Source organism: Streptomyces sp. NPDC059828 (genome assembly GCF_042731955.1).
In the GTDB taxonomy this organism is placed as follows: Bacteria; Actinomycetota; Actinomycetes; order Streptomycetales; family Streptomycetaceae; genus Streptomyces.
The window spans coordinates 1-57671 of sequence record NZ_JBHWIW010000034.1 but is presented as its reverse complement, the minus strand read 5'-3'; the positions used below and the strand labels follow the sequence as shown (position 1 = coordinate 57671).

The 57671-nt window shown below is 69.4% G+C and carries 49 protein-coding genes and 4 tRNA genes (1 of these 53 running past the window's edge); 14 read left to right on the top strand and 39 right to left on the bottom strand.

Features of this window, described 5'->3' with window-relative positions:
• The 3 genes from ACFV6V_RS20760 to ACFV6V_RS20750 form a co-directional block, all read left to right on the top strand.
• Window positions 1-1196: the 3' portion of an RNA ligase family protein gene (locus ACFV6V_RS20760; RefSeq protein ID WP_385566995.1), read on the top strand. It extends 514 nt beyond the left edge of the window; 1196 of the gene's 1710 nt are visible here — the last part of the coding sequence; its start codon lies beyond the left edge, outside the window; its stop codon occupies window positions 1194-1196.
• Window positions 1197-4115: a poly(A) polymerase gene (locus tag ACFV6V_RS20755; protein WP_385566993.1), complete on the top strand. Its 2919-nt coding sequence runs from the start codon at window positions 1197-1199 to the stop codon at window positions 4113-4115.
• 359 nt (window positions 4116-4474) lie between these two features.
• Window positions 4475-6430 (top strand): PIG-L family deacetylase, encoded by a 1956-nt coding sequence (locus ACFV6V_RS20750; RefSeq protein WP_385566991.1) that lies wholly within the window; start codon window positions 4475-4477, stop codon window positions 6428-6430.
• Window positions 6431-6558: 128 nt separating this feature from the next.
• On the opposite strand, the gene tuf is transcribed toward ACFV6V_RS20750, so the two are convergent.
• From tuf to ACFV6V_RS20685, 13 genes are all read right to left on the bottom strand, one after another.
• Window positions 6559-7752, bottom strand: coding sequence for an elongation factor Tu (tuf, locus tag ACFV6V_RS20745; protein WP_338677258.1), 1194 nt, complete (start codon window positions 7750-7752; stop codon window positions 6559-6561).
• A 163-nt stretch (window positions 7753-7915) separates the two neighbouring features.
• Complete coding sequence (fusA, locus tag ACFV6V_RS20740) at window positions 7916-10042, bottom strand: elongation factor G (RefSeq protein WP_361283374.1); 2127 nt, start codon at window positions 10040-10042, stop codon at window positions 7916-7918.
• 38 nt (window positions 10043-10080) lie between these two features.
• Window positions 10081-10551, bottom strand: a complete 471-nt coding sequence (gene rpsG, locus ACFV6V_RS20735) for a 30S ribosomal protein S7 (RefSeq protein ID WP_351547885.1) — start codon at window positions 10549-10551, stop codon at window positions 10081-10083.
• A gap of 2 nt (window positions 10552-10553) precedes the next feature.
• Entirely contained in the window at window positions 10554-10925 is a 372-nt protein-coding gene (gene rpsL, locus ACFV6V_RS20730; protein WP_003948652.1) for a 30S ribosomal protein S12, read from the bottom strand.
• 596 nt (window positions 10926-11521) lie between these two features.
• The gene (locus tag ACFV6V_RS20725) at window positions 11522-15433 is read right to left on the bottom strand and encodes a DNA-directed RNA polymerase subunit beta' (RefSeq protein WP_361283376.1); all 3912 of its coding nucleotides are present in this window, start codon (window positions 15431-15433) and stop codon (window positions 11522-11524) included.
• Window positions 15434-15530: 97 nt separating this feature from the next.
• Complete coding sequence (gene rpoB, locus ACFV6V_RS20720; protein WP_385566986.1) at window positions 15531-19016, bottom strand: DNA-directed RNA polymerase subunit beta; 3486 nt, start codon at window positions 19014-19016, stop codon at window positions 15531-15533.
• 531 nt (window positions 19017-19547) lie between these two features.
• Window positions 19548-19931, bottom strand: coding sequence for a 50S ribosomal protein L7/L12 (gene rplL / locus ACFV6V_RS20715; RefSeq protein ID WP_072485559.1), 384 nt, complete (start codon window positions 19929-19931; stop codon window positions 19548-19550).
• Between the two features lie 113 nt (window positions 19932-20044).
• On the bottom strand, window positions 20045-20575 hold the full coding sequence (gene rplJ / locus ACFV6V_RS20710) for a 50S ribosomal protein L10 (protein WP_385566983.1): 531 nt from the start codon (window positions 20573-20575) through the stop codon (window positions 20045-20047).
• Between the two features lie 493 nt (window positions 20576-21068).
• Window positions 21069-21791 (bottom strand): 50S ribosomal protein L1, encoded by a 723-nt coding sequence (gene rplA / locus ACFV6V_RS20705; RefSeq protein WP_385566982.1) that lies wholly within the window; start codon window positions 21789-21791, stop codon window positions 21069-21071.
• 83 nt (window positions 21792-21874) lie between these two features.
• A complete protein-coding gene (rplK, locus tag ACFV6V_RS20700) occupies window positions 21875-22309 on the bottom strand; it encodes a 50S ribosomal protein L11 (RefSeq protein WP_003956479.1) in 435 nt (144 codons plus the stop codon).
• Window positions 22310-22493: 184 nt separating this feature from the next.
• Window positions 22494-23405, bottom strand: a complete 912-nt coding sequence (gene nusG, locus ACFV6V_RS20695; protein WP_385566979.1) for a transcription termination/antitermination protein NusG — start codon at window positions 23403-23405, stop codon at window positions 22494-22496.
• A gap of 76 nt (window positions 23406-23481) precedes the next feature.
• On the bottom strand, window positions 23482-23769 hold the full coding sequence (gene secE, locus ACFV6V_RS20690; protein WP_361283385.1) for a preprotein translocase subunit SecE: 288 nt from the start codon (window positions 23767-23769) through the stop codon (window positions 23482-23484).
• 106 nt (window positions 23770-23875) lie between these two features.
• Window positions 23876-23948, bottom strand: a tRNA-Trp gene (locus ACFV6V_RS20685).
• A 329-nt stretch (window positions 23949-24277) separates the two neighbouring features.
• On the opposite strand from ACFV6V_RS20685, the gene ACFV6V_RS20680 reads away from it, so the two are divergent.
• Window positions 24278-25504 carry a pyridoxal phosphate-dependent aminotransferase gene (locus tag ACFV6V_RS20680; protein WP_385566976.1) on the top strand — a complete coding sequence of 409 codons (1227 nt, stop codon included), beginning with the start codon at window positions 24278-24280 and terminating at the stop codon, window positions 25502-25504.
• Between the two features lie 128 nt (window positions 25505-25632).
• A complete protein-coding gene (locus ACFV6V_RS20675) occupies window positions 25633-26652 on the top strand; it encodes an adenosine deaminase (RefSeq protein WP_385566973.1) in 1020 nt (339 codons plus the stop codon).
• A gap of 78 nt (window positions 26653-26730) precedes the next feature.
• Here ACFV6V_RS20675 and ACFV6V_RS20670 read toward each other — a convergent pair whose 3' ends face one another.
• From ACFV6V_RS20670 to ACFV6V_RS20635, 8 genes are all read right to left on the bottom strand, one after another.
• Complete coding sequence (locus ACFV6V_RS20670) at window positions 26731-27786, bottom strand: UDP-N-acetylmuramate dehydrogenase (protein WP_385566972.1); 1056 nt, start codon at window positions 27784-27786, stop codon at window positions 26731-26733.
• Window positions 27787-27837: 51 nt separating this feature from the next.
• Window positions 27838-29286 (bottom strand): DHA2 family efflux MFS transporter permease subunit, encoded by a 1449-nt coding sequence (locus ACFV6V_RS20665; protein WP_385566970.1) that lies wholly within the window; start codon window positions 29284-29286, stop codon window positions 27838-27840.
• A 97-nt stretch (window positions 29287-29383) separates the two neighbouring features.
• Window positions 29384-29950 carry a TetR/AcrR family transcriptional regulator gene (locus tag ACFV6V_RS20660; RefSeq protein ID WP_385566967.1) on the bottom strand — a complete coding sequence of 189 codons (567 nt, stop codon included), beginning with the start codon at window positions 29948-29950 and terminating at the stop codon, window positions 29384-29386.
• Window positions 29951-30057: 107 nt separating this feature from the next.
• Window positions 30058-30486, bottom strand: coding sequence for a MaoC family dehydratase (locus ACFV6V_RS20655; RefSeq protein ID WP_385566964.1), 429 nt, complete (start codon window positions 30484-30486; stop codon window positions 30058-30060).
• Window positions 30487-30491: 5 nt separating this feature from the next.
• Complete coding sequence (locus ACFV6V_RS20650; RefSeq protein WP_385566962.1) at window positions 30492-30944, bottom strand: MaoC family dehydratase N-terminal domain-containing protein; 453 nt, start codon at window positions 30942-30944, stop codon at window positions 30492-30494.
• Between the two features lie 86 nt (window positions 30945-31030).
• Window positions 31031-31195 carry a 50S ribosomal protein L33 gene (gene rpmG / locus ACFV6V_RS20645; RefSeq protein ID WP_003948671.1) on the bottom strand — a complete coding sequence of 55 codons (165 nt, stop codon included), beginning with the start codon at window positions 31193-31195 and terminating at the stop codon, window positions 31031-31033.
• A 119-nt stretch (window positions 31196-31314) separates the two neighbouring features.
• Window positions 31315-31387 (bottom strand) — tRNA-Met (locus tag ACFV6V_RS20640).
• Window positions 31388-31435: 48 nt separating this feature from the next.
• Window positions 31436-31508, bottom strand: a tRNA-Thr gene (locus ACFV6V_RS20635).
• A gap of 248 nt (window positions 31509-31756) precedes the next feature.
• Here ACFV6V_RS20635 and ACFV6V_RS20630 point away from each other — a divergent pair.
• Both ACFV6V_RS20630 and ACFV6V_RS20625 read left to right on the top strand, forming a co-directional pair.
• Complete coding sequence (locus ACFV6V_RS20630; RefSeq protein ID WP_385566959.1) at window positions 31757-33067, top strand: amidohydrolase family protein; 1311 nt, start codon at window positions 31757-31759, stop codon at window positions 33065-33067.
• A 127-nt stretch (window positions 33068-33194) separates the two neighbouring features.
• Window positions 33195-33851, top strand: coding sequence for an SDR family oxidoreductase (locus ACFV6V_RS20625; RefSeq protein WP_385566956.1), 657 nt, complete (start codon window positions 33195-33197; stop codon window positions 33849-33851).
• A 24-nt stretch (window positions 33852-33875) separates the two neighbouring features.
• Here ACFV6V_RS20625 and ACFV6V_RS20620 read toward each other — a convergent pair whose 3' ends face one another.
• From ACFV6V_RS20620 to ACFV6V_RS20610, 3 genes are all read right to left on the bottom strand, one after another.
• Entirely contained in the window at window positions 33876-34502 is a 627-nt protein-coding gene (locus ACFV6V_RS20620) for a class F sortase (RefSeq protein WP_385566954.1), read from the bottom strand.
• Between the two features lie 34 nt (window positions 34503-34536).
• Window positions 34537-35085, bottom strand: coding sequence for a hypothetical protein (locus tag ACFV6V_RS20615; RefSeq protein WP_385566951.1), 549 nt, complete (start codon window positions 35083-35085; stop codon window positions 34537-34539).
• Window positions 35086-35420: 335 nt separating this feature from the next.
• Window positions 35421-36116, bottom strand: coding sequence for a L,D-transpeptidase (locus ACFV6V_RS20610; protein ID WP_385566949.1), 696 nt, complete (start codon window positions 36114-36116; stop codon window positions 35421-35423).
• 339 nt (window positions 36117-36455) lie between these two features.
• Here ACFV6V_RS20610 and ACFV6V_RS20605 point away from each other — a divergent pair, with 339 nt between their 5' ends.
• Window positions 36456-37526, top strand: a complete 1071-nt coding sequence (locus ACFV6V_RS20605; RefSeq protein WP_385566947.1) for an amidohydrolase family protein — start codon at window positions 36456-36458, stop codon at window positions 37524-37526.
• An 85-nt stretch (window positions 37527-37611) separates the two neighbouring features.
• Window positions 37612-39183 (top strand): FG-GAP-like repeat-containing protein, encoded by a 1572-nt coding sequence (locus ACFV6V_RS20600; protein ID WP_385566944.1) that lies wholly within the window; start codon window positions 37612-37614, stop codon window positions 39181-39183.
• 1222 nt (window positions 39184-40405) lie between these two features.
• Here ACFV6V_RS20600 and ACFV6V_RS20595 read toward each other — a convergent pair.
• Window positions 40406-40487 (bottom strand) — tRNA-Tyr (locus ACFV6V_RS20595).
• 203 nt (window positions 40488-40690) lie between these two features.
• Between ACFV6V_RS20595 and ACFV6V_RS20590 the strand changes: the two genes are divergently transcribed.
• From ACFV6V_RS20590 to ACFV6V_RS20580, 3 genes are all read left to right on the top strand, one after another.
• Complete coding sequence (locus ACFV6V_RS20590; RefSeq protein ID WP_385566942.1) at window positions 40691-41179, top strand: YajQ family cyclic di-GMP-binding protein; 489 nt, start codon at window positions 40691-40693, stop codon at window positions 41177-41179.
• Window positions 41180-41393: 214 nt separating this feature from the next.
• Complete coding sequence (locus ACFV6V_RS20585) at window positions 41394-41912, top strand: methylated-DNA--[protein]-cysteine S-methyltransferase (RefSeq protein WP_385566939.1); 519 nt, start codon at window positions 41394-41396, stop codon at window positions 41910-41912.
• Window positions 41909-42583: an alpha-ketoglutarate-dependent dioxygenase AlkB family protein gene (locus ACFV6V_RS20580; protein ID WP_385566937.1), complete on the top strand. Its 675-nt coding sequence runs from the start codon at window positions 41909-41911 to the stop codon at window positions 42581-42583. The genes ACFV6V_RS20585 and ACFV6V_RS20580 overlap by 4 nt, the downstream gene beginning before the upstream one ends.
• A gap of 38 nt (window positions 42584-42621) precedes the next feature.
• On the opposite strand, the gene ACFV6V_RS20575 is transcribed toward ACFV6V_RS20580, so the two are convergent.
• A complete protein-coding gene (locus ACFV6V_RS20575; RefSeq protein ID WP_361283422.1) occupies window positions 42622-42891 on the bottom strand; it encodes a GlsB/YeaQ/YmgE family stress response membrane protein in 270 nt (89 codons plus the stop codon).
• A gap of 110 nt (window positions 42892-43001) precedes the next feature.
• Between ACFV6V_RS20575 and ACFV6V_RS20570 the strand changes: the two genes are divergently transcribed.
• Complete coding sequence (locus tag ACFV6V_RS20570; RefSeq protein WP_385566935.1) at window positions 43002-44252, top strand: APC family permease; 1251 nt, start codon at window positions 43002-43004, stop codon at window positions 44250-44252.
• 264 nt (window positions 44253-44516) lie between these two features.
• Here ACFV6V_RS20570 and ACFV6V_RS20565 read toward each other — a convergent pair whose 3' ends face one another.
• The 13 genes from ACFV6V_RS20565 to ACFV6V_RS20505 all read right to left on the bottom strand — a co-directional run bounded on the left by ACFV6V_RS20565 (window position 44517) and on the right by ACFV6V_RS20505 (window position 56502).
• Window positions 44517-44909 carry a YccF domain-containing protein gene (locus tag ACFV6V_RS20565; protein ID WP_385566932.1) on the bottom strand — a complete coding sequence of 131 codons (393 nt, stop codon included), beginning with the start codon at window positions 44907-44909 and terminating at the stop codon, window positions 44517-44519.
• On the bottom strand, window positions 44906-45769 hold the full coding sequence (gene htpX, locus ACFV6V_RS20560; RefSeq protein WP_385566929.1) for a zinc metalloprotease HtpX: 864 nt from the start codon (window positions 45767-45769) through the stop codon (window positions 44906-44908). Before htpX ends, ACFV6V_RS20565 begins: the two co-directional genes overlap by 4 nt.
• 164 nt (window positions 45770-45933) lie before the next feature.
• Window positions 45934-46392 (bottom strand): MscL family protein, encoded by a 459-nt coding sequence (locus tag ACFV6V_RS20555; protein WP_385566927.1) that lies wholly within the window; start codon window positions 46390-46392, stop codon window positions 45934-45936.
• Between the two features lie 125 nt (window positions 46393-46517).
• Entirely contained in the window at window positions 46518-48104 is a 1587-nt protein-coding gene (locus ACFV6V_RS20550) for an NADH-quinone oxidoreductase subunit N (protein WP_385566924.1), read from the bottom strand.
• Window positions 48101-49678, bottom strand: coding sequence for an NADH-quinone oxidoreductase subunit M (locus ACFV6V_RS20545; protein ID WP_385566921.1), 1578 nt, complete (start codon window positions 49676-49678; stop codon window positions 48101-48103). Before ACFV6V_RS20545 ends, ACFV6V_RS20550 begins: the two co-directional genes overlap by 4 nt.
• 3 nt (window positions 49679-49681) lie before the next feature.
• Window positions 49682-51670, bottom strand: coding sequence for an NADH-quinone oxidoreductase subunit L (locus ACFV6V_RS20540; RefSeq protein WP_385566919.1), 1989 nt, complete (start codon window positions 51668-51670; stop codon window positions 49682-49684).
• Window positions 51667-52035, bottom strand: a complete 369-nt coding sequence (gene nuoK / locus ACFV6V_RS20535) for an NADH-quinone oxidoreductase subunit NuoK (protein WP_385566916.1) — start codon at window positions 52033-52035, stop codon at window positions 51667-51669. The genes ACFV6V_RS20540 and nuoK overlap by 4 nt, the downstream gene beginning before the upstream one ends.
• Window positions 52035-52655: an NADH-quinone oxidoreductase subunit J gene (locus ACFV6V_RS20530; protein ID WP_385566913.1), complete on the bottom strand. Its 621-nt coding sequence runs from the start codon at window positions 52653-52655 to the stop codon at window positions 52035-52037. Before ACFV6V_RS20530 ends, nuoK begins: the two co-directional genes overlap by 1 nt.
• Complete coding sequence (locus ACFV6V_RS20525; RefSeq protein ID WP_385566911.1) at window positions 52652-53263, bottom strand: NuoI/complex I 23 kDa subunit family protein; 612 nt, start codon at window positions 53261-53263, stop codon at window positions 52652-52654. The genes ACFV6V_RS20530 and ACFV6V_RS20525 overlap by 4 nt, the downstream gene beginning before the upstream one ends.
• Window positions 53263-54231 (bottom strand): NADH-quinone oxidoreductase subunit H, encoded by a 969-nt coding sequence (locus ACFV6V_RS20520; RefSeq protein WP_385566908.1) that lies wholly within the window; start codon window positions 54229-54231, stop codon window positions 53263-53265. Before ACFV6V_RS20520 ends, ACFV6V_RS20525 begins: the two co-directional genes overlap by 1 nt.
• On the bottom strand, window positions 54228-55472 hold the full coding sequence (locus tag ACFV6V_RS20515) for an NADH-quinone oxidoreductase subunit C (protein ID WP_385566906.1): 1245 nt from the start codon (window positions 55470-55472) through the stop codon (window positions 54228-54230). Before ACFV6V_RS20515 ends, ACFV6V_RS20520 begins: the two co-directional genes overlap by 4 nt.
• The gene (locus ACFV6V_RS20510) at window positions 55469-56110 is read right to left on the bottom strand and encodes an NADH-quinone oxidoreductase subunit B (RefSeq protein WP_385566904.1); all 642 of its coding nucleotides are present in this window, start codon (window positions 56108-56110) and stop codon (window positions 55469-55471) included. The genes ACFV6V_RS20515 and ACFV6V_RS20510 overlap by 4 nt, the downstream gene beginning before the upstream one ends.
• Window positions 56101-56502, bottom strand: a complete 402-nt coding sequence (locus ACFV6V_RS20505; RefSeq protein WP_385566901.1) for an NADH-quinone oxidoreductase subunit A — start codon at window positions 56500-56502, stop codon at window positions 56101-56103. The genes ACFV6V_RS20510 and ACFV6V_RS20505 overlap by 10 nt, the downstream gene beginning before the upstream one ends.
• 245 nt (window positions 56503-56747) lie before the next feature.
• Here ACFV6V_RS20505 and ACFV6V_RS20500 point away from each other — a divergent pair.
• A partial coding sequence (locus ACFV6V_RS20500) for a sensor histidine kinase (RefSeq protein ID WP_385566898.1) occupies window positions 56748-57671 on the top strand: 924 nt, incomplete at its 3' end.

Genomic DNA, 57671 nt, shown 5'->3' with positions numbered 1-57671 from the left:
CGGAGGGATACGTCGTCCGCAGCGTCGAGGGCTTCACCCTGGAGGAGTTCGGGCAGCGGGTCGCCAAGTGGGTGCGGACCGGGCACGTGCAGACCGACCAGCACTGGATGCACACGGCGGTCGTCGAGAACGGCCTGGATCCCGCCGCCGCGCTGTGGGCGGTGCGTTCGGGGGCGGCCCCCGACGCCGAGGCACTGCTGACCGCGGTGGGGGTGGCCTCGGGGTCCCCCCGCGCGGCGGCGGAAGCCGCCGCGCGGCTCGACGCGCTCGGGCTGACGGGCGACGACCGACTCGCGGGCGTGCTCGCCGCGCTGATGCACCGCGGCCACCGCGGCTCACTCGCGGGGCGTCTCGCGGCACCGCTCGGGCTGCCGCTCGCGCGCCGTGTCGCCGACCTGGTGGGGCTGCACCCCAGGCTGCACCGCCCTTACCCGGACGAGGACCGCAAGAGCGGGCTCATCCGGCTGTCGTACGCCGTCGACCTCGGCGTGCTGCACGCGGTCGCCGACGCGGTCGCGCCGGACGCCGAAGCACACGAGCAGGTGGAGTGGTCCGCGCTGTACGCGGAGGAGGCCGTGCCCCCGGACCAGGAGTCGCTGCGGAAGGCCTTCGCCGATCTGGAGGCCCACGCGGCCGACCGCTGCTGGGCCGAGGCACGCGAGGCGTACGCCGAGGGCCGGATCCGCACCGCTGACGAGGCCGTCGCGGCCACCTGGCGCTGGCGGTCGGGCGACTTCCCCCGGCTGATCCAGATGGTGGGGCCGTCCGGCAGCGGCAAGAGCGACTTCGCCCGCGGTCTCGGCGGAGTCGACGCGTACGTGAGCCTCGACGAGCTGCGCGAGGCCCGCGGGGCCCGCGCGGACCAGCGCGCCAACGGTGAGGTGCTGCGCCGCGGGCTGCACGGGCTCGACACTGCACTGGCCTCGGGTGGCACCGTGGTGTGGGACGCCACGTCCCTCAACCCGCACCAGCGCTCCCTGGTGCGCGGGATCGCCCGCCGCCATGACGCGCTGCACATCCACGCGGTGCTGCTGGTGGACGAGGACGAGCTGGCCAGACGCAACACCGCCCGGCCCCATCCGGTGCCGGACAGTGCGCTCACCGCCCAACTGCGCCGGTTCGTCCCGCCGTACCCCGGCCAGGCGCACCACACCTGGTACATCGGTGAGGGCGGGACCGTGGAGGAGGAGGCGTAAGTGCGTACGAGCGAGGAGATCTTCCACCGGGTCCGCTGGGACGCGCGTTTCGATCCGGCCCGCTTTGTCATAGGGGTCCATCAGCGCGGCGCCGCGCCCAAGCGCGTGCCGCTCGGCGACTTCGTGCCGGGTGGCGAGATCCCCTGGCACCGGGTGCTGTTCTTCGAGGCGGACGGTGAGCTGGTCTGGGACCGGTCGACCGGCGTCGACCGGATCGACGCCACGGACGCGGGCCGGGTCCGGGACCCCAGGCGGCTGCGGGCGCCCTACTTCACCGCACGGACGCCGTATGCCTGGGACCCGTCACGGGGCTGGGTGCCGGAGGCGGCACCCCGAGGCACCCCGGCCGGCGCCGGGCTGCGCGTGGTCACCTGGAACACCCTGTGGGACCGCTACGACAGCGAGCGCATCGACACGGCCCGTCGCCGGCCCCTGCTGCTGGCCGCCCTGCGCGACGCGGACGCCGACGTCATCGCGCTCCAGGAAGTCGAACCTGAGCTGCTCACGATGCTGCTGGACGCGCGGTGGGTACGGGACGCGTACACGCTGGGCACCGGCCCCGACGGCAAGGAGGTCGACGACTGCGGACTGCTGCTGCTCAGCCGGGTGCCGGTGCGGGAGGCGGCCGTGCATGTCCTCGGTCCGCACAAGGCCGTCGCGGCCATCGTCGTGGAAACCGCCTCGGGGCCGATGGTCGCGGCCGTGACCCATCTGAGCAGCGATCACTCCGCCGACGGCGCCCAGCGCCGTGAGTCCGAGCTGGTCGAGCTGGCCGAAGGACTCGCGGGTGTGGTGGGCGATGTGGTGCTGCTCGGCGACTTCAACGACGGCGGGGGCCTGCCCGAAACGACCCTCGGCATGCGGGATGCCTGGACCGAGGTGCACGGCGCCGCCGACACCACACCCACCTTCGACCCCAGGGTCAACCCGCTGGCAGCGGTCTCCTCCCTGTCCGGCCGGGCGTCCCGGCTGGACAGGGTGCTGTTGCGCGCCGAGGGGCTGCGGGCGGACGGTGCCGCCCTGCTGGGCGCGGCCCCGGATGCCGACGGGCTCTACCCGTCCGACCACTTCGGCGTCGCGGCCGATCTCAGCCTCGACGGCCCGGGCTTCTCCGGCGACGAGGTCCCGCCGGGGGTGCTGGACGCGCGCCCGACCCCGCGTACGGCGGTGGCGTGGATCCCGCCGCAGGAGCTGTGGGGACCCGTCCAGGACATCCGCGCCGACCACGACCCGCAGGTACGGCGCTGGCCGCCGCATGTGAACCTGCTGTTCGGCTTCGTACCCGAGTCCGGCTTCGAGGCCGCCGCACCGCTGCTGTCGGCCGCGCTCGCGGGCGTCGAGCCCTTCGACGCCCGGCTGGAGGGCGTCCACGGCTTCGGTCACCGGGACGACGCGACCGTATGGCTCGATCCGGCGGCCGCCGGTGAGGAGCCGTGGCTGCGGCTCCGGCGAGCGCTGGAACAGCGCTTCCCCCGCTGCCGGGGCCACCGACGCGGCTTCACCCCGCACCTCAGCCTGGGCCGTACAAAGGATGCTCATGCGCTGATCGAGGAGTGCGCCGCCCGCCTGGGCGACGCTCCCCTGCACGCCCGGGTGGGCGAGCTGGTGCTGCTGTCCCGCAGGGCCGACGAGCCGATGACCGTGCGGGCGACGGTCGCACTGGGCACGGGCGAGCTGCGCTGGCTCCCGGAACCGGCGCCTGGTCGCGGCGCCGAGCCCGGGGCGGGTCGCCGTGCCGACACCCGGGCTCCCCACCCGGCCGAACCCAGCGGTCCCACCGAACCCACCGATCCCGTCGGCCACCGCGCCCGCACCACCGCCCAGCGGCTGACCGAGGCGCTCGGCGGCGTCGTGTACGTGGTCGGCTCACGGCGCATGGGCTGCGCCCTGCCCGGTGCCGACCTGGACCTGGTGGCGGCGCTGCCCGCTGAAGCCTCGCTCGCTGAGGTGCGGGCGCGGGTCCTGGCCGCATTGCCGGAAGCCACCGGCGTACGGGAGGTGACGGGCGCGAGGGTGCCGGGGCTGAGGCTACGTACCGGGGCACTCACCGTCGACCTGGTGGTCGTCGCCACGGGTACGCTCCCGCCCGCGCAGGCCGTGGCCCGGCGCGCCGAGTTGGGCGAGGCGGCCGCGATCGCGCTCAGCGCGGTCAGCGACGCGGACGCGGTGCTGGAGCTGGCGGGTGCGCATCGGGCCGCGTTCGCCCGGCTCGCGCGCGAGGTGAAGATGTGGGCGAGGGCTCGCGGGCTGGATGCGGCGCCGTTCGGCGGGCTGCCGGGGCTGGCCTGGTCGCTGCTCGCAGCCCGTACCGTCCATGAGGCCGGAACCCAAGCCGGTGGGCTGCCCGACCCCGCGACGCTGCTGCGGCACTTCTTCGCCACCTGGGCGGCCTGGGACTGGCCGGAGCCGGTCATGACCCCGAGCGCGCCGGTGCGCTCCTGCACCGACCAGGTCAGTGCGGGCGGCTGGGACCTGGTCGGGCAGGAGCTCTACCGCGCCTGGGAACTCCTGGACGACGCGGCGGAGTCGGGCGAGGACCCCTGGCCCGCGCTGCTCGAAGCCCCGCCGCTGCATCGCAGACATGCGGCCTGGGCCGTGCTGACCGTGCCCACCGGTCCGGACGAGGGCCGGGTCCGTGGCCGGGTCCGGGCGCTGCTCGGCGCGTTGGAGGCAGCGGGGGCGACCGGTGCGCACGCGTGGCCGCGGCCGCTCGGTCCGGGCGACACCGGTGCCGCGGAGACTCGTTATGCCATTGGGCTGGGCGCCACCCCACCGGACCGCGACCGCCTCGGTGCCATCGCCGACCGGTGGCTGCGCGGTCTGCCCGGCACCAGGCTCACCTGGGCAGGGCCCGGTGAGGTGCCGACCCTGCACTCCGGGACGTATGGGGCGCGGGAGTACGGAGCAACCCGGAACTGAGAAAATCCGTCTAGCCCAGCGCGGTGACAGGCCCGACCGGCCCGGTACTCCGCGCCAGGGGAGATCACAGTACGCAGACGGGGACCAGGCAACGCCCGCTGCGGGGGAAGCGGACGGAGCACGGCCAAGTGGACGACAGCGCTGCGCGAAGCATGCCCGCGGCAAGACCCGCCGGCATATCCGAGAGCACCGAGAGCAGCCCAGCGGGTCAACGCACCCGCCGTCCACGGTCCCCTGGACGCCCGCGCAGACGCTCCGTCATCACCGGCATCGCCGCCCTCACCGGCGCGACCGCGCTCTCCGCCTGCTCGGTACCCTCGCCGCGCCGCCCCACGCCGACCGCGGACCCCGCACCCGGTATGCCGATCGCCAGTACGCACCGCGCGCAGCTGATGCAGATCCTCGCGCACCCCGACGACGACCTCTACTTCATGAACCCGGACACCCAGCGGATGGTGGACTCCGGCGTGCCGCTGCTCTGCGTCTATGTCACCGCGGGCGACCACGACGGCAGGAACCACATCCCCGGGGCCCAGGACGTCCCCGCCGACCGCCCCGGCTACTCCTCCGCACGCCACCAGGGACTGCGGCAGGCCTACGCCACTCTCCTCGGCCTCGGCACGTTCACACCCTGGCAGCGCGGGGTCGCGACGCTCCGGGGCGACCATCGCGCCGAGATCAACACGCTCACCAACGGCCACCGCCGGGTCGAGCTGATCTTCCTCAATCTGCCCATGCACACCCCCCGGCGGTGGGAGGCCCTCAGCAGTCTCTGGCACGACCGGGCACTCGGCCTGCACACCGTGGTCGCCGCGGACTCCCCGCTGCGCAAGACCGTCTCGTACGACTACGACGAGCTGGTCGACGTGCTCGTGGGGCTCATGGACGAGTACCGCCCGACGGTGATCCACACCCTGGACCCCGACCCGGACATCCAGCACAGCGACGAGGCGACCCGCAAGAAGGACAGCGAGCAGCCCGGCTACTCGGATCACCCCGACCACACGGCCGTGGCGGGCTTCAGCTGGGCCGCGATGCTGCGCTGGGTCGCCGACGCGACCAAGGACGGCGGCGAGGTGCCGGGCTTCATCGCCACCGCATTCCGCGGCTACTACAACCGCCACTGGCCCAAGAACCTCCCGCCGCAGATACTCCGCGACAAGGCCGCACTGCTCGTCCCGTACGGCGGCGACCCGCAGTGGGACTGCGGCAATCCGTCGGGCTGCGGCGACTACAACGTGGGCGGCACGCGTCCGCTGACCAACAAGAAGGGCTGGGTCCGCTCGACCCACCACCGCTTCCCGGGCACCGGGCCGGTCGTCGTCACCGAGCGGGACGGGCGGCTCGCCGCATACGGAGTGCTCGGGCTGCGTACCGTGCGCTGGCGCGAAACCGCACCGGGCAGTGGGCAGTGGGGGGCTCCCCAGGACCTCGGCGGCGGACCGCTCGCCCCCGCGCTGGGCTCGGCGGCCCTCCCTGACGGCCGCCAGCTCCTGTTCGGGCTGCGCTTCGCCGCGCTCGGCGGCCACGGCGGCGACAACCGGCGCGAGGTGGTGCTGCTCGAACAGCGTGCCGCAGGCGGGGAGTTCCTGGCCTGGCAGGGTCTGGGCAATCCTGAGCGGGACGATGACCGGGGCCGCCGTATCGGTGTTCCCGTCGCGGTGGCAGCCCCCGACGGACGGGTGCATCTCTTCGTACGCAATGCCGACAAGGGCCTCAGCACGCGCGTCCGGAGCACGGACGGACGCTGGGACCGCTGGCGCGATCTCGGCGGCGCGGAGGTGCAGGACGGTATGTCCGCGGTCGTGGACGGCGCGGGCCGGATCCACGTCTTCGCCGCGGGCCGTGACACCGTGCACCACTGGACACAGGACGATCCCCGTAAGGAGATCAGCTTCAGGCCCAACGAGCCGGACAAGCCCGCCAGCCCGGGCGGGGTCCCCACCCCGGGCGGTGCGCTCACCGCGCTGCCGACCGACGACGGCGGGGTCGAGCTGTACTACCGCAAGCCGGCCTCCGCCGCCCTGCTCACGGCGCGGGCGGGCGGCTCCCCCGCGCGCACGCGCGCCGAACGGTTCGACGGGTACGGCTCGATCGGCGTGGCCGAATCCCCGAACGGGAGGGTGCTGCTCGGCCAGGACCTGCACGGCCGGGTCCAGCTCCTCAGCGCCGGACACCTGCTGACGCGCGCCCAGGGCACCCAGCCGCTCGGCTCCCCCACTCTCCATCTGGGCCGCTCGGGCGCCACGGCGGTCGGCATGGGCCCGGACGCCCGCCCGTGGATCTGGTACGCGGAGGCCGGCACGCCCGGCTGACCACCGCACAGTCCCCGGCCCGTACACGCAAAGAGGCCCCGCACCTTCCGGTGCGGGGCCTCTCGCTTGGTGCTCGTAAGGAGCAACCAGGTCAGACCATCAGGTCGTCAAGCCGAAGTTCGGAGAACTTACTTGACGATCTTGGTGACCTGGCCGGCGCCGACGGTCCGGCCACCCTCACGGATGGCGAACTTCAGGCCCTCCTCCATGGCGACCGGCTGGATCAGCGAGACCGACATGGTGGTGTTGTCGCCCGGCATGACCATCTCGGTGCCCTCGGGGAGGGTCACGACGCCGGTCACGTCCGTGGTACGGAAGTAGAACTGCGGGCGGTAGTTGTTGAAGAACGGCGTGTGACGGCCACCCTCGTCCTTGGACAGGATGTAGGCCTGCGCCTCGAACTCGGTGTGCGGGGTGACCGAGCCCGGCTTGATGATGACCTGGCCGCGCTCGACGTCCTCGCGCTTGATGCCGCGGAGCAGCAGACCGACGTTCTCACCGGCCTGGCCCTCGTCGAGCAGCTTGCGGAACATCTCGATGCCGGTGACCGTGGTGGTGGTCTTCTCGGTCTTGATGCCGATGATGTCCACGGTCTCGTTGACCTTGAGCATACCGCGCTCGATACGACCGGTGACGACGGTGCCACGACCGGTGATCGTGAAGACGTCCTCGATCGGCATCAGGAACGGCTTGTCGACGTCACGCTCAGGCTGCGGGATGGACTCGTCGACGGCCTTCATCAGGCCGAGGAGCTTCTCGCCCCACTCCTTGTCGCCCTCGAGCGCCTTCAGCGCCGAGACGCGCACGACCGGCAGGTCGTCGCCCGGGAACTCGTACTCGGAGAGCAGCTCACGGACCTCGAGCTCGACGAGCTCCAGGATCTCCTCGTCGTCCACCATGTCGGCCTTGTTCAGGGCGACGACGATGTACGGAACGCCGACCTGGCGGGCCAGGAGCACGTGCTCCTTGGTCTGCGGCATCGGGCCGTCGGTGGCGGCGACCACGAGGATGGCGCCGTCCATCTGGGCAGCACCGGTGATCATGTTCTTGATGTAGTCCGCGTGACCGGGGCAGTCGACGTGGGCGTAGTGACGCGACTCGGTCTGGTACTCGACGTGCGCGATGGAGATGGTGATACCGCGCTGGCGCTCCTCAGGAGCCTTGTCGATCTGGTCGAAGGCCGAGGCCTCGTTCAGGTCCGGGTACGCGTCGTGCAGCACCTTGGTAATGGCGGCCGTGAGGGTCGTCTTACCGTGGTCGATGTGACCGATGGTGCCGATGTTGACGTGCGGCTTAGTCCGCTCGAACTTCGCCTTCGCCACTGGGGTCCTCCTGAAGAGTGGTTCTGTACGCCTTACTCATCCGGCGCCAGGTGATCTTTGCTGGGATGCCGGGGCCCGGGACATTCCAACCGCATTACTTGCGTAGCGGCTGGAATGTCCCAGCAGGCTCCGGTGACAAGCCTAAAGCGTGTACTCGGGAGAGTTACTCGCCCTTGGCCTTCGCGATGATCTCCTCGGCGACGTTCCGGGGAACCTCGGCGTAGGAGTCGAACTGCATCGAGTAGCTTGCGCGACCCGAGGTCTTGCTGCGGAGGTCTCCGACGTAGCCGAACATCTCCGAGAGGGGCACGAGGCCCTTCACGACGCGCGCGCCGCTGCGCTCCTCCATGGCCTGGATCTGGCCACGGCGGGAGTTGATGTCGCCGATGACCTCACCCATGTAGTCCTCGGGCGTGGTGACCTCGACGGACATCATCGGCTCGAGAAGCACGGGCGAAGCCTTGCGCGCGGCCTCCTTGAAGGCCTGCGAACCGGCGATCTTGAACGCGAGCTCGGAGGAGTCGACCTCGTGGTAGCCACCGTCGAGAAGAATGACGCGGACGCCCGTCATCTCGTAGCCGGCCAGGATGCCGAACTGCATGGCCTCCTGCGCACCGGCGTCCACCGAAGGGATGTACTCCTTCGGGATACGGCCACCGGTGACCTTGTTCACGAACTCGTACGAGGCGTCGCCGCCCTCGATCGGCTCGATCGCGATCTGCACCTTGGCGAACTGACCGGTACCACCGGTCTGCTTCTTGTGGGTGTAGTCGTGACGCTCGACGGCCTTGCGGATCGTCTCGCGGTACGCGACCTGCGGCTTGCCGACGTTGGCCTCGACCTTGAACTCGCGGCGCATGCGGTCGACGAGGACATCGAGGTGAAGCTCGCCCATACCACCGATGATGGTCTGGCCGGTCTCCTCGTCCGAGTGGACCTGGAAGGAGGGGTCCTCCTCCGCGAGACGCTGGATGGCGACACCCAGCTTCTCCTGGTCACCCTTGGACTTGGGCTCGATGGCGACCTGAATGACCGGCGCCGGGAAGTCCATGGACTCCAGGATCACCGGGTTCTTCTCGTCGCACAGCGTCTCACCGGTGGTGGTCTGCTTCAGGCCCATGACGGCGACGATGTCGCCGGCGCCCACCGCGTCGATCTCCTCACGCTTGTTCGCGTGCATGCGGTAGATCTTGCCGATGCGCTCCTTCTTGCCCTTGACGGAGTTCAGCACCGCGGTGCCGGCCTCCAGGCGACCCGAGTAGACCCGGATGAAGGTGAGCTTGCCGAGGTGCGGGTCGCTCGCGATCTTGAAGGCGAGCGCCGACAGCGGCTCGCTCTCGGACGGCTTGCGCGAGACGACCTGCTCCGGGTCCTTGACGTCGTGGCCCTCGATGGCCTCGACGTCCAGGGGGGAGGGGAGGTAGCGCACAACGGCGTCGAGCAGGGGCTGAACGCCCTTGTTCTTGAACGCGGTGCCACAGAACACCGGGGTGACCGTGGTCTCGCCGCCCTTGCCGGAAGCGATGGTGATACGACGGATCGCGGCGTACAGCTGCTCCTCGGTGGGCTCCTGGCCCTCCAGGTACAGCTCCATGATCTCTTCGTCGTTCTCCGCGACCGTCTCGACCAGCTTGCCGCGCCACTCCTCAGCAGCCTCGGCGTGCGTGGCAGGGATGTCGACGACGTCGTACATCTCGCCCTTGGTGGCCTCGGCGGACCAGACAAGAGCCTTCATGCGAACGAGGTCGATGACGCCCTTGAAGTCGGCCTCGGCACCGATCGGAAGCTGCATGACGATCGGAGTGGCGCCGAGGCGGTTCACGATCATGTCGACACAGCGGTGGAACTCGGCACCGGTGCGGTCGAGCTTGTTGACGAAGCAGATACGCGGCACGCCGTAGCGGTCCGCCTGACGCCAGACAGTCTCGGACTGGGGCTCCACACCGGCGACACCGTCGAACACCGTGACGGCACCGTCGAGGACGCGGAGCGAACGCTCCACCTCGACGGTGAAGTCGACGTGACCCGGGGTGTCGATGATGTTGATGGTGTGATCGACGTCCTCGAGCGGCCAGTGACAGGTCGTCGCGGCGGACGTGATCGTGATGCCGCGCTCCTGCTCCTGCTCCATCCAGTCCATCGTGGCAGCGCCGTCGTGGACCTCACCGATCTTGTAGCTCACACCGGTGTAGAACAGGATGCGCTCGGTGGTCGTCGTCTTGCCCGCGTCGATGTGGGCCATGATCCCAATGTTGCGGACCTTGGCCAGGTCAAGCGAAGTGGTGGCCATAAGGCTCAATCTTCTCTCGGTCTCGATGTGGGTAGCGACTACCAGCGGTAGTGCGCGAAGGCCTTGTTGGACTCGGCCATCTTGTGCGTGTCCTCGCGCTTCTTGACCGAAGCGCCGAGGCCGTTCGAGGCGTCCAGCAGCTCGTTCATGAGGCGCTCGGTCATGGTCTTCTCGCGGCGGGCGCGGGAGTAACCCACGACCCAGCGGAGCGCGAGGGTGGCGGCACGACCGGGCTTGACCTCGATCGGCACCTGGTAGGTGGCGCCACCGACACGGCGGGACTTGACCTCGAGAGACGGCTTGACGTTCTCGAGGGCGCGCTTCAGCGTGATGACCGGGTCAGCGCCGGTCTTCTCGCGGAGGCCTTCCATGGCGCCGTAGACGATCCGCTCGGCGGTGGAACGCTTGCCGTCAAGCAGAAGCTTGTTGATCAGCGACGTGACAAGAGGAGAGCTGTAGACCGGGTCGATGATGACCGGGCGCTTCGGGGCGGGGCCCTTACGAGGCATTCTTACTTCTCCTTCTTGGCGCCGTAGCGGCTGCGGGCCTGCTTGCGATTCTTGACACCCTGGGTGTCGAGCGAACCGCGGATGATCTTGTAGCGAACACCCGGCAGGTCCTTCACACGGCCACCACGCACGAGCACGATCGAGTGCTCCTGCAGGTTGTGTCCCTCACCCGGAATGTAGGCCGTGACCTCGATGCCGGAGGTCAGACGCACACGCGCGACCTTACGCAGGGCCGAGTTCGGCTTCTTCGGGGTGGTCGTGAACACACGCGTGCAGACGCCGCGACGCTGGGGCGAACCCTCGAGCGCGGGCGTCTTGTTCTTCTCGACCTTGTCCTGCCGGCCCTTCCGGACCAGCTGCTGGATCGTAGGCACTACTTCTCCGGTTTCTGTGTGCCGTAGTGAAACTAACCTGGAACGTCGCCGACCCACGCGGTCGGGTGTGTCGAACCGAGCGGGCTTCCGCACAAGGCGAGAAGGGCACGATTACGGTGGCTGATAGTGGCTCGCTCTGCGGCTGAGGACACGCACACGAGCCCAGGCACACCCCAGGCACAAGGTCTGAGCGTACCTACCGCACCGAGTTCGGTCAAAACAAATGCACTGGCCCGGGCCCCCGCCATGTGCCGGCCCCCTGAACTATCCGGCGCGAAGCATGAACATGCGCGGCAGGACCAGCCGGGCCGGTCACGTCCTGCGGTCGCCACCGTTCCGGCCACGGTGGTGCGCCTGAGCCCGCCGCTGGGCCGCCATCGGCCGGGACCGGCTGGATCCGGCCGGGGGGCTCCTGCCCGCGAGGCAATGGCCACAGGCGGCGGCTGAGCCTCGCAGCTCGTCTTCCCGGTGCGCGCTGCAGGGACCCGGCGTGGCACCCGGATCCACCGGCTGAACCCCACCGGGGAAGAGCCGCTGACGAAACGAGGGCGGCCACCCCGTGGTGCACGGGGTGGCCGCCCTCTCAAGCTGCTCGCTTACTGGTTGTACGGACCGTAGTCGTAGTCCTCCAGCGGAACGGCCTGGCCGGAGCCGGTGCCGAACGGCGAGTAGTCGATGTCGTCGTAGCCGACGGCCGAGTACATCGCGGCCTTGGCCTCCTCGGTCGGCTCGACCCGGATGTTGCGGTAGCGGGACAGGCCCGTACCGGCCGGGATGAGCTTACCGATGATGACGTTCTCCTTGAGGCCGATCAGGGAGTCCGACTTGGCGTTGATCGCCGCGTCGGTGAGGACCCTGGTCGTCTCCTGGAAGGACGCCGCCGACAGCCACGACTCGGTGGCGAGCGAGGCCTTGGTGATACCCATCAGCTGCGGACGGCCGGAGGCCGGGTGGCCGCCTTCCTCCACGACCCGACGGTTCTCCTTCTCGAAGCGCGAACGCTCCACGAGCTCGCCCGGCAGCAGCTCCGCGTCGCCGGACTCGATGATCGTCACGCGGCGCAGCATCTGCCGGATGATGATCTCGATGTGCTTGTCGTGGATCGACACACCCTGCGAGTTGTAGACCTTCTGCACCTCGCCGACCAGGTGGACCTGGACGGCCCGCTGACCGAGGATGCGCAGCACGTCGTGCGGGTTGGTGGCACCCACGGTGAGCTTCTGGCCCACCTCGACGTGGTCGCCCTCGCCCACCAGCAGACGGGCACGCTTCGAGATCGGGAAGGCCGTCTCGTCGCTGCCGTCGTCCGGGGTGACGACGAGCTTCTTGGTCTTCTCGGTCTCCTCGATCCGCACCCGGCCGGAGGCCTCGGAGATCGGGGCGACACCCTTCGGGGTACGGGCCTCGAAGAGCTCGACGACACGCGGCAGACCCTGGGTGATGTCGTCACCGGCCACACCACCGGTGTGGAAGGTACGCATCGTCAGCTGGGTACCGGGCTCACCGATGGACTGGGCGGCGATGATGCCGACCGCCTCACCGATGTCGACCAGCTTGCCGGTGGCCAGCGAACGGCCGTAGCAGTAGGCACAGGTGCCGACCGCGGACTCACAGGTCAGGACCGAGCGGGTCTTGACCTCCTCCACACCGGCACCCACCAGGGCGTCGATGAGCACGTCACCGAGGTCGACGTTGGCCGGCGCGATGACCTTGCCATCCACGACGACATCCTCGGCGAGCATCCGCGCGTACACGGAGGTCTCGACGTCCTCCGCCTTGCGCAGCACGCCGTCGGCGCCGCGCTCGGCGATCCGCAGCTTCAGACCGCGCTCGGTGCCACAGTCCTCCTCGCGGATGATGACGTCCTGCGAGACGTCGACCAGACGACGGGTCAGGTAACCCGAGTCGGCCGTACGCAGAGCGGTGTCGGCGAGACCCTTACGGGCACCGTGCGTGGAGATGAAGTACTCCAGCACGGACAGGCCCTCGCGGAAGGACGCCTTGATCGGACGCGGAATGGTCTCGTTCTTGGCGTTCGACACCAGACCACGCATACCGGCGATCTGACGCATCTGCATCATGTTTCCGCGAGCACCCGAGTTGACCATCATGAAGATGGGGTTGGTCTTCGGGAAGTTCGCGTTCATCGCCTCGGCGACCTCGTTGGTCGCCTTGGTCCAGATGGTGATGAGCTCCTGCGTGCGCTCCTGCTTGGTGATCAGACCGCGCTCGTACTGCTTCTGGACCTTCTCGTCCTGCGCCTCGTAGCCCGCGACGATCTCCTTCTTCGCCTCGGGAACGACGACGTCGGAGATGGCGACGGTGACACCGGAACGGGTCGCCCAGTAGAAGCCGGCCGCCTTCAGGTTGTCGAGCGTCGCCGCCACGATGACCTTCGGGTAGCGCTCGGCGAGGTCGTTGACGATCTCGGAGAGCTGCTTCTTGCCGACCGAGTAGTCCACGAACGGGTAGTCCTCGGGCAGCAGCTCGTTGAAGAGCGCACGGCCCAGGGTGGTGTTCAGCCGGAAGCTGTCACCCTGCTGCCACGCACCTCCGAGGCTGTCGTCCCCCTCCTCGTCGACCGGCGGGGTCCAGCCACGCGGCGGGACGGTACCGATCGGGAAGCGGATGTCGACCTTCGCCTGGAGCGAGAGCTCCCGGGCGTCGAAGGCCATGATCGCCTCGGCGGTGGAGTTGAACGCACGGCCCTCGCCGCGCACCTCGCGCTCCTCCTCGTCCGTGGTGAGGAAGAAGAGGCCCAGCACCATGTCCTGGGTCGGCATGGTCACCGGACGGCCGTCGGCCGGCTTGAGGATGTTGTTCGAGGACAGCATCAGGATGCGGGCCTCGGCCTGCGCCTCCGCTGACAGCGGCAGGTGCACGGCCATCTGGTCACCGTCGAAGTCCGCGTTGAACGCGGTGCAGACGAGCGGGTGGATCTGGATGGCCTTGCCCTCGACCAGCTGCGGCTCGAAGGCCTGGATGCCGAGGCGGTGCAGGGTGGGCGCACGGTTCAGCAGCACCGGGTGCTCGGCGATGACCTCTTCGAGGACGTCGTACACGACGGTGCGGCCGCGCTCGACCATGCGCTTGGCCGACTTGATGTTCTGCGCGTGGTTCAGGTCGACCAGGCGCTTCATCACGAACGGCTTGAAGAGCTCCAGCGCCATGGCCTTGGGCAGACCGCACTGGTGCAGCTTGAGCTGCGGGCCGACGACGATGACGGAACGCGCCGAGTAGTCGACTCGCTTACCGAGCAGGTTCTGACGGAATCGACCCTGCTTGCCCTTCAGCATGTCGCTGAGGGACTTCAGCGGGCGGTTACCGGGACCGGTGACCGGGCGGCCGCGGCGACCGTTGTCGAACAGCGCGTCGACGGCCTCCTGGAGCATCCGCTTCTCGTTGTTCACGATGATCTCGGGGGCACCGAGGTCGAGCAGACGCTTCAGACGGTTGTTCCGGTTGATGACCCGGCGGTACAGGTCGTTCAGGTCGGAGGTCGCGAAGCGGCCACCGTCCAGCTGCACCATCGGACGCAGGTCCGGCGGGATCACCGGGACGCAGTCCAGCACCATGCCCTTGGGGCTGTTGCTGGTCTGGAGGAAGGCGGAGACGACCTTGAGGCGCTTGAGCGCACGGGTCTTCTTCTGGCCCTTGCCGGTACGGATGATCTCGCGGAGGCGCTCGGCCTCCTCCTCGAGGTCGAAGGACTCCAGGCGCTTCTGGAGCGCCGCGGCGCCCATCGAGCCGTCGAAGTACGTGCCGAAGCGGTCACGCAGCTCGCGGTAGAGCAGCTCGTCGCCCTCGAGGTCCTGGACCTTGAGGTTCTTGAAGCGGCTCCACACCTCGTCGAGGCGGTCGATCTCGCGCTGCGCGCGGTCACGGAGCTGCTTCATCTCACGCTCGGCGCCCTCGCGCACCTTGCGGCGCACATCGGACTTGGCACCCTCGGCCTCGAGCTCGGCCAGGTCGGACTCGAGCTTCTTGGCGCGGGCCTCGAGGTCGGAGTCGCGTCGGTTCTCGATCTGCTGGCGCTCGACGGAGACATGAGCCTCCAGCGAGGGCAGGTCGCGGGTGCGGCGCTCCTCGTCGACGTACGTGATCATGTACGCCGCGAAGTAGATGACCTTCTCCAGGTCCTTCGGAGCAAGGTCGAGCAGGTAGCCAAGACGCGACGGGACGCCCTTGAAGTACCAGATGTGGGTGACCGGGGCGGCCAGCTCAATGTGGCCCATCCGCTCACGGCGCACCTTGGCACGGGTCACCTCGACGCCACACCGCTCACAGATGATGCCCTTGAAGCGGACGCGCTTGTACTTACCGCAGTAGCACTCCCAGTCCCGGGTAGGACCGAAGATCTTCTCGCAGAAGAGTCCGTCCTTTTCGGGCTTGAGCGTGCGGTAGTTGATGGTCTCGGGCTTCTTGACCTCGCCGTGGGACCACTGACGAATGTCGTCAGCAGTGGCCAGGCCGATCCGGAGCTCGTCGAAGAAGTTGACGTCGAGCACTATGCGTCAATCCCTCTCAGGGTCGTAAGTCTGTGGTCTGAAACGGGGGCCTGGGGGTCGGCGGGGCCCTGTGGGTAAGGGCCCCGCCGGACTCCCGTCAGACCTCTTCGACGCTGCTCGGCTCGCGCCGCGACAGGTCGATGCCGAGCTCCTCCGCAGCGCGGAAGACGTCCTCGTCGGTGTCGCGCATCTCGATGGACATGCCGTCCGAGGACAGCACCTCCACATTGAGGCACAGGGACTGCATCTCCTTGATGAGCACCTTGAAGGACTCGGGGATGCCGGGCTCGGGGATGTTCTCGCCCTTGACGATGGCCTCGTAGACCTTCACGCGGCCGGTGACGTCGTCGGACTTGATGGTCAGCAGCTCCTGGAGGGCGTATGCGGCGCCGTAAGCCTCCAGCGCCCACACCTCCATCTCACCGAAGCGCTGGCCACCGAACTGAGCCTTACCACCCAGCGGCTGCTGGGTGATCATCGAGTAGGGACCGGTCGAGCGGGCGTGCAGCTTGTCGTCGACCAGGTGGTGCAGCTTGAGGATGTACATGTACCCGACCGAGATCGGGTCCGGGAACGGCTCACCGGAGCGGCCGTCGAACAGACGGGCCTTACCCGTCGGGAGCACCATGCGGTCACCGTCCCGGTTCGGGATGGTGTGCTGGAGCAGACCGGCCAGCTCGTCCTCACGGGCACCGTCGAAGACCGGGGTCGCGACGTTGGTGCCCGGGGCGACCTGGTCGGCACCGATGGCCTGGAGACGCTGGGCCCACTCCTCCGCGAGGCCGGAGACGTCCCAGCCACGGCTGGCGAGCCAGCCCAGGTGGATCTCCAGGACCTGTCCCGGGTTCATTCGGGACGGGACACCGAGCGGGTTGAGGATGATGTCGACCGGGGTGCCGTCCTCCAGGAACGGCATGTCCTCGATCGGGAGGATCTTGGAGATGACGCCCTTGTTGCCGTGACGGCCGGCGAGCTTGTCACCGTCGGTGATCTTGCGCTTCTGCGCGACGTACACGCGCACCAGCTGGTTCACACCGGGGGGAAGCTCGTCGCCCTCCTCGCGGTCGAAGACGCGCACGCCGATGATCTTGCCGGTCTCACCGTGCGGCACCTTCAGCGAGGTGTCACGGACCTCACGGGCCTTCTCACCGAAGATCGCACGGAGCAGGCGCTCCTCCGGGGTCAGCTCGGTCTCACCCTTGGGCGTGACCTTGCCGACGAGGATGTCGCCGGCGACGACCTCGGCCCCGATACGGATGATGCCGCGCTCGTCGAGGTCCGCGAGGACCTCCTCGGAGACGTTCGGGATGTCCCGGGTGATCTCCTCGGGGCCGAGCTTGGTGTCACGGGCGTCGACCTCGTGCTCCTCGATGTGGATCGAGGAGAGGACGTCGTCCTGGACGAGGCGCTGCGACAGGATGATCGCGTCCTCGTAGTTGTGACCCTCCCACGGCATGAACGCGACGAGCAGGTTCTTGCCGAGCGCCATCTCGCCGTTCTCGGTGGCCGGGCCGTCGGCCAGGACCTGGCCTTCGACGACCCGGTCGCCCTCGGCGACGACGACCTTCTGGTTGACCGAGGTGCCCTGGTTGGAGCGGGCGAACTTGGCCAGGCGGTACGTGATGTACGTGCCGTCGTCGTTGGCGACGGTGATGTAGTCCGCGGAGAGCTCCTGGATCACACCGTCCTTCTCGGCCTTCACCACGTCACCGGCGTCGGTGGCGCAGCGGTACTCCATGCCGGTGCCGACGAGCGGGGCCTCCGCCTTGATGAGCGGAACGGCCTGGCGCATCATGTTCGCGCCCATCAGGGCACGGTTGGCGTCATCGTGCTCGAGGAAGGGGATCATGGCGGTCGCGACCGACACCATCTGGCGCGGCGAGACGTCCATGTAGTCGACCTCGGCCGGCGGCACGTAGTCGACCTCGCCGCCACGGCGGCGGACCAGCACACGGGCCTCGGCGAAGCGCATGTCGTCGCCCAGCGCCGCGTTGGCCTGCGCGATGACGAAGCGGTCCTCCTCGTCAGCGGTCAGGTAGTCGACCTCGTCGCTGACCTGGCCGTCGACGACCTTGCGGTACGGGGTCTCCACGAAGCCGAACGCGTTGACGCGGCCGTACGAGGCGAGCGAACCGATCAGACCGATGTTCGGGCCTTCGGGGGTCTCGATCGGGCACATGCGTCCGTAGTGGGACGGGTGCACGTCTCGGACCTCGAAGCCCGCCCGCTCACGGGACAGACCGCCGGGGCCCAGCGCCGAAAGACGGCGCTTGTGGGTCAGGCCCGACAGCGGGTTGTTCTGGTCCATGAACTGGGACAGCTGGCTGGTGCCGAAGAACTCCTTGATGGAGGCGACGACCGGCCGGATGTTGATCAGGGTCTGCGGCGTGATCGCCTCGACGTCCTGGGTGGTCATGCGCTCGCGCACGACACGCTCCATACGGGCGAGACCCGTACGGACCTGGTTCTGGATGAGCTCGCCGACGTTGCGCAGGCGGCGGTTGCCGAAGTGGTCGATGTCGTCGGTCTCGACGACGATCTGCGTGCCGTTCTCGCCAGCCGTCTCGGTCTCACCGGCGTGCAGCTTGACCAGGTACTTGATGGTCGCGATGACGTCGTCGGTGGTGAGCACGCCGGCGTCCAGCGGCTCGTCGGCGCCGAGCTTCTTGTTGACCTTGTAACGGCCGACCTTGGCCAGGTCGTAGCGCTTCGGGTTGAAGTACAGGTTCTCCAACAGCGTCTGCGCGGCCTCACGCGTCGGGGGCTCGCCCGGGCGCAGCTTGCGGTAGATGTCGAGCAGCGCGTCGTCCTGGCCCTGGGTGTGGTCCTTCTCCAGGGTGGCGCGCATCGACTCGTACTCGCCGAACTCCTCAAGGATCTGCTCGGTGGTCCAGCCGAGCGCCTTCAGCAGGACGGTGACGGACTGCTTGCGCTTGCGGTCGATGCGGACACCGACCATGTCGCGCTTGTCGATCTCCATCTCCAGCCAGGCACCCCGGGATGGGATGATCTTGGCGGAGAAGATGTCCTTGTCGGACGTCTTGTCGATGGAGGAGTCGAAGTAGACACCCGGCGAGCGGACCAGCTGCGACACCACGACACGCTCGGTGCCGTTGATGACGAAGGTGCCCTTGTTGGTCATGAGCGGGAAGTCGCCCATGAAGACCGTCTGGGACTTGATCTCGCCGGTCTCGTTGTTGGTGAACTCGGCCGTGACGAAGAGCGGCGCGCCGAACGTGAAGTCGCGCTCCTTGCACTCGTCGATCGAGTTCTTCGGAGGCTCGAAGCGGTGGTCGCGGAAGGTCAGCGACATCGACCCGGAGAAGTCCTCGATCGGCGAGATCTCCTCGAAGATCTCCTCCAGACCGGACTTGGTGGGAACGTCCTGTCCGGACTCCAGAGCCGCCTCGACCCGAGCCTTCCAGGCGGCGTTGCCGAGCAGCCAGTCAAAGCTCTCGGTCTGCAACGCGAGAAGGTTCGGAACCTCGAGAGGCTCCTTGATCTTTGCAAAAGAGATGCGCAGCGGGGCGGTGCTTGCGCCGTTGTTCGTATTCGCGGTCGAGGCGTTGCGCGAGGCGGCCAAGAGGGGGTCCTTCCGAGGGCTCGGACTCACTACGCGCGTACCGGTCCCAAGCAGGGCACAGGGCTAGAAATCCCAGGTCAAAGGGTATTCGGCCAACAGTGCTCTTGCGAGGGCATGCCCCTGGTGACGGGCAGGAGGCAGCTAACAGGCAGCGCAAAGGGTCAGTGTAGCCACTTGGCCCACTGATGTCCAGGGCGGGTATTCCGCGACCCTCGTTGTTCTCAACTCCGCCGGTATGCCGTGCGCCGGAAGGCGCACACCGATACTGCCCGTTCGGTCGTCGATCCATGCCTCGAACTTGGACCGTTGTGACGACGCGTCCTGAGAATTGCGCGCTGCGTGCGGTTCGTCAAGGCCCTCCACCTGGTGGAGATCGTCACCTGGCGCACGGCGAAGATCACCTTACTCTCCGCTGCCGACGGCGCAAGACGACCACCCGCAGGTGTCAGGAACGCCGAAAGGCGACCACCCGCTTGGGTGATCGCCCTTCAGTGTGTGCGCGTTACAGCGCGGGAGTCCGAAGACTCAGGGTCACTTGACCTCGACCGAGGCGCCAGCGGCCTTGAGGGACTCGGCAGCCTTCTCGGCGGCCTCCTTCGCGACCTTCTCGAGGACCGGCTTCGGGGTGCCGTCGACGAGGTCCTTGGCCTCCTTCAGGCCCAGGGAGGTCAGCTCACGCACGACCTTGATGACCTGGATCTTCTTCTCGCCGGCGCCGGTGAGGATGACGTCGAACTCGTCCTGCTCCTCGACGGCCTCGGCAACGGCGCCCGGGCCGGCGGGGCCGGCAACGGCGACCGCGGCGGCGGCGGTGACGTCGAACTTCTCCTCGAAGGCCTTCACGAACTCGGAGAGCTCGATGAGGGTCATCTCCTCGAACTGCGCGAGCAGGTCGTCCTGGCTGAGCTTCGCCATGGTGGCGGTCCTTCCACTAATTCGGCTGGTGCCGGATGTACATGTGAGGCGGGCGTACGTTGGCCCGCTGCGACCCGCGCGCGAGAGCGGCGCGGATCAATGCGCGAGCCGAATTACTCGGCACCGCCCTGCTCGGCCTGCTTGGCGCGAAGAGCGTCCACGGTGCGGACGAGCTTCGACGGGAGCGCCTGGAAGAGCTGGGCAGTCTGCGTCTGCTTGCCCTTGAAGGCGCCCGCCAGCTTGGCGAGCAGAACCTCGCGGGACTCGAGGTCCGCGAGCTTCTTGATCTCATCGGCGGACAGCGCCTTGCCATCAAGGACACCGCCCTTGATGATGAGGTTCGGGTTGTCCTTGGCGAAGTCACGAAGACCCTTCGCCGACTCCACCGGGTCACCGGTGATGAAGGCAACCGCCGTCGGACCATTGAACTGGTCGTCGAGCGAAGTGATCCCGGCCTCGTTGGCCGCAATCTTGGTCAGCGTGTTCTTCACCACGGCGTACTGGGCGTTCTCACCGAGTGAACGGCGCAGCGTCTTGAGCTGAGCCACGGTGAGACCCCGGTACTCGGTCAGCACGGCAGCGTTCGAGCTACGGAACTGGTCCGCGAGCTCGGCTACCGCGGCAGCCTTGTCGGGCCTTGCCATAGAGCGTCGGCCTCCTTCCGGGTGATGAGGACCGCTTCGGCGAAGGAAGGAGACTGAACAAAACGAAACGCCCCGGCGCAGGCACGGGGCGTGACTCGACCGGTACTCATGCGTCTCCGCACGCCCACCGGGAGCTCTTCCACAGTCACCTGCGCGGGTCGTCCGCAGCTAGCGGATCCTTCGGCCGCCGCACCCTGTGAGGGGCACAGCAACGACCAGCGGTCTTTGGCTTCTGGGGAAGAGTACGGGAACGGGTCGACGACAGGCAAATCGGCCCCGGCCCACGGTCTCCCGGACGACTCGCGCGCGACGGAGGACGGCACGCTGCCCCCTGACGGAGAGCGGTGCGGGCCCCGTGGCGGGGGGCCGCCCCGACGCCGTCGGCGGCCTTCTCCCGTCCGCGCAGGACCGGACGGGACCCCAAACGCAAGAAACCGGCCCCGCGCCTCGGAGAGAGGCGCGGGGCCGGTTCACAGCCGGGAGCCGGTCAGGCTCAGACCGCGGCCGGGTCCTCCTCGACGAGGAGGTTGCGGGTGCGGTTGGAGTCCAGCGGGATGCCGGGGCCCATGGTGGTGGTCAGGGTCGCCTTCTTGATGTAGCGGCCCTTCGCGGCGGACGGCTTCAGACGGAGGATCTCCTCCAGCGCCGCGGCGTAGTTCTCCACCAGCTTGGTCTCGTCGAAGGAGACCTTGCCGATGATGAAGTGCAGGTTCGAGTGCTTGTCGACGCGGAACTCGATCTTGCCGCCCTTGATGTCGGTGACAGCCTTGGCGACGTCCATGGTCACGGTGCCGGTCTTCGGGTTCGGCATCAGACCACGGGGACCGAGCACGCGGCCGAGGCGGCCGACCTTGCCCATGAGGTCCGGGGTGGCGACGACGGCGTCGAAGTCCAGACGGCCCTTCGCAACCTCGTCGATCAGTTCGTCGGAGCCGACGATGTCGGCGCCCGCGGCTTCCGCGGCCGCAGCACGGTCACCGGTCGCGAAGACCAGGACCCGGGCGGTCTTACCGGTGCCGTGCGGAAGGTTCACGGTGCCACGGACCATCTGGTCGGCCTTGCGCGGGTCAACGCCCAGGCGGAAGGCGACCTCGACGGTGCCGTCGAACTTGGTGGAGGCGGTGTCCTTCGCAAGACGGACGGCCTCGAGCGGGGCGTAGTTGCGCTCCCGGTCGATCTTGGCGTCCGCGTTGCGGAGAGCCTTGCTGCGCTTCACTTCTTCTCCTGTGATGTCTCAGGCGTGGAGTTCGTGGTCCGGGCCAGCGCCTGGCCCTGCCACTGAGGTCTTACGGGGGACTGTCAGCCCTCGACCGTGATGCCCATGGAACGGGCGGTGCCGGCGATGATCTTCTCCGCGGCGTCCAGGTCGTTGGCGTTCAGGTCGGGCATCTTGGTGGTGGCGATGTCACGGACCTGGTCGCGCGTCAGCTTGGCGACCTTGGTCTTGTGCGGCTCGCCGGAGCCCTTGTCCACACCCGCGGCCTTGAGGATCAGCTTGGCGGCCGGCGGAGTCTTGGTGACGAAGGTGAAGGAACGGTCCTCGTAGACCGTGATCTCCACCGGCACGACCATGCCACGCTGCGACTCGGTCGCGGCGTTGTAGGCCTTGCAGAACTCCATGATGTTGACGCCGTGCTGACCCAGCGCGGGGCCGACCGGCGGAGCCGGGTTGGCCGCGCCGGCCTGGATCTGGAGCTTGATAAGCCCCGTGACCTTCTTCTTCTTGGGAGGCATTGCTCTCTCCGGGTCCAGTTGAGAGTTTGCTGAAACTGCTTCGCTTCCACCCGACTCATCCGGATGGAGGCATACCGCACAACGATAGCTGGTATGGCTGCGCGGCCAAAAACCGACAGGTCAGAACGACTGTGAGCCGTTCTGACCTGGTCGGAAACCTAGAAGCTTGTGAGCCGGGGCTCGGTCAGTTCTTCTGGATCTGGTCGAAGCTCAGCTCGACCGGGGTCTCGCGACCGAAGATCTCGACCAGGCCCTTGACCTTCTTCGAGTCGGCGTTGATCTCGTTGATCGTGGCCTGGAGGGTGGCGAACGGACCGTCGGTGACGGTGACGGAGTCGCCGACCTCGAAGTCCAGCACCTGCACCTCGACCTTGCGGGCCGGAGCCGGCCGGCCCTCGGCCTCCGCGGCCTCGCGGGCGGCCTTCTCCTCGGCCTCCGGGGCGAGCATCTTGACGATCTCGTCCAGGGTCAGCGGGTACGGGTCGTAGGCGTTGCCCACGAAGCCGGTGACGCCCGGGGTGTTGCGGACGACGCCCCAGGACTCGTTCGTCAGATCCATGCGGACGAGCACATAGCCGGGCAGCTTGTTCTGCCGGACGTTCTTGCGCTCGCCGTTCTTGATCTGGACGATCTCTTCCTCGGGCACCTCGGCCTGGTAGATGAACTCCTCGACGTTCAGCGAGACGGCGCGCTGCTCCAGGTTGGCCTTCACGCGCTTCTCGTAGCCCGCGTAGGTGTGGATCACGTACCACTCACCGGGAAGACCACGCAGTTCGTCGCGGAGCGCGGCGACCGGGTCGGCGGGAGCCTCCGGCTCGGCCTCGACCTCGACGGCCTCGGCGTCCTCGTCCAGCTCGGCGGCGACCTCGTCCTCGTCGTCGTCCAGCTCGCCGACGGCCTCGTCCTCGTCCACCTCTGCGGCGGCCTCGTCCTCGACGTGGACCGCGGCCTGCTCGGCAGGCTCACCCGCAGCGGCGTCAGCAGCCTCAGCCTGGTCCGGGTCCACAGCGTCCGCCGCCTCGACGATGTCGAGCTCGTCCTCAGCGGACTCGTCTACGCGCGGCTCAACGGCGTCGTTCAGGTTCGGGTCAGACACGGTGGCTGCTTCTTCCTGGATACAGATTGGGTGGAACATGCGAAAAAGGCGCCAGGTGAGGCGCCCTCCCGCGGGATCAGCCGAAGACGTACTTGACGGCTTCCTGGAGACCGAAGTCGATCACAGTCACAAGGCCGATCATGACAACGACGAAGACGATCACCACAGTGGTGTAAGTCGTCAGCTGGCTGCGGGTAGGCCAGACGACCTTACGCAGCTCCGCGACGATCTGGCGGTAGAACAACGCGAGGCGCCCCAGAGGGCCCTTCTTCCCGCGCTTGCCGCCCTTCCGGGTCTTCTTCCGGGCCTCGGGCGCCTCATCCTCGGCGTCAGGCATGTCGATGGACCCCACGGCGTCCGTCACGTCTCTCACCTGATTCCGGGTCATGGCCGTGCCGCGCCCGGTTGAGCCGCACGGCGGTGCATTCACGTACGTACATGCGCACACATCCTGGCGAAGGTGTGTGTAGCAGGGCCGGAGGGACTCGAACCCCCAACCGCTGGTTTTGGAGACCAGTGCTCTACCAATTGAGCTACGACCCTTTGTGGTTCCCCACAAACCTACCGCATCGGATGAGGTGGTTGGTGAGGGCCAACGAGCCAAGAGTGTACGTGGTCAGAGGCCGTGCGTCGAACAGATAGCTCCACGGTCGTCTCTGTCCGTGTTCCGTCGGCGTTCCGTCGGCGTTCCGTCGGCGTCCGTCGACGCTCCGTCTGCGTCCGCCTGCGTTCCGCCCAGCACTTCCGGGGAAGACCGCGAACGGGCCGGTTCCGGTGGCCGTCCGGATCCGATGCGATCGGTCCCGGCCGTTTCCGGTCCGCTCCGTGAAACCCTTGTGCCCCGGTCACACAGGGTCTGGGACCATGGGCCCATGAGCGCTTCAACCCCTCCCACCGAGCGCCGGGTCTCCGCCCGTATCGGCGCGATCTCCGAGTCCGCGACCCTCGCAGTCGACGCCAAGGCCAAGGCCCTCAAGGCCGCAGGCCGGCCGGTGATCGGCTTCGGCGCGGGCGAGCCCGACTTCCCGACGCCCGACTACATCGTCGAAGCCGCCATCGAGGCCTGCAAGAACCCCAAGTACCACCGCTACACGCCGGCCGGCGGCCTGCCCGAGCTCAAGAAGGCCATCGCCGAGAAGACCCTGCGCGACTCCGGGTACGAGGTCGACCCCGCCCAGGTGCTGGTGACCAACGGCGGCAAGCAGGCGATCTACGAGGCCTTCGCGGCGATCCTCGACCCGGGTGACGAAGTCATCGTCCCGGCGCCGTACTGGACCACCTATCCCGAGTCGATCCGGCTCGCCGGGGGTGTCCCGGTGGAGGTCGTGGCCGACGAGACCACCGGCTACCGGGTGTCCGTGGAGCAGCTCGAGGCCGCCCGCACCGAGCGGACCAAGGTCGTCCTCTTCGTCTCGCCGTCCAACCCGACCGGCGCGGTCTACAGCGAGGCGGACACCGAGGCCATCGCCCGCTGGGCGCTGGAGCACGGTCTGTGGGTGCTGACGGACGAGATCTACGAGCACCTGGTCTACGGCGACGCGAAGTTCACCTCGGTCCCGGCGCTGGTGCCCGAACTGCGCGACAAGTGCATCGTGGTCAACGGTGTGGCGAAGACCTACGCCATGACCGGCTGGCGGGTGGGATGGATCATCGGCCCCAAGGACGTGGTCAAGGCCGCGACCAACCTCCAGTCGCACGCCACGTCCAACGTCTCCAACGTGGCGCAGGTCGCCGCGCTCGCCGCGGTGTCCGGCGATCTGGACGCGGTCGCCACGATGCGTGAGGCCTTCGACCGCCGTCGCCAGACCATCGTGCGGATGCTCAACGAGATCGACGGCGTGCTCTGCCCCGAGCCCGAGGGCGCCTTCTACGCGTACCCCTCGGTGAAGGGACTGCTGGGCAAGGAGATCCGCGGCAAGCGCCCGACGACCTCCGTGGAGCTCGCGGCGCTGATCCTGGAGGAGGCCGAGGTGGCGGTCGTGCCCGGTGAGGCGTTCGGCACGCCGGGTTATCTGCGGCTGTCCTACGCGCTCGGTGACGAGGACCTGGTGGAGGGCGTCTCGCGGATGCAGAAGCTGCTCGCGGAGGCACGGGGCTGACGTTCCGCTTGCATACGGGTAAGGGACGGGTCCCCGGCTTCGGCCGGGGACCCGTTTCTGCGTTCGGGCAAGAACCCGATCAGGGAAAGGGGGTGCCTGACGGTCCGGGTGTGCGGCAGGATCCTGCAATGGAGCGCGTCCGAGACCTCAGTCTTCTTCCCAAGGCCCATCTGCATCTGCACTTCACCGGCTCGATGCGGCCCACCACCCTTCTCGAACTCGCCGACAAGTACGGGATGCACCTCCCGGAAGCCCTGACCAGCGGCGAACCGCCGAAGCTCCGTGCGACGGACGAACGCGGCTGGTTCCGCTTCCAGCGGCTGTACGACATCGCGCGGTCCTGTCTGCGTGAGCCAGAGGACATCCAGCGGCTGGTGCGGGAGGCGGCGGAGGAGGACGTCAAGGACGGCTCCGGCTGGCTGGAGATCCAGGTGGACCCCACGTCGTACGCGCCCATGCTGGGCGGGCTGATCCCGGCGCTGGAGATCATCCTGGACTCGGTGGAGAGCGCGTCACGCGAGACCGGCCTCGGTATGCGGGTGCTGGTCGCCGCGAACCGGATGAAGCACCCGCTTGACGCCCGCACCCTGGCCCGGCTCGCGGTGCGGTACGCCGGCCGGGGCGTGGTGGGCTTCGGGCTGTCCAACGACGAGCGCCGGGGCATGGCCCGCGACTTCGACCGCGCCTTCACCATCGCCCGCGAGGGCGGACTCCTGGCCGCTCCGCACGGCGGCGAGCTGACCGGCCCCGCGTCCGTACGGGACTGCCTGGACGACCTGCACGCCTCCCGCATCGGCCACGGCGTCCGGGCAGCGGAGAGCCCCCGCCTGCTGCGCAGACTGGCCGAACGCGGGGTGACCTGCGAGGTGTGCCCGGCGTCGAACGTGGCACTCGGCGTGTACGAGAAGCCCGAGGACGTGCCCCTGCGGACCCTCTGGGACGCGGGCGTACCCATGGCGCTGGGCGCGGACGACCCCCTGCTGTTCGGCTCCCGCCTCGCGGCCCAGTACGAGATCGCGCGGAGCCACCACGGCTTCACGGACGAGGAACTGGCAGAGCTCGCCCGCCAGTCGGTGCGGGGTTCGGCAGCACCGGAGGACGTGCGGGAGCGGCTGCTCTCGGGCATCGACGAGTGGGTCAAGGGCTGACCCCCGGGACTCGGCCCTCAGTACCGGGCAAACCCCTGGCACCCAGCCCGGTGCGGCCGCGCACCCACGCGCGACGCCTCAGATCGCGACGCCCACCGTCACCGGCTCGTTCACGAGGGTGACCCCGAACGCGTCCCGTACCCCCGCCACCACCTCGCGGGCGAGGGCCAGCAGGTCCTCCGTGGTGGCACCGCCGCGGTTGGTGAGGGCGAGGGTGTGTTTCGTCGAGATGCGCGCCGGACCCGTGCCGTACCCCTTCACGAAGCCCGCCTTGTCGATGAGCCACGCCGCCGAGGTCTTGGTGTGGCCGTCGCCCGCGGGGTAGGCGGGCGGCGGCACATCGTCCCCGAGGCGCTCGCGGACCCGGCCGAGGAAGGTCTCGTACTCCGCCGTGGTCAGGATCGGGTTGGTGAAGAAGGAGCCCGCCGACCAGGTGTCGTGGTCCTCGGGGTCGAGGACCATGCCCTTGCCGGCGCGCAGCTTGAGGACCGTCTCGCGGGCGGTCGCCGCCGGGACGCGGTCGCCGGGCTCGACACCGAGGGCACGGGCCGTCTCGGCGTACTTGATCGGCGCGGACTGACCGCCCGCGTCCTCCAGCTCGAAGCGGACGCGCAGCACGACATAGCGGCTGGGATCGCTCTTGAAACGGCTGTGGCGGTAGGAGAAGCCGCACTCGGCGTTCGGAAGGGTGACGACCTCGTCGGCCCGGCGGTCGTACGCCACCACCTCGGTGATCGTGCTGGAGACCTCCTGGCCGTACGCCCCCACGTTCTGGATCGGGGTGGCACCGGCCGAGCCGGGGATCCCGGAGAGACACTCGATGCCTGCGAGCCCCGCTTCCACGGTGCGGGCCACGGCATCGGTCCACACCTCTCCCGCGGCCAGTTCCAGCGAGGTGCCGTCGAGGTGGAAGCCGGTGGTGGCGATGCTCAGGGCCGTGCCGTCGAAGCCCTTGTCACCGATCAGCAGGTTGCTCCCGCCGCCGATCAGCAGCAGCGGTGTGCCGGTGGCGTCGGCTTCGCGGACGCTGGCGATCACCTCGTCGTCGGTGGTGGCCGTGACGAGGCGGCTGGCCGGGCCGCCGAGGCGGAAGGTGGTCAGCGGGGCGAGCGGGGCGTCATGGAGTTCCTGCACGGGCACAAGCCTACGGTCCGGGCCGCGGCGGCCCGGACCGTAGGCCGGGGTTCAGGCCGGCACACGCTCCTGGCGGGGCTCCGTCGGCACGGTGTCCACGGTCGCCGACTGGACCGCCACCGTCTTGCCGCGCGGGACGAGGAGTGCCGCCACCGCGCCCACCGCCACCGCCCCCGCGCCGATCCACAGTGCCGGGACCGTGCCGTCGGTGAACGCCTGGGCGGACTCGAAGCCGCCCCGGGCGGAGAAGACGGAGGAGAGGATCGCCACACCGAGGGCCCCGCCGACCTCGCGGAGTGCGTTGTTGGCGCCGGACGCCATGCCCTGCTCGGCGGGGCGGACGCTCGACATGACGAGGTTGGCGGCCGGGGCGAAGTACAGCGCCATGCCGATACCGCTGATGATCAGTGCCGGAAGCTGGGACGCGTACGAGACATCGGGCTCGAGGACCAGCGCGAAGTAGGCGAGGCCCACGGCCTGGAGGGCGAGTCCGGTGAAGACGACCGGCCGCCCGCCGATCCGGTCGGTGAGGAGGCCCGCGATGGGCGCGACGATCATCGGCATTCCGGTCCACGGCAGCATCCGGAGGCCGGCCTCGGTGGGTGAGTAGCCGGCGATCGACTGCATGAACTGGGCGAGCAGGAAGATCGAGCCGAACATGCCGAGGAACATCGTCAGGCTGGCGACGTTGATACCGAGGAACCCGCGGTCACGGAACAGCCGCATGGGCAGCATGGGCTGCTTCCCCTTGATGCCGTGCAGGACGAACGCTCCGGTCAGCACTCCGCCCGCGATCAGCCCGGTGAGCACCCGTGCGCTGGTCCAGCCGTGCGAGGGCGCGCTGACCAGGGCGTAGACGATTCCGAAGAGTCCGCCGCTGACGAGCACGGTGCCGGTGAGATCGAGCCGTGCGCCCGGTGCGGTGGACTCGGAGAGCCGCAGCCGTGCGAGCACCAGCAGGGCCACCCCGACGGGTACGTTCAGCCAGAAGATCCACTGCCAGGACAGGTGCTCGGTGAGGCTGCCTCCGATGAGCGGGCCGCTCGCGACCGCCAGACCGGTGACGGCGCTGAAGATGCCGAGCGCCATACCGCGGCGCGCGGCGGGCACGGCCGCGGTGAGCAGGGTGAGGGTGAGGGGCATCATGACGGCGGCGCCGACGCCCTGTACCGCCCGGGCGATGATCAACTCGTCGATGCCCGGCGACAGCGCGGCGGCTGCGGACGCGGCCGTGAAGAGGGCGAGACCGCCGATGAACAGCCGGCGACGGCCGTACCGGTCACCGAGCGCCGCGCCGGTCATGAGGAGGACGGCGAACGTGAGCGTGTAGGCGTTCACGGTCCATTCGAGGTCTGCCAGTGCTCCGCCGAGGTCGGCCCGGATGGAGGGCAGGGCGGTGGTGACGACGAGGTTGTCGAGGGCCGCCATGAATCCGGCGACGCTGGTGATGACCAGTGTCCATACGGCTGAGCCGCGGCCCCGGGTCGTCTGCTGCTTCACAATGCCCTCCCCCTGGAGGTTAGTTATCGATGACTAACTTCTTTGGACGCGGAAGCGCCGCACCTGATGGCCCGGGACGGTCCCCCTGGCCCGTCGACTACGGGTCTTTCCGCTCCGGTCGCGCGGAGGCGTAGAAGCCCTCCCAGACCCGGTGGCCCGGCGGGAACCCCATCGCGACAAGCGTGTTGATCAGCATTCCGTACGCCATGAACTGCGTGGTCGTCTCGGTGTCCGCGCCGAGCGGGAGATGAGCGGCATCCCAGAGCTCGGCCCACGCGGCACGCACCGTCTCACCGAACTCGTGGTCACCGGACGCCTCGGCGGCGGCCACGGCGACATAGGTCTGCATCTGCATCAGCAGGCGCTCGGGGTGCTCGTCGATGATCCGGGTGTACGCCGCGGCCATGGCGTGCTCGGCCTCATCGCCCTCGAGACCCTCGCTCGCCTCCTCGAACACCCCGCGCATCTCCGCCATGCAGCGCTGTACCGCGGCGAGGAAGATGGCCTTCTTGCCCGGGAAGAGCCGGAACAGATAGGGCTGCGAGACACCGACCCGCTTGGCGATCGCCTCGGTGGACGTACCCGCGTAGCCGCCGTGCGCGAACTCGGTCATCGCCGCGCGGATGACGCTCTCGCGCCGCTCCTCTGCACTCATCCGAACCATGGAGAGAAAGTTAGTGCTCAATCACTAACTAAGTCAAGCGGGACGCCTGGGTGCAGTCGGGCGACGCGAAGGGCGCGGACCTCGCCGCGCCCCTCGCCGCAGCCGCGTCAGGCCAGCTTCACGACCGCCCGCGACATCCCCAGCACCTTCTGACCGGCCGACATCGCCGTCAGGTCCACCCGCACCTGGTTGTCATCGAGCTTCGCCGCGACCTTGCCGCTGACCTCGATGAGCGCCCCCTCGTCGTCGTTGGGCACGACCACGGGCCTGGTGAAGCGGACCCCGTACTCGACGAGCGCTCCCGGGTCGCCCAGCCAGTCGGTGACCACGCGCGCCGCCTCGGCCATGGTGAACATGCCGTGCGCGATGACGTCCGGCAGCCCGACCTCCTTGGCGAACTTCTCGTTCCAGTGGATCGGGTTGAAGTCGCCGGATGCGCCTGCGTACCGCACCAGTGTGGCGCGGGTCACCGGGAAGCTCTGCGCCGGCAGTTCGGTGCCGACCTCGACGTCCGCGTATGCGATCTTCGCCGCCATCTCGGTCAGCCTTCCTCGGCGGCGCGCGCCACCAGCTTCGTCCAGGCGGTCACCACGTGCTCGCCCGCCTCGTCGTGCACATCACCGCGGATGTCCAGGATGTCGTTGCCCGCGAGGGACTTGATCGCCTCGATGGTCGAGGTGACCGTGAGCCGGTCCCCCGCCCGCACCGGACGGGTGTAGGCGAACTTCTGGTCGCCGTGCACCACGCGGTTGTAGTCCAGGCCCAGTTGGGGGTCTTCGACGACCTGGCCGGCGGCCTTGAAAGTGATCGCGAAAACGAAGGTCGGCGGGGCGATCACATCGGAATGGCCGAGGTGCTTGGCCGCGTCGGAGTCGGTGTACACGGGATTCGCGTCCCCCACCGCCTCCGCGAATTCCCGGATCTTCTCCCGGCCGACCTCATACGGCTCGGTGGGCGGATAGGTCCGCCCGACGAAGGACTGGTCGAGCGCCATGGCTCGCTACCTCCTGTGTTGCTCGGTTGCCGGAAACGACACGAGGCCGCCCCCGTGACGGGGGCGGCCTCGTGATCGAGCCTGATTCAGCGCGTTTCGCGGTGCGCGGTGTGCGCGTTGCAGCGCGGGCAGTGCTTCTTCATCTCAAGACGGTCCGGGTTGTTACGCCGGTTCTTCTTGGTGATGTAGTTCCGCTCCTTGCACTCCACGCAGGCCAGCGTGATCTTCGGGCGGACGTCGGTGGCAGCCACGTGAGTGCTCCTTGGACGGACGGATGAACTGATTGCGAGCGCCCACCATGACAATGTCAAGGGGGGCGCATAAAAGAGTAGCCGATCGGAGGACCGACCCCACAATCGGCTACTGTGTGTAGCGGTGACCGGACTTGAACCGGTGACACAGCGATTATGAGCCGCTTGCTCTACCGACTGAGCTACACCGCTTCGATGTCGGATTCACCTCGCCCGAGGGCGAGGATCTTCCAACATCAGAGCCCCAATACGGAATCGAACCGTAGACCTTCTCCTTACCATGGAGACGCTCTGCCGACTGAGCTATTGGGGCGAGCGATGAAGACATTACACGGTCGGCGACCGATCGCCCAAATCCGTTTACCGGGGGCGTTCGGGCACGGCGGCGGCACCGGAGACAGTGCCGCCCGGGAGGCCATCCCGTCCGCCTCGTACGCCACTCGCGGCCACACCGGTACGACTATTGCGCTCCTCCTCGAAGCGCGGTGCGGACCGCCCTAGGGTCCTTCTGACGTGCTCTGCCCTTCGGTCCCTTCAGTCCTTCCGCCCATCAGGAGCGCCATGCCCGACAGCCAGGCGGAACCGCCCGACGGCGCCACCGCCGACTCCACCGCGCTGCTCCTGTGCGGTGCCCGCCTCACCGACGGCCGCACCGTCGACGTACGACTGAGCGGTGGCCGGATCGAGGCCGTCGGCACCGCCGGAAGCCTCAGCTCTCCCTCGGGCTCCTCCGGCCTCTCGGGCACGTCGGGGCCCTCCAGTCCGCTGAGTCCGCTGAGTCCCTCGAAGGCACACGCGGCACGGGTGGACCTCAACGGCTTCCTGCTGCTGCCCGCCCCCGCCGAGCCGCATGCCCACGGCGACACCGCGCTCAGCGCGCCGTCGCCCGACGGCCCCGCCTCCCGCGCCCTCGAGGAGATCCAGCGCCGTGCCACGGAGGCGGCGCTGCTCCAGCTGGGACACGGTGCGACGGCGCTGCGCTCCCATGTGCGGATCGGGGACGTCCAGGGCCTGGAGCCGCTGGAAGCCGTCCTCCAGGCGCGGCGTTCACTGCGCGGACTGGCCGAGCTCACCGCGGTCGCCGTGCCACGGCTGCTGACGGGCCTGGCCGGGGCCGACGGTCTCGCGATGCTGCGCGACGCGATGAAGATGGGTGCCTCCGTGGTCGGCGGCTGCCCCGACCTGGACCCGGATCCGGTCGGCTACACGGAGACGGTGCTGGACATGGCCGCGGAGCACGGCTGCCCCGTGGATCTGCACACCGACGGCGGCGACCCCGCCCGTCTCGCCCGCCTCGCGACCATGGCCGGCGGTCTGCGGCAGGAGGTCTCGATCGGTCCCTGCGCGGGGCTCGCACGCCTGCCCGCCGATGTGGCGTCCCGTACGGCGGACCGGCTCGCGGCCAACGGAGTCGCCGTGGTCTGCCTGCCCCAGGGCGGCTGCACCGGCGCCGAGCTGCGCGGCACCGCCCCCGCCAGGCTGCTCCGCGCCGCGGGGGTACGGCTCGCGGCGGGCAGCGGTGCCATGCGCGACACGGCGAACCCGGTGGGCCGCGGCGATCCGCTGGAGGCGGCCTTCCTGCTGGCCTCGCAGGGCAGGCTGCGAGCGGCGGAGGCGTACGAGACCGTCAGCACGGCGGCGCGACGGGCGATGGGACTGCCCGAGGTGCGCGTGGAGGCGGGTTTCCCGGCCGAGCTGCTCGCGGTGCGCGGGCAGGACCTGACGGGCGTGCTGTCGCTCGCGTACAGCCGGATCGTCGTGCACCGGGGCCGGGTAGTGGCGCGGACCAGCGCGGTACGGGAGTACTGCGACTCGGCGGCGGCCGTCGCGCTCGAACTGCCGCGGCAGGGGCGGCCGGATCCCGGGCCGTGACGGTCGCCGTGGTGTGCGCCGGGACAGTGGCCGCCACGCTCGACATGACTTCGCCGGGGAGGTGGCCGATGCGCGCGCCGGGGCCCGGCGCGCGCATCGGGACATCGACCGGCGTACGGTCGTGAGCATGCGCATTGTCATCGCGGGAGGACACGGTCAGATCGCGCTGCGCCTGGAGCGCTTGCTCTCGGTGCGCGGACACGAGGTCGCGGGCATCATCCGCAAACCCGAGCAGGGTGATGATCTGCGGATCGCGGGCGCGGAACCGGTCCTGATGGATCTGGAGTCGGCCTCGGTGGAACAGGTGGCGGCGGTGCTGCAGGGCGCCGACGGGGCGGTGTTCGCCGCCGGCGCCGGGCCGGGCAGCGGCACAGAACGCAAGGAGACGGTGGACAGGCGGGCGGCGATGCTCGTCGCGGAAGCCGCCGAACGGGCGGGCGCACGCCGGTTCCTCGTCGTCTCCTCGATGGGTGCCGACTCCGGTCACGCGGGCGACGAGGTGTTCGACGCGTATCTGCGGGCCAAGGGCGCCGCCGACGAGTACGTACGCGGGAGGACCGGCCTGGACTGGACGATCCTGCGGCCCGGGATGCTGACGAACGACGCGGGCACGGGACTGGTCAGGCTGGAAGCCGAAACCGGGCGCGGACCCGTACCGCGGGACGATGTGGCCGCGGTTCTCGCGGAGCTGGTCGACACCCCGGCGACGGCGGGGCTGACGCTGGAGCTGATCGGCGGGTCGGTGCCGGTCGCGGTGGCCGTCAGGGCGATCGCGGGCAACTGAGCCGCTGCCGACGGCAGCCACCGGCTACTTCACCCGGACCAGGCTCGCGTAGACGACCAGATTTCCCTGATAGCCCGTGGACTTCCGGTATCCGCCGCCGCAGGTGACGATCCGCAACTGGGGTGCCGAGCCACCGCCGTAGACCTTCTTGCTGGGGAACGAGCGCTTGGCGTACACCTCGACGGCGTCGATGGAGAACACCGCAGTGCGCCGGTCCTGGCGCGTGATCTCGATGGTGTTCTTCTTCCGCAGCGCCCCGAGCGAGTAGAAGACGGCCCGCCCGCTGGGTGTGTCCACATGACCGGCCACGATGGCGGCCCCGGCCTCCCCCGGTGCGGGCCCGTGTACGTACCAGCCGGCCAGGTTGGACTTGCCGGGCGGCGGCAGTTGGAGCGCGCCCTTCTTGTCCAGCGCCAGCTTCGTCATCGGAGCGTCGACGTGGATGGCGGGGATGCGCACCCTGACCGGAGCGGAACGGGGCAGCGCGTGCACCGCGCGGTGGATCGAGGCCCGTTGGGCGGCGTTCGGCCCGGAGCCGCCCCCGGCGGACTGGTCGCTCGGCGGTTGCGGGGCGCTCTCGCCGATCAGCCCCCGGATCAGCAGCCAGATACCGATGGGGACGACGACGAGGATGATCCTGCGTGAGGGCACGGGCGCACGTCGCTCGACGGCGCGGGCCCGCCGCTCAGGCGGAACCGCTGTCGGCACGACGCCGCATCGCGATCACGCCGATGGCCGAGGCTCCGGCGAGCAGCGCGGAGCCGATGACGACCTCCGTCCCGTTGAGTCCCGTCGCGCCGCCGAAACCCCCGTGCACCGCACCACTCGGGCGTCGGGCCACTTCAAAGCTCGTCTCGACGCGGGTGCCCGGCGGACATTTGACCGTGATGTCGTAGACGCCCTCCTCGACGTCGTCAGGGACGGTGAAGTCGCCCGCGAGTTCACCCTCGTGGCCCGTCTCCGTCAGATTGATCTGGCCCGCGTACTCCGCCTGCCCTTTGGCGTACGTGACCTCGTCCTCGCAGGCCGTGGTGCTGACCGTGATGGTGGAACCCGGGAATGCCACGTCCGGGCTGACGCTGATCTCGGACCCGCTGCTCCCGGTCTCCCGGCTCACCGACTCGCGGCTCACCGACTCGCGGCCCGCGGACTCGTCGACGGCCGTCGCGACGGCCGGCCATCCGCAGGCGATCACGGCCAGGGCGCCAACGGCGAGAACACGTGCACTGCGCATGACTGACCACCAGTCTCCGGCGAGCGCGCGGCAGGACGCCTTGTCCCGGCATGACGCCACGCTCAGGAGGCAAGAAAATCAGCTCGTATTACTAAATGACCGGAATGACACGAGGTGGCGTCGCCGACCTGCCGGCACATCAGATCATCAGCGCAGGTCCACGGGCCGCGCTGGGCCCAACGAGGGAACACCGGCATACCGGCGCCACACGCCAAACGGGTGTCGGCGGGCGCGCCCCGGCGTGACGGAGCCCGGCGACAATGGCTGCCGCCGGGCTCCGTCAGAAACTGAGAGGCACGCGAACTCAGACGTTCAGGCGCTCAGTACCGGGATGCTCAGGTTCCGGGCTTGCGCCCGTACACGAAGACGTCGTCACCGTTGCGCAGCAGGCTCCAGTACTTGGCCGCGTCCGTCTTGGTCATGTTCACGCACCCGTGCGAACCGGGCGGAGCCCAGACACTGATGCCGACCGAGTGGAAGGCCTGGCCGCCGTCGAAGAACTGGCTGTACGGCATGGGCACGTCGTACAGGCTGGACACATGGTCGATGTCGCGCCAGTAGACCTTCTTCGCGCCGGTGCGGGTCTCATGGCCGTCCCGGCCGGTACGCACCGGGACGGGCCCGTACACCAGCTTCGCCCCGTCCTGGATCCAGCTCAGCTGGAGAGTCAGGTTGACGCAGGCGATCCGGCCCTTGTTCGTCGGGCAGGCACCGGACTTGTTCGGGGTCTTCCCGACCGCCTTCTGCTTGTTCATCAGATCCATCACACCCCAGGTGATGGGCCCGGCGTATCCCGCGTTCGGGGTGATCGAGTGCTTTGTCTGGAAAGCCTGGATCGCCTTGCAGTCGGCGGAGGACTGCTTTCCGTCCACCGGTCGGCCGAGGAACTTCTCGACCTGCTTCTGATACGGCCCTGCCTGTGTGCTGCACGACGCCGCCTGCGCGGTCGTGGTCCCCATGGCCAGAGCGAGCGGGGTCACGAGTGCGGTGATCCCGAGTGCGACGATTCCTCGTCTGCGTATGTCCCCCACGGCTGTCGACTCCTTATGCATGCGCGCGTGGTGCAAGTTCCGCCTGGTAGACGATGCGAGGTGGAGAGTAGTTGCGCACCGGAAGGGGACAGTTCTGTAACGGCCCTCAGCGCCGTCGGCGGACCGCGTTGCCGCCGGGAGTACCGGGCACATCCGGCTCGCGACGTCGAACGTGACCGCGAGGCGGGCGGCCGGGTCCCGGCCGGCGCCACCGGCCGCGGCTGCGCCCGCAGGCAGCACGTCCCACCACTCGGCGGTGGTCATGCCGGTCAGCGCGTGTCGCCTTCCCTCGCCGGGGAGCCAGGCCGCGGCAAGGGACCGGAGTGTACGTTCGCGGTCATGATCATTGGCATACGGGGTGTCGTCCTGCCCGAGCGCGAGGAACGCACGTTCTGGATCGACGGCGAGAAGCTGAGGACCGTGCCGCCCGCGCGCGCCGTGTCGAAGCAGGTGGAGAGGGTGGTGGACGGCGGATGGCTCCTGCCCGGCCTGGTCGACGTTCATACGCATCCAGGGGCGGAAAACCCTGACGATCCGTTCGACGAGGCACTGTTGCGCCAACACCTGTCGGCGCACCGCGATGCGGGTGTGCTGACGGTGCGCACCCCGGGGACAGCGGAGCGGATGCCCGGCTGGGTCGACACGGAGGCCGGTCTCCCACGCGTGCGGTCGGCGGGCAGGTGGCTGGCGACACCCGGCCGGTTCTTCCCCGGAGTGGGACGGGACATCGGCGAGGACGAAATACCGGCGGCGGCTGTCGAGGAGGCCACGGCATCCTCGGGCTGGTGCAAGGTCATCGGCGACTGGCGCTGGGACCAGCCCGCCGTACCGCTGGATGTGATGCGGGCGACCGTGGCCGCCGTGCACGCCGTCGGGGGACGGGTCGCGGTGCACTGCCAGACCGCTGAGGGCTCACGGAACGCGGTACTGGCCGGCGCCGACAGCCTCGAGCACGGGATGCATCTCGATCCGGAACTCCTGGTCCTGATGGCCGGGCAGGGCACGGCGTTCGTACCGACCCTCTCGGCGTTCGCGCGCAGTGCCGAGATCTGGCAGAGCCGGGACCCCGGCCCGAGGCGCTCGCACTGGCTCGACGGCTGGCAGGGGATGCTCCGCAACGTCCGGCTGGCCCACGAGGCGGGCGTCACCGTCCTCGCCGGAACGGACAGCTTCCCTTGCGGCACCGTGGCCGCGGAGTCCCAGTGGCTGACGCGTGCCGGAATGCCGGCCGATGCGGCACTGGGGGCTGCCTCCTGGACGGCACGGGAGTGGCTGGGGCTGCCCGGACTGATCGATGGAGGACACGCGGATCTCGTCGTGTACGACGAGGACCCCACGGCGGCGCTGAGGGCGCTCGGGACTCTCGGGCGACCGAAGCGGGTGATCCTGCGGGGCCGGGTCGTGCGCTGACAACACGCCCTCGCCTTCGTACAACCCTTCAGCGCACGCGGGTGTCTCGTTGCTGGAAAGATCAACTCCACCAGGGGGACCATCCATGCGCAAACACATCCGCCATGCCGTCGTGGTGGCTGCCGCGGCCGGCACGCTCGGCAGCGGCCTGCTGGCGTCGTCCGCCACCGCGGCCGAGTCCACCCGCACGGCGACCGAGACCACGGCCAAGATGACGGCCCAGACGGTCAAGGCGACCAAGCCCAAGGGGCCGGCGGCCACGCGCTACCCGGACGACTTCAACGGCGACGGCTACCCCGACCTTGCCATGAGCGAACCTCGTGCGGACCTGATCGTGCCCGGTACCGCCGAGAAGGAGAACGCAGGCTGGGGTGCGGGGTACGTCACCGTCTCGTACGGCTCGAAGTACGGCGCGCAGCGCACCGGACTGAAGATCATCACCCAGGACAGCCCGGGCGTCCCGGGCAGGGCCGAACTGAACAACGGTTTCGGCGACGTGCTCGCCAACGGCGACTTCAACGGGGACGGGTACGCCGACCTGGCGGTCGCCGCCTCCTGGCAGGACACCGCGGCCGAGAGCGACGACCAGGGGACGGTCACCCTCCTGTGGGGCAGCCCGAGCGGCCTCAAGGGCGGCGTGTCCGTCGCCGACAACGCCCCCGTGCAGCGCGGCGCCTTCGGCTCCGTGCTCGTGGCCGGCGACTTCAACGGGGACCGCAAGACCGACCTCGTCATCGGTCACGGGGGCCGCCTCGACCTCTTCCGGGGGCCGTTCAGCGCCACCGGCAAGCCGGCCTCCGTCACGCCCGTGGATCCGGGCTTCAAGGTCAGCTACGGCTCCTGGGACAACAAGCGCCTGGCCGCGGGCCGGATCAACAAGGACGCGGCGGATGACCTCGTCGCGTTCAACGGCAGCGGCAACGAGTACGCCTCCAGCCCGGGCCGCGTGCTGCTCGGCGGTTCGGCCGGGCTGAAGGCTACGCCGACGCTGCTGCGGTCGGGGAGCAAGCCCGTCATCGCGGACTTCGACAAGGACGGCTACGGCGATATCGCGGTCGGCGACCGCGCCGCCGACTGGGAGACCGAGCAGACCGCCGGCCGCGTACACATCACCTTCGGCTCGGCGAAGGGTGTGGACACCCGCCGCCGGGTGAGGGTGTTCACCGAGGACACACCGGGCGTGCCCGGCACCCCGAAGGAGATGGACCAGTTCGGCGCCGTTCTCGACGTGGGCGACCTGAACCGCGACGGTTACCCCGACCTCATCGTGGGCGCGCCCGGCGAGAACTACCCCGCCTGCGACGACGGCTGCGCACCCAGGAGCGGTGGCGGCGTGTACGTCCTGAAGGGCTCGCCCAAGGGCGTGGTCGCCACCGGCGCGGCGTTCTACGGCCGCAAGGCGAGCGGCCTGCCCGCCGTCCCCAAGCAGACCGTTCTCCGCTTCGGCCATGAGCTCAAGGTCACGGACCTGAACGCGGACAAGCAACCAGAGATCGCCCTCCTCGTGCACGGTATCGGCCGGTCGAATCTGTGGTCGGTCGGCACGAAGAAGGACGGCACGGTCGCCGGGACCGCGCCCACCCGCGAGGTGAAGGCTCCCACCGACCCGAAGATCCAGCACGACTACGGCTACGGCTTCACCCTCCTGTCCCGGTAGACCGCTGCCAGAACATCGCCAGGCCCCTCAGTGGCCTGAGCCGCCGTCAGGCCGGGGACGGAACACCTACGTCAGCCCACCCGCCCTGCGGCACCCGTCCGCACCTGAGGCACTCGCCGGTCGTAGCCGTCAGACCGCGCGCTTCTGCTGCGCCTTGCCGACTCGGCGAGTGCCCAGGGACTCCGCCCCCGCGACGCCGCGGTCAACCGCTTGTCCTGCTCCAGCGCCGGCTGCCGCCGCAGGGGCGTCACCGTCTTGGCGATCTCGCGGCAGCTTCCGCAACTGTCAGCTCCCGAGAGTTGACCCGTGGCCAGCGGGAGAATGCTCGCGGTCCACGACCGGGGTCATGAGGGAGCGGCGCCGCGCCGTGGAAGGAACACGTCACAGACCTGGGTCGCGCTGCACCTCTGCCAGGACTCGCGGACCTGCCAGCCAGCGCCCATCCTGGGTCATAGGGCGCCCCTGGCTTCAGGAACTGGTCGTCCTCAGTGGGGACCGGACCGGGGGCACCGGACTGGAGTGACCCATGTGCATACGACGACTGATCGGCCTCGCGCTTGCCACAGCAACTTTCGCCGGCATGACCGCCATTGGAGCTGCCGCCGCCGAAGCAGTGGCGTTCCCGACCATCACGGCCGAAGAATGCGCAGCGCAGGGCGGAACGGTTAAGAACAACCCATACGCTGGTGCTTCGTGCACGCTCCCCGACGGAAGCTCGGTCAGGATCACCTGACTTCGTGTTCTCCTCTCAGCGCATGCTGCGGGGCTCTCGGCTGGCGCGGTCGAATGCCCTCCGCGTTCCACCGCGACGGCACCCGCGGACTTCCACCGGCGAGGTGGGGGCGCGGGCTCGGGAGGATGTCCTCTCGCCTCTGAACACGAGGTCCAAGCGCCCGCATGACTCGCCACGCGACCGTCTCCACTGGCGTCGCGCGCCAGCGAGCCGGTCACAGCACGGCCGTCCTCTTCCGGGTGTACGCGGAGTTCCCGAGGGTGATGACCACGCGGCCAACACCAAGATCTCCGCCCGTCTCCATCAGCGCAGTGGGCGGGCGGGCTCGTCCACCGCATGAACCGTCCATCGGGCCCGTCTGCGCAGGTGGCGCACGGAAGTCTCATTCCCGTGTCGTCCAGAGGCTCGAGACAGGCATGCTCTGAGCGCGGGCACAGCGAAACGGCCCCCGATCAGCGTTTCCGCTGCTCAGGGGCCGTTCTCATCGCGTGGCGGCGCCAGGATTCGAACCTGGGTAGGCTAAGCCGACGGATTTACAGTCCGCTCCCATTGGCCACTCGGGCACACCGCCATGGGATTGTCGCCAGAGTGGCCGCTCTCAGGCGGTGCTCCGTGGCAACGACGTAAACAATACCTGATGTGCGAGGGTGCTTCGCCACCGGATTGATCAGCGCCTCGACGGGGCCGGGTGACTAGGCTTGCCGCAGCGGTCCGGCGGAGCCCGGCCGTCCGTACACGCACCGATTCGCCCCCGACATCAAGGAGCCACAGCACATGGCCGACTCCAGTTTCGACATCGTCTCGAAGGTCGAGCGGCAGGAGGTCGACAACGCCCTCAACCAGGCCGCCAAGGAGATCTCGCAGCGCTACGACTTCAAGAACGTCGGGGCGTCGATCTCCTGGTCCGGCGAGAAGATCCTGATGCAGGCGAACTCCGAGGAGCGGGTGACAGCCATCCTCGACGTCTTCCAGTCCAAGCTGATCAAGCGGGGCATCTCGCTGAAGGCCGTGGACACGGGCGAGCCGCAGCTGTCCGGCAAGGAGTACAAGCTCTTCGCCTCGATCGAGGAGGGCATCTCCCAGGAGAACGCCAAGAAGGTCGCGAAGGTCATCCGCGATGAGGGCCCGAAGGGCGTCAAGGCTCAGGTGCAGGGCGATGAGCTGCGCGTCAGCTCCAAGAGCCGGGACGACCTCCAGGCCGTGATCACACTGCTGAAGGGCCAGGACTTCGACTTCGCGCTCCAGTTCGTGAACTACCGCTGATCAAGCCGCTGACCTCACGGGACACAACGGGGGGGCACGACGGGGGCACGGCGGGGGGCACGGCGGGGGGGCGCACCGCCGAGGCCGGCCCCGATCGCGGCCCTCGTTGTGCTCCTTCTGACGCACGTGATGTCCGATTCCTGCCAGACCGGCTCCGTCCGCAGGACCAGACTCGGAAGTCGCGAGACGGTACGAGGAGAGGACCGAGACAGCCATGACCGTGTACACGGAAGTCGACAGCCCCCTGGGTGAGCTGCTGCTGGTCGGCGAGGTGTCTGCCACCGCCCCGGGCGGGACGGCTCTGCTGTCGCTCTCCTTGCCGGAGCAGAAGGGCGCGACAGTCGTGCGGGACGGCTGGCAGCGGGCGCCGGGGGCGTTCGAGGAGATCGCCCGGCAGTTGCGGGCGTATTTCGCCGGGGAGCTGCGGAGCTTCACCATCGGGCACGCCGATGCGGCCGACGGCGGCTCGGGGACTGTTTTCCAGCGGCGGGTCTGGAGGGCGCTGGAGGACATTCCGTATGGGCGGACCGTCACCTACGGGCAGATCGCGGAGCAGGTGGGCGCCTCGGGTGCGGGTGTGCGGGCGGTGGGTACGGCGATCGGGCGGAATCCGCTGCTGGTCGTGCGGCCCTGCCACCGGGTGATCGGCGCCGACGGCACCTTGCGCGGCTACGCGGGCGGGCTCGAGCGCAAGGAGCGGCTGCTCGGGCTGGAAGGCGCACTCGTCCCATGACCGCCGGGCTGTTCCCGAGAGCACGGGCCGAAGTGGCCCCCGGGGCCGTGCATGTGCCCGGGTGGTTGTCGGCGGCCCGGCAGCGGGAGCTTGTCGAGGCGTGCCGCGACTGGGCCCAGGGGCCCGTGCCGTTCCGGCACACCAGACTGCCGCGCGGCGGGGTGATGTCCGTGCGGACGGTGTGCCTGGGCTGGCACTGGCAGCCCTACCGCTACACCCGCACGGCCGACGACGTGAACGGCGCACCGGTCGCCGAGCTCCCCGGCTGGCTGGTGGTGTTGGGCCGTGAGGCACTGGCCGATGCCTACGGCGAGCAGGCCCCGGCCGGCGCGCCGACCGGGGAGCCGTACACCCCGGACACCGCGCTGATCAATTTCTATGACGGTGACGCGAGAATGGGCATGCACCAGGACAAGGATGAGCGCTCCGGTGCACCGGTGGTGTCCCTGAGTATCGGCGACACCTGCCTCTTCCGTTTCGGCAACACGGACAACCGCGGCAAGCCCTACACGGATGTGGAGCTGGCATCCGGCGACCTGTTCGTCTTCGGCGGGGCATCCCGTTTCGCCTACCACGGTGTGCCCAAGGTCCATCCGGGTACGGCCGACCCTGCTCTGGGCCTGACCGGCCGACTGAACATCACCCTGCGCGAGACGGGGCTCGACGGCTGAACGGCCGCCCGAACCCGGTCCCGGCCCTTGTCCCAGAGCTAGCGTGAGCGCGAGTGGCCGAACAGGATCCGGTAGGCGATCAGCAGGACGAGCGCGCCGCCGATGGCGGAGACCCACGTGGCGCCGTCATAGAAGTCCTTGGTGATGGGCCGGTCCAGCCAGCGGGCCGATATCCAGCCGCCCACGAAGGCGCCCGCGACGCCGATGAGGGTCGTCCCTATGAAGCCCCCGGGGTCGCGCCCGGGCAGCAGGACCTTGGCGACGATCCCGGCAAGCAGCCCCAGGACGATCCAGCTGATGATGCTCATACCGTGGCCTGCCTCTCCGCACGCGGGTGCCGTGTGCGTGTTGTACGGGTCCTCATCTGTGCAGACGCCCCTGGGGCCGGGCGTGGTTGCACCGTGAGTAGGGTGCGCCCATGGCACAGGAGCTGAAGCGGTCGCTCGGTGTGTCCGACGCCGTGATTGTCGGGCTGGGTTCCATGGTCGGGGCCGGGGTTTTCGTGGCGATGGCACCGGCCGCAGCTGCGGCCGGCTCCGGGACGCTGCTGCTCATCGGGCTGGGGCTGGCCGGGTTCGTGGCGTACTGCAATGCCATGGCGTCGGCCAGGCTCGCGGCCCGCTATCCGGTGTCGGGCGGGACATATGTGTACGGCCGCGAGAGGCTCGGCCCCCTCTGGGGGTATCTGGCGGGCTGGAGCTTTGTCGTCGGCAAGACCGCGTCCTGCGCGGCGATGGCACTGACCGTCGGCGCCTACGTCTGGCCGGACCAGGCGCATGCGGTGGCGGTCGCCGCGGTCGTGGCGCTGACTGCCGTGAACTACCGGGGCGTTCAGAAGTCGGCGTGGCTGACTCGCGCGATCGTGGCGGTCGTACTCGCGGTGCTGGCCGCGGTGGTCGCCTCCTGTCTGGTGTCGTCGGCTTCGGATCCGGCACGCCTGGCCCCGGGCAGCGCGGGCGACGGTCCCAGGAGTGTGCTGCAGGCTGCCGGGCTGCTGTTCTTCGCGTTCGCCGGCTATGCGCGGATCGCCACACTCGGCGAAGAGGTCCGGGATCCGGCCCGGACGATCCGGCGCGCGATTCCACTGGCACTCGGTATCGCTCTGGTGGTGTATCTGTGTGTCGCGATCGCGGTCCTTTCCGTACTGGGGGCGGATGGGCTCGGTCGGTCGACGGCTCCGCTGGCGGATGCCGTCCGGGCAGCCGGATCGCAGTGGCTCGTCCCGGTGGTGAGTGCGGGCGCGGCGGTGGCCGCACTCGGGTCCCTGCTGGCGCTGGTCCTCGGCGTCTCCCGCACCACGCTGGCGATGGCTCGGGACGGCTACCTCCCTCGTGTGCTCGCGGCCGTGCACCCCCGGTTTCACGTGCCGCACCGCGCCGAACTCGCCGTGGGGGCGGTGGTGGCGGTCGTCGCGGCGACGGTGGATGTGCGGGGTGCGATCGGATTCTCTTCCTTCGGAGTTCTTCTCTATTACGCCCTGACCAACGCCTCTGCGTGGACTCTCGGTTCCTATTGGCGAGTAGTCGCCACGCTCGGACTCGCGGGCTGTCTGGCCCTGGCGTTCAGCCTGCCGTTGTCCTCGGTGGTGGCGGGTGCGGCGGTGCTGGCGGCAGGCGCGGCGGCGTACGCGGTCCGGGACCGGGTGCGGATCAGCCGGGAACGACCGTGACGCAGCCCTTGTCGCCCGGTGTGCCGCCGGGCAGGCGAGCGGAGCCGAGCCCTGCCCTCGCATCTCCGCCACGGGTTCGACCAGTTGGCCCTCCGCAACGCACCCGAGGAAGCCCCAGCGCTTGCGCACGGGGGCGGGCCAGGCGCTGAACAGGCCCCCGGCTCACGACCCTTCGGCGATGACCGCGTCATCGCCCTCGCCGGCCGGCCGCCAGGCGAGCGCCGCCTCGGGCCTCACGGCCCCGTGGCCCGCACCGCCCTGGCATCACCGTGTCGCGAACGGCTCGTCCGTCGGCACGATCTCCTTGCCGAGCGGCAGCAGCGACACAGGGATCAGCTTGAAGTTGGCGATGCCGAGAGGGATGCCGATGATCGTCAGACAGAGCGCGACGCCCGTGACGATATGGCCGAGCGTCAGCCACCAGCCGGCCAGGACCAGCCAGAGCACATTGCCGACACAGGACGGCGCGCCCGCGTCATGCCGTTCCACGACCGTGTAGCCGAACGGCCAGAGCGCGTACACGCCGATGCGGAATGCAGCCAGGCCGAACGGAATCCCGATGATCGTGATGCAGAGCAGCACACCGGCGAGGAGATAGCCGAGGAACATCCAGAAGCCGCACAGGATGAGCCAAATGACGTTCAGGACGGTCTTCATGATCGGCGACCTGCCATCTGCTCGAGCCGGGCGATACGTTCCGCCATCGGCGGGTGCGTGGAGAACATCTTCGACAGCCCCTGACCTGGACGGAAAGGATTAGCGATCATCATATGACTCGCTGTCTCGATCTTCGGCTCAGGCGGCAGGGGCAACTGCTTGGTGCCCGCTTCGAGTTTGCGCAGGGCGCTGGCCAGGGCGAGCGGATCGCCGGTGAGCCGGGCGCCGGAGGCGTCGGCCTCGTACTCGCGGGAACGGCTGATGGCGAGCTGGATCACGGAGGCGGCGACCGGTCCCAGGATCATGATCAGGATGAGGCCCAGGATGCCCGGCCCCTCGTCGTCGTCGGAGCGCCCGATCGGGATCAGCCAGGCGAAGTTGACAAGGAACAGGATCACGGAGGCGAGCGCTCCGGCGACGGACGAGATGAGGATGTCCCGGTTGTAGACATGGCTCAGCTCATGGCCGATGACACCGCGCAGCTCGCGCTCGTCCAGTATCTGGAGGATGCCCTCGGTGACGCAGACCGCGGCGTTTCGCGGATTACGGCCGGTGGCGAAGGCGTTGGGGGCCTGCGTGGGCGAGATGTACAGCCGGGGCATCGGCTGGCGGGCCTGGGTGGAGAGCTCCCTGACCATCCGGTACAGCGAGGGCGCCTCGAACTCGCTCACCGGGCGGGCACGCATGGCACGCAGCGCCAGCTTGTCGCTGTTCCAGTACGCGTACGCGTTGGTCCCGATCGCCACCAGAAGAGCGACGATCAGGCCCGTACGGCCGAAGAAGCTGCCGATGACGATGATGAGGGCGGACAGGCCCCCGAGGAGAACGGCGGTCCTCAGCCCGTTGTGCCGGCGGTGCACGGTACGCCCTCCATGTGGTGCGGCAGGGGAACCCTCTGCTGGTCATGGTCCGCTCTCCAGTGGACCCTCCCGTACTGGTCAACGCCAGGCGAGAGCCTCGGGTTCCCCTGCCGCCACGGGCAGCGGGCTGCTCCGTTCGGGTGACACCCCGGCCGGGGCGGGGGTCAGCGCTGGGCGGGCAGCAGTCCGGCCTTCGCCAGGGCCTCGGGGACCGGCTCGACGTCACTGGTGCAGTGAGCGCAGCGGCTCGCGATCGCCGGGATCTCGCTGTAGCAGCGGGGGCAGTCGCGCACGGCCGCCTTGATACTGACCGGCTCTTCCTTCGTGAACCGGTTCTGCACCTTCATCATCGGGACGACGACGCAGAAGTAGAGCACCGCGGCCGTGATCAGGAAGGCCATCATGGCGCTGATGAACAGCCCGTACGGGAACTTCACGCCCTCGACTTCGAAGATCGCCTTGCTGTAGTCCCCGGTGCCCTTGGTGGCGACTCCGATCAGCGGAATGATGAAGGCGTTGCTGAAGCCGGTGACGACCGCCGTGAAGGCCGCTCCGACGGCCAGGCCGATGGCCACCGAGATCACGTTTCCGCGGAGGATGAAGTCCTTGAATCCGCTCAGCACTGCCGGCTCTCCCTTGCTCTGTGGCGTGTCCCTGTGTCTGGACACCGTGCCGGGTGGGGGCCCTGCTTGTCGAACCCCGGCTACCCGTCCGTCTCGCCTACCCCGTGTATCCGCTCGTCCGAACCTCAGAACAGATTGGTCGCGGCAAAGCGCAGCACCAGCTGGGGCCAGCCGGACAGCAGGATGCCCGCCACCGCCGAGACCGCGATCGTGGCCATGACCAGTGCCGGAGCCTTGTGCCGCACCGGAGAGGCGGCCACGGCGTCCCCCGGGGTGCCGGCCTCGGCGTCCACGGGGGCGCGGAACAACAGCGCGGTCCATTGGAGGTAGTAGTAGAGCGCGATCACCACGTTCACGGCCATGATCACCGCGAGCCAGCCGAGTCCGGCGTCCACGGCCGCCGAGAACACCGTGACCTTGGCGAACAGACCGATGACACCGGGCGGCAGCCCCGCCAGGCAGAGCAGGAAGAAGCCCATCGCGAGAGCGGTCACCGGCCGGGTGGCGTAGAGGCCGCGGTAGTCGGCGATCCGGTTGCGCGGGCTGGTGCGGGCGACCAGCGCGACCACGGCGAAAGCGCCGAGGTTGACGATCGCGTACATCAGCGCGTACGCGACGGTGGAGCCGATCTGGTCGTCGCTGGAGTACGCGGCTGCCGCGATCGGCACCAGGATGTAGCCGGCCTGCGCCACCGACGACCAGGCGAGCAGCCGAACCGCGCTCCAGGGGCGCGTGACGGACTGGCGTACGGCCGCCACGTTGCCCACGGTCATGGTCAGCGCGGCGAACACCGCCAGGGCGGGGCCCCAGATGTCCGCGTACGCAGGGAAGGCGATGACGGTGACCAGGATGAGCCCCGAGAAGCCGACGGCCTTGCCGACCACCGAGAGATATGCGGCCACGGGCAGCGGCGCGCCCACATAGGTGTCGGGCACCCAGAAGTGGAAGGGCACGGCGGCCGTCTTGAAGGCGAAGCCCACGAGTGTGAGGGCGACGCCCGCCTGCGCCAGGGTTTCCAGCTGGCCGGGGACGTCGTCGAGGCGGCCGGCGATCTGCGTGAGGTGCAGACTGCCGGTGGTCGCGTAGACGAAGCTCACACCCAGCAGCATCACGGCGGTGGCGGTCACCGACGAGAGGAAGAACTTCAGCGCCGCCTCGCTCGACATCCGGTCGCCGCGCCGCATGCCCACGAGTGCGAACGCCGGGAGCGAGGCCACTTCGAGAGCCACGACCAGGGTGGCCAGGTCACGCGAGGCAGGCAGCAGGGCGGCGCCCGCGGCGGACGACAGCAGCAGGAACCAGTACTCGCCCGCGGGCAGCCGCTCCTTGGTCTCGGTGACCGAGAGCAGCGCCGTGAGCAGCGCTCCGCCGAGCACCAGGAACTGGATGGCCAGGGCGAAGCGGTCCGCGGTGTAGCTGCACGCGTCCGGGGCGGTGGTGAGGCAGAAGGTGGAGCGGTCGCCCTTGCGCAGCGGGGCCAGGGACAGCACGGCGGCGGCGAGACCGGCGATGGCCCCGTAGCCCAGGTACGCCTTCTTCGCTTCGGGTACGAAGAGGTCGGCGACCAGGATGATCAGCCCGACCACGGCGGCGATGGTGGGCGGCGCGATCGCGAGCCAGTCGACCGACTGGACGACGGAGGCGGCGGGCCCGGCGGACGCGGCCGGTCCGGCGGTCGCGGCAAGCACGTGGGTGGCGGCCAGGGAGGTCATGCCTTTCCTCCTGCGAGGAGCTTCTGCACGGCCGGGTCGGTGAGGCCGAGGAGGATCGCGGGCCAGAGTCCGGCGATGACGGTGAGGGCGACGAGCGGGGTCCAGGCGGCGAACTCGTAACCCTGGACGTCGGCGAGCTGCACCTCGCCCGCAGGCCTGGTGCCGCCCATGCAGACGCGCCGGACGACGACGAGGAGATACGCGGCGGTGAGGAGGGTGCCGAGGCCGCCGATCACCATGAAGGTGAGGAAGGCCGGGCGGCTGAGGCCGTCGGCGGGATCGAAGGCGGCGAAGAGGGCCAGCATCTCGCCCCAGAATCCGGCGAGCCCCGGCAGGCCGAGGGAGGCGACGGCTGCGAAGGCGAGCAGTCCGCCGAGGCGGGGCGCCCGTCCGTACAGTGCGGCGCCGGTGGCTCCGGCCAGGGCGTCGAGGTCGGCGGTGCCGTAGCGGTCCTTGATCGCGCCGACCAGGAAGAAGAGCAGGCCGGTGATGAGGCCGTGGGCGATGTTGGCGAACAGCGCGCCGTTGACGCCGGTGGGGGTCATGGTGGCGATGCCGAGGAGGACGAAGCCCATGTGGCCGACCGAGGAGTACGCGATCAGCCGCTTGAGGTCGCCCTTGCTGCCGGACCTGGCGAGGGCGAGACAGGCCAGCGAACCGTAGATGATCCCGGCGACGGCGAAGGCGGCGAGATAGGGGGCGAAGACCTGCATCCCGTCGGGCGCGACCGGCAGGACGATACGGACGAAGCCGTAGGTGCCCATCTTCAGCAGGACACCGGCGAGCAGGACGGAGCCGACGGTCGGAGCGGCGGTGTGGGCGTCCGGGAGCCAGCTGTGCAGCGGCCACATCGGGGTCTTCACGGCGAGGCCGATACCGATCGCGAAAACCGCGATGAGCTGCACGGATGTGCTCATTCCGCGGCCGTTGTCAGTGGCCAGTGCCACCATGTCGAACGTGCCGGCCTTGACTCCGACGAGGAGCAGGCCGAGCAGCATGACGACCGAACCGAGCAGTGTGTAGAGGATGAACTTCCAGGCCGCGGCCCGGCGGCCCTCGCCACCCCAGCGGGCGATGAGGAAGTACATCGGGACGAGGACCGTCTCGAAGGCGAGGAAGAAGAGCAGCAGGTCGAGCACGGCGAAGGTGGCGAGGGTGCCTGACTCGAGGACGAGCAGCAGGGCGACGAACGCCTTCGGGGACGGCCCGGCGGGCATCTTGTAGTAGCTGTACAGCGCGCAGAGGAAGGCCAGCAGCGCGGTCAGGACGAGGAGGGGAAGCGAAATGCCGTCGATGCCGAGATGGATCCGCACATCGAGTGCCGGGATCCAGCTGATATCCGTCGTGGCCTGCATCTTCGACGGCTGGTCGTGGTCGAAGCCGAGCGTGAGGACGATGGCGGCGGCGAGGATGACGCCGGTCACGGTCACCCCGTGCCGGAGCACGGCCTGCTCGTGCGATTTCCCCTTCAGCCCAGGCGGGGCGGGCAGCAGCGCTGCCGCGGCGCCGATGAGCGGGCCGACGACGATGAACGCGAGAAGGAACTGCATCACGGATTCGCTGATATCGATCACGGCTCACACTCCGGCGGCGACGAGTACGGCGGCGATCGCCAGGACGACGGAGCCGGCCAGCAGGGCGCTGAGGTAGGTCTGCACATTGCCGGTCTGAGCACGGCGGACGAGCCAGCCCAGCCAGTTGGTGCCGGTGCCCACACCGCGCACATAGGTCTCGACCACCTCTCGGTCCAGGAAGCGCACCAGCTCGGCGGCGGCCAGGACGGGGCGGACGAAGAGGGTGCGGTAGACGGCGTCCAGGTGGAAGCCGGCCGCCGCGGGGCGGTGCAGCGGGCCGAGGAGCAGCCGTCCGGGGTCGGCGGGGTCGGCCGTGGGGTGCGGCAGGTGCAGGGCTTCGGCCTCGACGAGGCCGGGCTCTGCGTCCGGGTGGGCGACCAACTGTGGCTGCTTCGGGGAGGTGGCCGCGGCGGCCCGGGCCGCCATGGCCGTGGTGTGACGCCAGGTGCCGTAGGTGACCAGGGCGCCGACCAGGGCGACACCGGTACCGAGCATGCCGGTGGTGAGGGTCGGGGTGAGCGGCCGTCCGTCGAACCAGTCGTCGATGAACGCGGCGCTCAGACCGAAGCCGAGTGACGGGATGGCGAGCACCCAGAGCACGGCGTTCATGGCGAGGGGCTGCCTGCCATGGTCCGGAGCCGGTGCGCCCTGGCCGCGGAAGGTCAGCAACCACAGGCGGGTGGCGTATGCGGCAGTGAGGAGGGCGGTGAGCAGTCCCGCGACCAGGACGGTCCAGCCGGCACTGGAAGGAGCGAAATGCGATTCGCCGAGCGCGGTGTGCTCGGCGGCCACGAGCACGGCTTCCTTGGAGAAGAAGCCGGCGAAGGGCGGAATCGCGACCAGCGCGAGCAGGGCGATCGTCATCGTCCAGTACGCGTCGGGGATCCGCTTGGTCAGGCCGCTCATCCGGGACATGGCGGCGAGTGAGTTCGTTCCGGCGGCGTGGATGATCACGCCGGCGGCGAGGAACAGCAGCGCCTTGAAGGCGCCGTGCGACAGGAGGTGGAAGACGGCAGCGCCACGGTCACCGACGGCCAGCGCACCTGACATGTATCCGAGCTGACCGATGGTCGAGTAGGCGAGAACCCGCTTGATGTCGTCCTGGGCGAGGGCGGCGAGCGCGGAGCCGACCATCGTGATGGCGGCCATCACGGCGAGCACGACGAGAGCGGCGGCGGACTCGGCGAACACGGGCAGCAGACGGGCGACGAAGTAGACACCCGCGGCGACCATCGTCGCGGCGTGGATCAGCGCGGAGACCGGAGTGGGGCCGGCCATGGCGTCGGGGAGCCAGGTGTGCAGCGGGAACTGCGCGGACTTGCCCGCGACACCCGCGAGCAGCAGCAGTGCGACGAGCGTGGGGTGGTCGATCGCGCCCGCTGCGACGGCCCCGAGTACGCCCTTGATGTTGAACGTACCGGCATCGACGGCCAGGGCGAACAGACCGAAGAGGAAGGGGACGTCACCGAGCTTGGTGACCAGGAAGGCCTTCAGGGAGGCGGCGCGCGCCTCGGGCGTCTCCCAGTAGTGGCCCACCAGGAAGTACGAGCAGATGCCCATGATCTCCCAGCCGACCAGGAGCACCATCAGGTCGCCGGAGTAGACGACCAGCAGCATCGCGGAGGTGAACAGTGACACGAGTGCCGCGTACGAGGGGTAGCGGGGGTCGTCACGCAGATACGCCGTCGAGTAGATCTGCACACACGACGCGACGAGCCCGACGAGGACGGCGACCAGGACCGCGAAGCCGTCCAGGTAGAGGGCGAGATCGATGGGGACCGAGCCGGTCGGGGTGAGTTCGGTGGAGGCGGTGATCGGCGTGCCGCCGCCCTGGCGCACCGCGACCAACACCGCCAGCGCGAGGGCCGCCAGGGTCGGCAGTACGGCCAGCGGGCGCACGAAGCCCGGCGCTTTGCGGCCGGTGAGCAGGCCAGCGGCCGCGCCGATGAAGGGGAGGAGGGGGACGAGTACGGCGAGGGTCGTCGTGGTCACGCGGTGGCCTCAGCCTTCTCTGCCGGGGCGGGCTCGGCCGCCTCCTCGGCGCTCTGTGCGCCCTCGGCGGTGTCGCGGAGCTTGTCGATGTCCGAGGTGCCGCGGTTGCGGTAGACCATCAGGACGATCGCCAGACCGATGCCGATCTCCGCGGCGGCGATGGCGATGGTGAAGAGCGTCAAGGCCTGGCCCGCGTGCACGGCGTCGCGCAGCCAGACGTCGAAGGCGACCAGGTTGAGGTTGACCGCGTTGAGCATCAGCTCGACGGACATCAGCACCAGGATCGCGTTGCGGCGCGCGAGCACTCCGTACAGCCCGGTGCAGAAGAGCAGGGCGGAGAGCACTGCGGGGTAGGCGAGATGCATCAGCTCTTCCCCTCTTCTCGGGCCGCGCCGCTTCCCTGGCCCGTACCGGAGCGGTCGGGGGCGGCACCGGGCCGTGGCCCGCTCGCCGGGGACTTGCGGGACAGGACGATCGCCCCCACCAGGGCGGCCAGGAGCAGGACGGAGAGCGCCTCGAACGGCAGCACCCAGTGCCGGAACAGGATCTCGCCGGACACCCGGGTGGAACCCTGGCTGGGCCCGTCGAGATTGATCCAGGTCGTACGGAAGGCGTCCACGACCACCCAGACCAGGGCGGCCGCGGAGGTGACGGCCACGACGAGGGCTGCCGGGCGGTTGCCCGAGTCGGCCTCCGGGGAGCGGCCGATGGGCGCCCTGGTGAGCATCAGACCGAAGAGGAGGAGGACGACCACGGAACCGACATAGATCAGCACCTGCACCCAGGCGATGAACTCCGCGGTCAGCAGCAGGTATTCGACGGCGAGGCCGCCGAGCGCCACCACCAGCCAGAGTGCGGCGTGCACCAGCTGCTTGGTCGTCACCGTGATGACGGCCGCGGCGAGCGTCGCGATGCCCACCAGGACGAAGGCGATCTCGACGCCGTTCGGGGAGAGGAAGCCGTGTGCTTCGGCTGCCAGGCTCACGACTCTCCCTTCTGGGTGGCGTCGGGCTGTGCCGGGGTGCCCGGTCCTGCGCCGCCCTGCTCTGCGGCGGCCTGCTGTGCGGCCAGCCGCTCGGCCTCCTGCTTCTCGGCAGCCTTGCGCGCCGCGGCGAGCTCCTTGGGCTCCTCCGCCGAGGGGTCGAGTGCGGGCGGCTCGGGGACCGTCCACATCCACTCGCGGAGCTTGTCCCGTTCATGGGTGAGTTCGCGGATGTCGGTCTCCGCGTACTCGAACTCCGGTGACCAGAACAGCGCGTCGAAAGGACACACCTCGATGCAGATACCGCAGTACATACAGAGCGAGAAGTCGATCGCGAAGCGGTCGAGGACATTGCGGCTGCGCTCACGGCCACCGGGAGCGGCAGCGGGGACCGTCTCCTTGTGGGAGTCGATGTAGATGCACCAGTCAGGGCACTCACGGGCGCAGAGCATGCAGACCGTGCAGTTCTCCTCGAACAGACCGATCACACCGCGTGTGCGGGGCGGGAGCTCGGGCTGGACCTCCGGGTACTGCGCGGTCACGGATTTGCGCGTCATCGTGCGAAGCGTGACCGCGAGGCCCTTCGCCAGGCCGGATCCGGGGATGGCCATTACTGCATCACCACCTTCACGACGCCGGTGAGGGCGATCTGGGCGAGGGCGAGCGGGACGAGCGTCGTCCAGGCGAGCCGTTGGAGCTGGTCCTCGCGCAGTCGCGGATAGGTCACCCGCAGCCAGATCACGATGAACGCGAGCAGCGCCGTCTTGAGCAGGGTCCAGACCCAGCCGAGGCCGTCAGCTCCGAACGGGCCGTGCCAGCCGCCGAGGAACAGGACGGTGGTGAGACCGCAGAGGACGACGATGCCGGCGTACTCGGCCAGGAGGAAGAGCGCGAAACGCAGCCCGGTGTACTCCGTGTACGCGCCGAAGATGATCTCGGAGTCGGCGACCGGCATGTCGAAGGGAGGACGCTGAAGCTCGGCGAGACCGGCGACGAAGAAGACGATGGCGCCCACGATCTGCCAGGGCAGCCACCACCACTCGAAGGCGTTCAGGATGCCAGGGAGGGAAACGGTGCCCGCCGCCATCGCGACGGAGGCGGCGGCGAGCAGCATCGGCAACTCATACGCGAGCAACTGGGCGGCCGTGCGCAGCGCGCCGAGCAGGGAGAACTTGTTGGCCGACGCCCAGCCCGCCATCAGCGAGCCGAGCACACCGACACCCATCACGGCGAGCACGAAGAAGATGCCCGCGTCGATCAGCACGCCGACCGCGCCCTCGCTGGGTCCGATCGGAATGGCCACCAGGACGAGGAGGTACGGAAGCAGCGCCACGGCGGGTGCGAGCTGGAAGATCCGGCGGTCGGCGTTGGCCGGGACCACGTCCTCCTTCTGCGCGAACTTCACACCGTCCGCGACAAGCTGGGCCCAGCCGTGGAAACCGCCCGCGTACATCGGACCGAGGCGGCCCTGCATATGCGCCATCACCTTGTGCTCGGTCTGCCCGATGACCAGCGGCAGGACCAGGAACACGGCGAAGACGACGATCAGCCGCAGGGCGACGTCGAGCGCGTCGTTCATGCGGAGTCGTCTCCTTCGGAGTCGGCCCGCGCGGCACCGGTTCCTTCGCCGGAGCCATCTGCCGTGCGGGATGTCGGGGACGGGTGAGCGTCGGGATCCGCCCCGGCCGCGGAGCCGGAATCGCCATCGCCATCGCCATCGGGCGCAGGCTCAGGGACGGGTGCCGGTGTGGCCTCCGTCTCGGGCGCGGCTTCCACCGGTGCCGATGTGGCCTCGGTTTCCGTCTCGGGCGCGGCTTCCACCGGAGCCGATGTGGCCTTGGCTTCCGTCTCGGGCGCGGCTTCCACCGGTGCCGATGTGGCCTTGGCTTCCGTCTCGGGCGTTGCGTCGTCGAAGGCGGGGCGGGCGTGGTGCCATGGGGCGTCGGTGCTGCGGGGCGGGCGGGGGGTGGGCGCGGTGCCCTCGGACGGCGTGGCCGGGGCCTCCGCGGTCTGGGCGGCCGGGGCCTCGCTCTCGCTGCGTGCACGCCGGGGCGTCTCCGGCTGCTGGCTCGCCGAGCCCTCGGCCGCGGTGCGCGCGCGGCGTCCCGGTGCGGGTGCGGGCGCCTCCGTAGCCTCGGGGGTCTGGCTGGCGGAGCCCTCCGTCACGCTGCGCGTGCGCCGCACCGGGCGTTCGCCCGCGGCGCGCGGGGTGCGGGCGGGGCGGGCAGGTGCAGGGGGGAGCTGGCCCTTGAGAGGGCCCCACTCGTTCGGATCCGGGACGCCGGGCGGAAGGGTCTGCCGCCGCTTCGGACCTCCGTGGTCGGACTCCCCCGGCTCCTTGGCGCCGGGCCACGCCTTGGCCACACGGGCCGCGAGCACGAAGTCCTTGCGCAGCGGGTGGCCCTCGAAGTTCTCCGGAAGGAGCAGCGGCACCAGGTGCGGGTGGTCGGTGAAGCTGACGCCGAACATCTCGTGGGTCTCGCGCTCGTGCCAGGCCGCGCCCGCGTAGACGCCGACGGCCGTCGGCAGGGTGGGGGCCTCGTGCGGCACCGTCGTACGGAGCAGCAGACGGCGGACCGTGTGTTCCTCCCGGCCCGGTGTCCCCAGCGCGGCGACGTGCGCACAGACGCGGAAGCCGGTGCCGGGCTCGTCGACGGCGCTCAGCCAGTCGAAGTAGGTGCAGCCGAGCTCGTCGCGTGCGATGCGCAGCGCGTCCAGCCAACCGGTGGCGGGCACGTCCACGGTCAGCAGGTCGTACGCCGCTTCCGCAGTGGCCTCAGACCCGAAGCGTTCGGCGATGTCCGTCTCGAAGGAGCTCACGAGGCGGCTCCCGGGGTGGTCCCTGGGGCGGGCGGCGGGGTGACCAGACCGCTGCGGAGTTCGCCGACGGACGCCCGGCCCGGGCCGGAGCCGTATCGCTCGCTCAGCGACTCGCGGGCGATCTTCTCCTGGAGCTTGAGGATGCCCTGGAGCAGCGCCTCGGGCCGCGGCGGGCAGCCGGGCACGTACACATCGACGGGAATGATCTGGTCGACACCCTTGGTCACCGCGTACGAGTCCCAGTAGGGGCCGCCGCAGTTCGAGCAGGCACCGAAGGAGATGACGTACTTGGGCTCGGGCATCTGCTCGTAGAGCCGCTTCACCGCGGGCGCCATCTTGTCGGTCACGGTGCCTGACACGATCATCAGGTCGGCCTGACGCGGACCGGGCGCGAAAGGAATCACGCCGAGGCGGATGAAGTCATGTCGGGCCATCGACGCGGCGATGAACTCGATCGCGCAGCAGGCGAGCCCGAAGTTGAAGACCCAGAGGCTGTAACGACGACCCCAGTTCAGCACCACCTTCATCGGCTCGGGGGCGAGCCGGGAGAGCACACCCAGCTTCCCCCCGCCTTCGGCAGGTCGCACCGACGGCTCCGGCAGCAGCACGGGCTCGGGGGTCTGTGGGGTCACGTCCATGCGAGGACGCCCTTCTTCCATGCGTACAGCAGTCCCACGGCCAGGAAGCCGAGGAAGATGAACATCTCCACGAGCGTCGTCGCGCCGTATCCGGGCGCGGCGAAGACCGTGGCCCATGGGAACAGGAAGATCGAGTCGACGGCGAAGATCACGTACAGGAAGGCGTACACGTAGTAGCGGACCTGGGTGTGGGCCCAGCCCTCTCCCACGGGGTCGACGCCGCACTCGTAGGTGAGCAGCTTCTCGGGGGTCGGCACGACGGGGCGCAGCAGGCGGCCCGCGCCGAAGGCCACCGCGACGAAGAGGACTCCGATGACGGCGAGCAGCCCGACGACCGAGTAGCTCTGGAAGTAGTCGGCCGCGAGTACGGTCGGTTCGGTGGGTTCCGGCACGTCCGTCCCTCGCTCCCTACCCCTGCGTTCGATGAATCGTTACGACGACCTGGTGCGATCGACGATCCTTTCGCACGGGAGTCTAGGCCCTAGTAAGGGCAGGGTAAGCAGCCGTATCACGCTTTGGTCGGGGATCAGCCACCCAGAGGTCCTGAAGAAATGGCTCGACACGGGGGATATCCCTACTTCCCGGCGGCCCACATACCCCATGGCGTGGGCGAATCCCACCCGGCAGGCTTGCGCTCATGACCGTGACCAGCACTCCCGGCGGCGGCGCAGCGGCGAGCACCGCGACAGCCACCGGCACCGGCACCGACAGCGGCACCAGCACAAGCAGCCCCGGTGCCGGCACCGGCACGGCGAAGCACGACGCGCCGCTCCCACCCGCCCGCTTCGCCTATGACCGGCACACCTGGAAGGAGATCGCCTATCTCCTCTCCGGCCTGCCCGTGGCCGTCGTCGGCTTCGTCTACACGGTGTCGATGGTCTCCGTCGGAGCCGGGCTGTCCGTCACGGTCGTCGGTCTGCCGCTGCTTGCGCTCGGTCTCGCCGGTTCACGGCTGATCGCCAAGGGCGAGCGGGCACGGGCGCGGGCCCTGCTCGGCGTCTTGGTGGAGGAGCCGAGCCCCCTGCCGCGGCGCCGCGGAGAGGGTCTCGTCACCCGGCTGTGGCTGGGTCTGAAGGACCCGGTGGGCTGGCGCTCCGTGCTGTACTCGGTCATCCGGCTGCCCTGGGGCATCGTCGGCTTCACTGTGGCGCTGACGAGCCTCCTGGTGTTGTGGCCGGTGCTGCCGTACATCGCGAGGGGCATGACCAACGCCGACCGTGCGCTGGTACGCGGGCTGCTCTCGCCCTCCGACGAGCTGGAGCGACGGATCGCCGAGCTCGAGTCGGACCGGGGCGTGGTCGTGGACACGGCAGCCGCCGATCTGCGGCGTATCGAACGCGACCTGCACGACGGCGCCCAGGCCCGCCTGGTCGCCCTCGCGATGGGGCTCGGGCTCGCCAAGGAGAAGCTGCTGGAGGACCCCGACGCGGCGGCGGCCATGGTCGACGAGGCACACGGTGAGGTGCAGCTCGCCTTGAAGGAGCTGCGCGACCTCGCCCGCGGGATCCACCCGGCCGTCCTCACCGACCGCGGCCTGAACGCCGCCCTGTCCTCCGTCGCC

Coding starts and splice junctions, on each gene's coding strand:
- ACFV6V_RS20570 (WP_385566935.1), top strand. CDS start 43,002: ATGGCACAGGAGCTGAAGCGGTCGCTCGGTGTGTCCGACGCCGTGATT.
- ACFV6V_RS20510 (WP_385566904.1), bottom strand. CDS start 56,110: ATGGACGTGACCCCACAGACCCCCGAGCCCGTGCTGCTGCCGGAGCCG.
- ACFV6V_RS20680 (WP_385566976.1), top strand. CDS start 24,278: ATGAGCGCTTCAACCCCTCCCACCGAGCGCCGGGTCTCCGCCCGTATC.
- ACFV6V_RS20550 (WP_385566924.1), bottom strand. CDS start 48,104: ATGACCTCCCTGGCCGCCACCCACGTGCTTGCCGCGACCGCCGGACCG.
- ACFV6V_RS20605 (WP_385566947.1), top strand. CDS start 36,456: ATGATCATTGGCATACGGGGTGTCGTCCTGCCCGAGCGCGAGGAACGC.
- ACFV6V_RS20565 (WP_385566932.1), bottom strand. CDS start 44,909: ATGAAGACCGTCCTGAACGTCATTTGGCTCATCCTGTGCGGCTTCTGG.
- ACFV6V_RS20585 (WP_385566939.1), top strand. CDS start 41,394: ATGACCGTGTACACGGAAGTCGACAGCCCCCTGGGTGAGCTGCTGCTG.
- ACFV6V_RS20520 (WP_385566908.1), bottom strand. CDS start 54,231: ATGAACGACGCGCTCGACGTCGCCCTGCGGCTGATCGTCGTCTTCGCC.
- ACFV6V_RS20650 (WP_385566962.1), bottom strand. CDS start 30,944: ATGGCGCTCGACCAGTCCTTCGTCGGGCGGACCTATCCGCCCACCGAG.
- ACFV6V_RS20660 (WP_385566967.1), bottom strand. CDS start 29,950: ATGGTTCGGATGAGTGCAGAGGAGCGGCGCGAGAGCGTCATCCGCGCG.
- ACFV6V_RS20580 (WP_385566937.1), top strand. CDS start 41,909: ATGACCGCCGGGCTGTTCCCGAGAGCACGGGCCGAAGTGGCCCCCGGG.
- rplL (WP_072485559.1), bottom strand. CDS start 19,931: ATGGCGAAGCTCAGCCAGGACGACCTGCTCGCGCAGTTCGAGGAGATG.
- ACFV6V_RS20590 (WP_385566942.1), top strand. CDS start 40,691: ATGGCCGACTCCAGTTTCGACATCGTCTCGAAGGTCGAGCGGCAGGAG.
- ACFV6V_RS20615 (WP_385566951.1), bottom strand. CDS start 35,085: ATGCGCAGTGCACGTGTTCTCGCCGTTGGCGCCCTGGCCGTGATCGCC.
- ACFV6V_RS20750 (WP_385566991.1), top strand. CDS start 4,475: ATGCCGATCGCCAGTACGCACCGCGCGCAGCTGATGCAGATCCTCGCG.
- ACFV6V_RS20575 (WP_361283422.1), bottom strand. CDS start 42,891: ATGAGCATCATCAGCTGGATCGTCCTGGGGCTGCTTGCCGGGATCGTC.
- ACFV6V_RS20600 (WP_385566944.1), top strand. CDS start 37,612: ATGCGCAAACACATCCGCCATGCCGTCGTGGTGGCTGCCGCGGCCGGC.
- nuoK (WP_385566916.1), bottom strand. CDS start 52,035: ATGCATCTCGCCTACCCCGCAGTGCTCTCCGCCCTGCTCTTCTGCACC.
- ACFV6V_RS20675 (WP_385566973.1), top strand. CDS start 25,633: ATGGAGCGCGTCCGAGACCTCAGTCTTCTTCCCAAGGCCCATCTGCAT.
- ACFV6V_RS20655 (WP_385566964.1), bottom strand. CDS start 30,486: ATGGCGGCGAAGATCGCATACGCGGACGTCGAGGTCGGCACCGAACTG.
- ACFV6V_RS20625 (WP_385566956.1), top strand. CDS start 33,195: ATGCGCATTGTCATCGCGGGAGGACACGGTCAGATCGCGCTGCGCCTG.
- fusA (WP_361283374.1), bottom strand. CDS start 10,042: ATGGCCACCACTTCGCTTGACCTGGCCAAGGTCCGCAACATTGGGATC.
- rplJ (WP_385566983.1), bottom strand. CDS start 20,575: ATGGCAAGGCCCGACAAGGCTGCCGCGGTAGCCGAGCTCGCGGACCAG.
- rpsG (WP_351547885.1), bottom strand. CDS start 10,551: ATGCCTCGTAAGGGCCCCGCCCCGAAGCGCCCGGTCATCATCGACCCG.
- ACFV6V_RS20630 (WP_385566959.1), top strand. CDS start 31,757: ATGCCCGACAGCCAGGCGGAACCGCCCGACGGCGCCACCGCCGACTCC.
- ACFV6V_RS20525 (WP_385566911.1), bottom strand. CDS start 53,263: ATGGCCATCCCCGGATCCGGCCTGGCGAAGGGCCTCGCGGTCACGCTT.
- rplK (WP_003956479.1), bottom strand. CDS start 22,309: ATGCCTCCCAAGAAGAAGAAGGTCACGGGGCTTATCAAGCTCCAGATC.